Genomic DNA, 56527 nt, shown 5'->3' on the forward strand with positions numbered 1-56527 from the left:
GATCATGCCCCAGAGGAAGGGGATCAGGTATTGCGGCGGTTCGCCCAGGAGGTCGGGCAGTTCGTCCTCCGTAACGGTGAGGGTGAATGGCGAGCCCTGTTGGCCGGAGTTCCAGCCCCGTTCGAGGGCTCGCTGGACACACCCGGCGACGAGGACGGGGCGGATGGTGATTGTTCGCTCTCCTTGCCAGTTGTCCGGCCGGGCGCAGGGGAGGGACACCACAAGAACGTTCCCCGGCTGCTCGGCTCGCTCAACTGTGAAGGTGAGAGGAGACCAGTCGTCGCCCTGGCGGTGGGTGGGCTTGTGTCGGACTCGCCAGCGGAAGGCGGTGTCGCCGACGGTGATGAGCCGTGATCCCTTCTTGGGCATCGCCACAGCGGCCTCCACGCTCCGTCCTGGTCCGTTGCCGCTCCGTCGGAGTACCGGAATCGGCTTGCTGCGAGCGTACGAGAAGTGATGCGAGACGTCGGAAGCATAACCGCCGCTCATTCACGCTTATGTCGATCGTGAACGCGAACAGCTCTGTTTATACTACGTTGAATGTAGTACGGTCTTGCCGGTGAGGCCCATAGGGCTTACGAGAGAACAGTGGCGTACCCGGAAGGACGAAGGATACTGATGCCTACGAAACTTGCTGCCCTGGCAAGCACGGCCATGGTCGCTGGCTCGCTGATGGCGGGGGCCACGTCGGCCGATGCGGCCGGTCCTTGCGGCAGTGGGTACAGCAGGGTCGGCGTCTACGCCATCCCGGAGACCGGTACGAGGGTGGGCACTCTGGAGGTCCACTACAACTCCAGCTCGAACAAGAACTGCGCCCTCACCTACGGCTACGGCTCCACGGCGGGGACCACCACCTGGAAGTCGGTGAAGATCATGGTTGCTGGTGCTGGCTGGTGGGCCGACGTCGACGCGGGGAATTATCCGCAGTACGCCGGGCCCGTGTACGTCTCGGCTCCCGGCAAATGCATCACTGTCGAGGCGGGCGTCAAGAATGAATCTCGCCTCTTGTCTGGTGTGCACTGCGGCTGATGATGCCCTGGGCGGGACCGCTGACGATCGCAAGCGGTCTCGCCCGCATGTCCGCCCCGGTGGATCGTGCCCGGTTGACCGGCGGATAGGACGGCTGACCGTGGGCAGCCGGCCCATGTCTACGGCCAGCGCGCCGCCGCGTAGGGGTCCCAGGAGAGAGCGGCTCAGTGCTCCTCCACGGGTACGCCGGCGCTGCCGAAGAAGTCGACTATGGCGCGGGGCGAGTCCGGGGCGAAGCACATGTCCAGACCTTGGGCGGACCCTTCGGCCGAGGCGGTCGCGCGGGGGAACATGGCCGTCTCGTACTGGGTCAGCGCGGCCTCCACGTCGTCCCCATGGGCGACGATGGCCAGCGCCAGTTCGGCGCCGTCGAGCAGGGCGAGGTTGGCGCCCTCGCCGGCGTACGGCGACATCACATGCGCGGCGTCGCCCACCAGCGTCACGCCGGGGGTTCGGGGCCAGGAGTGGCCAGTCGGCAGGGCGTAGATCAGTCGCGGGACGATCGTGTCGTCACAGTTGCGGATGAGGTCGGTCAGTTCGGTGCTCCAGCCGGCGAACTCCTTGAGCAGGGCTTCGCGGGCCGCGGGCGCGTCGGACCAGTCGACGCCGGAGGTGGTCGTCCAGTCCTGCGGCACCCGTAGTGAGGCGCCCAGGTGGATGTCGGTGCCGCCGTGGCCCATCAGGGCCTTGTCGTCGGACAGGGCGAACATGCTGCCGGGACCGACGACAGCGGCCGATTCGGGGTGGCGTGTCGTGACATCGGTGATTTGCAGCTCCAGATAGGAGATTCCGCAGTATTGCGGGGTGGCTGGCGAGACCAGGGGGCGCACCTTGGACCAGGTGCCGTCCGCGCCGATCAGCAGGTCGACGGTGGTGCTGCCGCCGTTGGCGAAGGTCAGCTCGGGTCGGCCGTCGGCGAGCCGCCGGGCCGTGGTGACCCGGTGGTCCCAGGCGATACGGCCGGGGTCGAGGGACTCGATGAGCAGGTTGCGCAGTGCGGCCCGGTCGATTTCGGGGCGCCCGCCATAGCCGCCCTCGGGCTCGTGGTGGATGAAGACTGTGCCCGTCTTGTCGAGGATGCGCAGGGTCTCGCCCTGTGGTTGGGTGAGCCGGCGGAACTGCTCGTAGAGGCCGGCTTCGCGCAGCGCGTACTGGCCGGACTCCTCGTGCATGTCGAGGAAGCCACCCTGGCCGCGGGCATCGGCGGCGGACTCACCCTCGTACACGGTGGACTCGATGCCGTGCATCTGCAGGACGCGTGCCAGGACCAGACCACTGAGGCCGGCGCCGACGATCGCGATGGAAGGTGCGGACATGCTGGGCTCCTATACGGGAGGGGTACGGGGGATGGCGGCGAGGATGCCGTCGACCAGGACGTGGAACGCCCAGTCGGAGCGGCTGGCCCCGTCGCCCGAGATGAGCTCGTCGCCGAGTCCGGCGATGTTCGGGTAACGAGCTGGATCTGCGGCGGCGATCTGCGCGCCCAGTGCGGAGAGGTTGGCGGCCTCCTGGGCCGCCGATCTCGGGCTGTGCTCGACGGCGGCCGCGGTCGGATACAGCAGCAAGAGATCGAGGCCCCACGCCGCCGCCCGGCCGGTCACGCCGCCTTCGCCGAGCACGGAGAGGACCGCCTCGACCAGGGCCATGTAGTTGGGGCCGCTGGGCTGGGTGGAGAGCGCCATCCTGGCGATATCCGGATATTGGAACAGCACGTCGCGGTAGCTGTTCAGCAGGGCCTTGAGGCGGTCGCGCCAGGTCCCGGCATCGGGCGTGGGCACCGTGATCGAGCCGAGCAGGGCGTCGAGGATCTGGGCGTGCAGGTCCTCGGTGTTGCGGACGTAGACGTAGAGCGAGGCGGGCCCGGTGTCGAGGGTGGTGGCGATACGGCGCATCGTCACCTTGTGCAGGCCCTCGTCACGCATGATCGTCAGCGCGGCGTCGATGATCCCCTGCCTGGTCAACGCGGGTTTGGCCGGGCGTTCCCGTCGGCTGGGGGGAGGCTGCCGCTGGGCGCTGTCGTTCGTGCTCATGAAGAGCACGGTATCACGAACATGTTCGTAACGAACATGTTCGTGCATGGCGTTGGTGTGTCACCCGGACGGTGTGGCCGGCTCACAGAAGTACACTTCCGGGAAACGTACTTCTGTAATTCGAAGGAACCCGCCTCTACCAGGGCTGATGTCTGGGCGTTGTTCAAGCTTCAGAGGAAGCACCGGCTATTTCGCGAGGCAGCCCCGATCGTGGCCGACGCGAAATCAGGTCAGCTCAGCCCGTACAGCCGCTTCAGATCCACGAGCACCGTGTCGGGGCGAGAGCCCGCTGCCTCGACGAGGTCGGGAGTGAATCCGGTGGCGGAGAACAGGGCGATGACCGTCTCGGTCGTGCCCCGGCCTTCCCGCGTCAGCAACTGGCGGATGGCGTCGAGGCGTTCGAGGCCGGGGAGTCCACGGCGAGCGAGTGTCGCCTTTGCCGCACCGATCAGGCGGACGCGGTCACCGTCGGTGGCGAGCACATCGATCTGTGCCGCCGGTCGGAGGGGGTCTACTTGGCGAGGATTCGTACGTCGCCCGTGCCGCTCCTCGCGACGATGGTCCGGTCGCTCTCCGTGCTCTTGATCTCCGATCGCTCGCGTCCGTCCTGGCTCTTCGTCGTGACCCGGTAGGCCCCGTCGGGTACGGTCGCCGTCACCCGGCCGTCCTTGGACAGGAGGTCCAGGTTGGAGGGGGGTGTGGCAAAGGACAGGTCTATGGCGCCGGTGTTCGAGCGGACGCGGACGTCGGGGGATTTGAGGCGTTCGCCGGTGATGGTGGCGTCGTCGCTCAGGAGGCGGAGCTTGCCGGAGGTGTCGTACGCCTTGATCGAGCCGCCGTTCGAGACGTCCACGTCCTGGGTGAGGTTCTGGAGGATGATGCCGTCGTCGTCCCCCTCGACGACGAGGCGCGTCCCCGGTGGCACCTTGACGTGGTAGCGGGCGCCGCAGTCGCCGAAGACCACCGTGCAGTTGGCGCTCAGGCGGAGGGTGCCGTCCCTCAGGGACCACGACGCGTTGCCCTCGTTGGTCGCCTTGCCGCGGAGCCAGCGTTCTACCTGCACGGTCGCGCCGGTGCCGGGCATGATGCGGAGGCCGCCGAGTGAGGACTTGATGGTGAGCTGGGGGCCGCTGTAGGGGAAGGATTGGGCGGCGTGTACCTCTTTGGCGTCCAGTTCTATTGAACATCCAGTCAGTGCGATGAGTCCGGTCAGCCCCGCCAGCGCTAAGGCGGTCAGGGGTGCCTTGGGTGTTGCCGTGATTCGCCTCATGTGGCGATCGTGGCTTGGCAGCCGGGCGTCGCCATCGGCCATTCGACTGATTGGGCATCCGCCGTTCGGCCGCCTTCTATACATACTTCGTTGAACGGTGTATCTTGCTATGCCATGATCAAGAGATCCTCTCTGGCACTCGTGGGGCTCGGCCTCGCCGCAGGCTGCGCCGCCGCCCCGCCGGTGGCCCCGGCTGTCGTGAGCGGCGGTAAGACCGACCAGCCCCGGCAGATCCAGACAGTCGTGGCGGACTGCATGAAGCAGCGCGGCTTCAAGTACGTCGCCTGGGTCCCGGAGGTGAAGATCTCCGAGGATGCCGACAAGGCCTATCTGGGCGACTACGAGGCGATGAAGAAGGAGCGCACGGAGCAGGGCTTCGGGGTCTTCGTCGACTTCGTCCACCCCGAGCAGCGGGAGAAGCGTGTCCTCTGGCGCGAGTCGGACAGCCCCAACTTCGGCATCAAGAACCAACTGTCGCCCGCCCAGCGGGTCGCCTACAGCAAGGCGCTGAACGCGTGCAGATCGCAGGGGCTCCAGCGGGTCACCGGCAAGGTCGTCAACTCCGACGAGGACCAGGCCAAGCAGGAGAACGAGCTGATCGCCCAGCGGCTGGACCGCGACCTCAACGCGGACCCCAAGCTCGTCGGCCTGGCCTCGGCCATGGGCGACTGCCTCAAGGGCAAGGGACACCAGGTGGCCTCCCTCAGGCCGGTGGACATGAGTCAACGGGGTGGCGAGGAGTTCGAGGCCCAGAAGAAGCGGATCGCCCTGAACGATGACATTCCCGATAAGGGGCTGCCCGCCGGGCAGTACTACGAGCCGCGTATTCCAGTGGGCACCGCCCGGCAGTACCTGAGCAGGGAGATCAAGGCCGCGCTCGACGACCTGGAGTGCGGCAAGGACTTCTACGCCGCCTACCTGCCCAGGAGCATGGAGATCGTGCGGCGGGTGGAGGGGGAGTTCGGCAGCGGCGGCTACAACAGCTGACGTCCCCAAGCCTCCAGGCCCCAAGGCCCTGACGGTATAGGCGCTACAGGGCCGCCAAGAGCTTCGTCACATGTGACAGCGGATCCGCGCCGAACGGTCGTACCGCCACCGTCTGGGCGCCCGCCGCCCACATCTGCCGCACCACGTCGGCGGCCTCCGAGGCGGAGCCCCTGGCCATGACGACCTCCTCCGGCCGTACCTTGAGGAACCCGGCCTGTTCCACGGCGACGTCCCAGGTCGCCTCGCGCGCGTCGGGGCCGATGTACAGGTGGATGAAGGTCACCACCTCGTGGTCTGCCGGGGCGCCGATGTGGCCCACGAGGGTGGGGAGCTGCTCGGGGCTGAAACCCTCCGGGAGGATCGTGCCCTGCGCCACCCGGCCCGACAGGGCGAGGGAGCGGGGGCCGAGGACGCCGGCCAGGACCGGAGGCGGTTCGGCGGGCGGGTGGACCAGGGAGACGCCGTCCAGGTGTACGGAGCGGCCGTGCAGGGTCACCGTCTCGCCCCGCAGGAGGCTGCGGACCGAGGTGATCGTCTCCTCCAGCAGCGCCAGAGGTGACGGGGGCGCGACGCCCACCTGGCGCATCCAGTCACGTACGCCGTGGCCGATCCCGGCGGCCAGGCGGCCGGGGTGGAGGCGGGCCAGGTTGGCCAGCTCCATGGCCAGGAGCATCGGGTTGCGCAGGGGAGCGGGCGTGATGCCGATGCCCACGCGCAGGCGGGACGTGGCCGCCAGGGCGGTGGCGGCCGAGGAGATGGCGCCGGTCCAGCCCAGGTCCTCCACCACCCACAGGTCGTCGACCGTCGTGCCGTCCAGCTCCTTGGCGAAGGGGATCAGCTGCTCCGGCGGCAGGGCGCGGTCGAACATGACACCAAGTTTCAAGATCTCCTCCAGTAATAGCGGAAAAGCCGGCCGACCTCCGCATAGCCCGCGCGCAGGAACGCGTTGGCCGTGGGGGTGTTGCCCACGTCCGTGGCCGCCACGATACGTTCGACGCCCGTCTCGGCCAGCGTCGCGGTGCCCTTGGCCAGCAGGTCGTTGACGTAGCCGTGGCCCCGGTGCTCCGGCACCACGCCGATGTAGGCGATGGAATGATCGTCCGGCGCCACCAGCCCCACCGGGTCGTCACCCACGTAGCCGACGACGAACCAATCGGGCTTGCCCTTGCGGTTGACCAGGTCGTCGTACATCCATTGGGCCTCGTGCTCGGCACCGGCCGTGGCCAGCTCCACCTGCGTGTCGTAGTCGAGCGACCCTTCCGAGATGCGTACCAGCAGGTCGAGTATGGAGGCGGCGTCGAGGCCGCGGGCGGGGCGGTAGGTCAGCCGGCCCGGATCGACCGGTATGTCGCTTCCGGCCGCCCATTCGAGCATGAGCCGCTCGACCTCCATCGCGAACCCGGCGCCGAGCAGCGCCTGGTGTTCGACGGCTCGGTCGACGAGCGGGGTGAGGCCGGGCTTGAGGGAGATGTCGTGGATGATCTTGTTCAGGCCCATCTCCGACAGGCCGCGGCGCAGCAGGCCGGCGGCGCGGTCGGGGTCGGGGCCGGGCTCGAACTGCCAGGTGATCACCGGATCGGCGCCACGGTAGGGCGCCCAGAACGCCAGCCGCGCCGGGCCATCCGTGAAACACCACTCCGGCCGCGTCTTGCCCTCGTCGAAGGCCGTGGCCAGTTGACTGCGGGCAGGCTCGGGGAACTGATCGAACAAGGTCAATGGCTCCCTACGAGACCGCTGGAAGATGCGCGCCGAATGTCATGAACATCCTTTAGCACACATCGCTCGATCTCAGGCCGCCGCCCCGAGCGCCGCCCGTGCCTCCAGCAGCGATGAGCAGGTCTCGAAGTGCCGGTCGAGGTTCGTGATCGTCAGCAGATGACTGATCATGCCCGGGGCGAGCACCAGGACGAGCCTGCCGTGCGCGTGCTGCACGTGGTTGTGGGTGGCCACCAGCACACCCAGCCCCACGGAGTCGCAGAAGGGCACGTCGGTCAGATCCAGCACCAGTTTCGGGGGGTCCGCGGAGGCCAGCACCTGGTCGAGCGCGGCCTGGAGGCGCGGGGCGCCGGCCACGTCGAGATCTCCGACGGCATGCAAGACAGTGAGCGGTTCCTCTCGCCACGACCTGACCACCATGGCTGTCACGTGCCCGAACGGCTGGCAGATATGCCTATTTCTTACATATGTTCTGGGTCGCCGTTTTGGTTACAGGCGTAGTTGTGGGCTGGGCGCTTGGGGTGGTCGAGGTCTTCACTTTACCGATCTTCGGCTGGTCGCTGCCGACGATCACCTCGATGCCGTCCTCGTCCATCTGGACGAGATCGGCGCCGGGGATGGCCGCGGCGACCGTGCGGGCGGAGTCCTCGCGACCGGGCCCATAACGTACGACCGTCTTCTTGTAGTCCTTGCGCTTGGTGTTGCCCGGCGTGCCGGAGACGTGGAACCCGGCGGCGACCAGCGCCGTCTTGGTGCGGGCGCCGAGGCCGGTGATGAGCGTGCCGTTGAGCACCTTGAGCGCGATCCGATCCGGCGGAATGGTGGGTTTGGCAGACGACGAGGCGGACGAGCTGGGGCTGGGGCTGGGCTTGGACAGGTCCTCGTCGGCCTTGATCTTGGCGAACAGGTCACGGGAGGCCTGCTTGTCCCAGAGCACCGCCGACTCCCCGGTCGGCGCCTTGAAGTCCACGTTGGCCAGCGGCACGTCGGCGAACTTCACGTTGTCCAGCGAGACGTCCCTGAGCTGGGTGGCCAGCCCGATCAGGTCGTCGTCGGGATCGACCTTGATCGTGCTCAGCGTGGAGTTGACGAACGAGTTGAGCCGGGCCGGGTTCGCCAGTGTGCTGGCGCTGAGCGCGCGGTTCAGCAGCGCCGAGATGACCTGCTGCTGCCGGTCGATGCGGTCGAGGTCGGAGCGGGCGGTGGCGCGAGTGCGGGCGTAGCCGAGCGCCTGTACGCCCTTCAGCTCGTGGGTGCCGGCCGCGAGGTCGAGCCCGGCCTTGGGGTCCTTGATCGGCACGGGCGTGCAGACGGTGACGCCGCCGAGGGAGTCGACCACGTTGATGAAGCCGAGGACGTTGACCTCGATGTAGCGGTTGATCCGCAGCCCGGTGGCCTGCTCGACGGTCTGGCGGGCGAGCTTGGGGCCGCCGAACTGGTAAGCCGAGTTGATCTTGTGATCGCCCTTGCCGGGGATGGTCAGCCAGGTGTCGCGCGGCAGGCTCACCACGGTGACCCTGCTGTGGTCCTCCGACAGGTGGATCACCATCATGGTGTCGGTGCGCTGGCCCGACTCGCGGCCCAGCTTGAGCTCGTTCTGCTGCTTTCGGGTGAGGTCGTCGCGCTTGTCGACGCCGACGAGCAGGATGTTCATGGCGCCGCGGGGGGCCGCCTCGGTCACGCCCGCGTCGACCGTGCCGATCCGCTTCGGTGTCGCCCACACCACGCCGGTGCCGGCCAGGACGCCCACGGACAGCACACCCGAGAGGATCAGATTCCGGCGCCGGGCCTTGGCGCTCTTGAGCGGCCTGCGCGTGCGCCTGCCCACGAGCTTGACGCCGCCGTAGGCGTCGCCGCCCACGTGCACTCCAGCGTCCTCCTCGCCCGGGTCGCGCATGCCCTGCCCCCCTCGTGCCACCGCGGGATTGCCGTCCTCCCCTGCTCGTACAGTAGCGTGAGCCCCGCCATGAAGCAGTTCCCCGACTCGCCGCACGCGCCAGCGGAGACGCACGGCTGGCCGCCCATCTCCGTCGTCATGCCGGTCCTCAATGAGGAGCGGCATCTACGCGAGGCCGTAGATATGGTCCTCGCCCAGAGCTACCCAGGTGAGATCGAAGTCGTTCTCGCCGTGGGGCCCTCACATGACCGTACCCAAGAGGTCGCCGACGCCATCGCGGCGGCCGACCGGCGGGTGACCGTGGTGCCCAACCCCACAGGTCGCACGCCCAACGCGCTCAACGCCGCCATCGGCGCCTCCCGCAACGGCATCATCGCCAGGGTCGACGGGCACGCCATGCTGCCCTCCGACTACCTGCGCGTCGCCGTGGAGACGCTGAGGGAGACCGGCGCCGACAACGTCGGCGGTGTCATGGCGGCCGAGGGCATCACGCCGTTCGAGAAGGCCGTCGCGTGCGCGATGACCTCCAAGATCGGCGTGGGCGCGGCCGCCTTCCACGTGGGCGGCACGGCGGGCCCCGCCGACACCGTCTACCTGGGGGTGTTCAGGCGCGCGGCGCTCGACCGGGTCGGCGGCTACGACGAGCACTTCCAGCGGGCCCAGGACTGGGAGATGAACCACCGCATCCGCCAGACCGGCGGGCTGGTCTGGTTCCAGCCGCGCATGCGGGTCTCCTACCGCCCCCGTCCCAATGTGAAGGCGCTGGCCAAGCAGTACTTCCACTACGGGCGCTGGCGCCGGGTGGTCTCGCGCACCCACGAGGGCACGATCAACCTGCGCTACCTGGCGCCCCCCGCCGCGGTGCTGGCGATCGTGCTCGGCCTGCTCGTCTCGCCGTTCTTCCCCCTCGCGCTGATCGCGCCCGGCGGCTACGCCGTCGCGATCGTGGCCGGGTCCGTCCTGACCGGCAGCGGGCTGCCGGGGGCGGTGAAGGCCAGACTGCCGATCGTGTACGCCGCCATGCACATGTCCTGGGGCTGGGGCTTCCTCACGAGCCCGCGCAGACTCGCTCGACCATCGCGCTGAACCTGGCCGGCCCTTCCGGAAACTCCGGCCTGAGCGGGTCACGCGTCGTTCAGGCGCACGTCTATCACTTGCCCGGTCAGGTCGGAGATGAGGACGTCCAGCGAGGTCTGGGCAACCGCACGCGGTGAGAGCAGGGTGTGCGGAGGCTCTTCGCCGAACGCGCGCTCGCGCGTGGGCGTGCCGGTGCGCTCGGGGTTGACGCAGTTGACCCGGATGCCGTCGGGGGCCCATTCGTCGGCGAGCGCCTGCGTGAGGTTGACGACGGCGGCCTTCGTCGAGGAGTAGAGGCTGTAGTCGGCCCGTCCCCTGGTGTAGCTGGAAGAGGTGTAGAGCAGCAGTCGGCCCGCGCTCTCGCGCAGGTACGGGTAGGCGGCACGGGCCACGTTGACCGGGCCCAGGTAGTTGACGCCCACCGTCTCGGCGATGGTCTCGTCGGTGACCTCGGCGAGTTTGCCCACGTGCAGCACGTCCGCGGTGTTGACCACGTAGTCGATCCGGCCCACCTGCGCCAGCGCCTTGGCCACCTGGTCGTAGTCCTCCACCCGCACGCCGTTGTGGGTGCGCGAGAAGGAGTGCACGCGGGCGCCGTGGCCGGTGGCCAGCTCGACGACGTCGGCGCCGACGCCGGAGCCGCCGCCGAAGACCACCATGGTCCGGCCGTCGAGCGCCTCCCGGTAGTCCCTCGGGTCGGGAACGGGCGCGCTCGTGGCGGCCAGCTGGAGGAGCTTGTCGGCGATGTACACGTCGACCGGATGGGTGATCTTCATGTTGCTCTCGCTGCCCGGCACGATGTGGATCGGGACATCGGGCAGGTAGCGCAGCAGCACGCCGCAGTCGTCGGTGGCCGGCCGCCGGTCGAAGTCGGGGTCGGCGAAGGCCCGCTCGTACGCCTCGCGGATCAGCGACAGGCGGAAGCACTGCGGCGTCTGGACGCGCCGCAGCCGGGATCGGTCGGGAATGTCGTGGATGGTCTCGCCATGGGGTCCGGAGGCGGCCACCACGACGGTGTCGGAGCTCGGGATCGCCACGCCCACGGCCGAATGCGTCTGCAGGGCCCTGACACACTCCGTGATGATCCGGGGCTCCAGGAGGGGCCGTACAGCGTCGTGCAGGAGTACGTTGCACTCCCTCGGGCCCAGGGCCTTGAGCGCGCGCCACGTGCTCTCAGGGCGGCTCGCACCGCCCTCGACGATCTGGCTGACCTTGTCGAAACCGCCCCTTTCCACGATCTCCTTGACCGTGTCGGCGTAGCCGGGAGCCATCAGCACCACGACCTCGTCGATGTCCGGCGAGCCGTTGAACAGGGCGAGCGTGTGCTCCAGGATCGTCCTACCGGCGATCTTGATGAGCTGCTTGGGGGTGTTGAGCCCGACACGCTGACCCACGCCACCTGCCAGGACCACCCCTACCGAGCGCAGCCGAGATTCCATAGGGGGAGCGTAACGGTCCGGTTCCGTGATATCGCGTTGCCCTGTCGCTACGCTGTGTCCACGCACTCCCTCGCGACCGGGAGGAGACCTGCGCCGTGACCGATTCACTGACCCGCGAGAGCACGACCACCTCGGTGGTGCTGCTCGCCACGACGCCCGCCTGCAGACTGTCCTGTGCCGACGGCACACTGCTCGACCGGCTCAACGGCCAGCTGGCCGAGCTGTCCGTCCTCGACGTCCAGGTGGTGTCGCCGAACGACGGGCTCGGCGGCCTCAGCACCGACCTGCGCGGCGTGGCCAAGCTCGCGCGCGCCGCGCCGGGGACCCTGGTCGTGCTGCCCGCCGACCTCGTCACCCACACCGAGGCACTCTCGCTGCTCCTGGAGCACCCCAAGCGCGACACGAGCGCCCTGGTCTCCTACGACGCCACCGCGGCGCCGATGCGGCCGCCGGTGCGGGTCGAGGGCGGCAAGATCGTCGCGGCCGGCAGCTCCTTCCACCTCGTGCCCGAGGCCAACGCCACCTTCCGCGGCGTGCTCCAGGCCGGTCAGGCCGACCTGATCGCGCTGGCCGACGTCGCCGAGGAGCTGGCCGACCTGGCCGAGACCGGCAAGCTCGGCCCGGTCACCACCGTCGAGGCGGTCGACCTGCTGCTGGTGGGCCTGGTCAGATCGGGGGTGAAGGTACGCGCCGCCGGGATCGGGCAGCTCCACTGCGACCGGGTGACCGGCCAGGTCTCGGCGGACACCGCGGTCAGCAGGCTCGCCGACGTCGACGAGTCCCAGGTCCGCCTCGACACCTCGGTCAAGGCGGACGACGGCTTCGTCAGCACTTACCTCGTCTCGTCCTGGACCCGCCATCTCATCCGCCCTGCCGCCCGGCTGAAGCTCACGCCCAACGCCGTTACCGGCATCTCGATCGGCCTGGCCGTGCTGTCGGCGGTCTGGTTCGGGGCGGGCAACCGCGGGGCGCAGCTCGCCGGGGCCGGGCTGCTCTACCTGTCGTTCGCCTGCGACTGCCTCGACGGCCAGCTGGCCCGCTACACCCGCGCCTTCACGCCGCTGGGCGCGTGGCTCGACAGCATGGCCGACCGGCTGAAGGAGTATGTCGTCTATGTGGGGCTCGCCTTCGGCTACGCCGCCGGGCTGCCGTTGAGCGAGGGCGGCCCGGACGGCATCTGGTATCTCGCCGTCGCCGCGATGATCCTGCAGACGGTACGGCATTCGATCAACTACTCCTTCGGGGCCAGTGTGGCCGACGCGAACCGGGCCGGCGCCCTGGGCGCCAAGCCGGTGAGCTCGCTGCTCAACTCGGCCGAGGGAGAGCACCACGGCGTACCCAAGCCGGGAGTTCTCCGCCTGGCGCACCGCATGGAGCGAGAGAAGGTCCTCCGGTGGATGAAGAAAGCGATCGTGTTGCCGATCGGGGAGCGGATGGCGCTGATCGCGATCACCGCCGGCGTGTACAACGCCCGGGTCACCTTCGTCGTGCTCCTCGGCTGGGGCGGCGTGGCGACCCTCTACCTGCTCCTCGGCCGGATCGCGAGGTCCGCGCGATGACCTCGGTGCAGATGACGCCCGTGCCGAGCAGCAACGTCGTGGCCTACCGCGACGACGGGCCGCTGTCGCGCGGCATGGGCGCGCTCGTGTCCGGGCAGCTCCCGCCGCTGCCCCCGCTGATCGCCGGGGCGTTCGTGATCGGCGTGCTGCTGCTGATCGGCGTGGCGGGGTCCGACGGGCTGGCGGTCTTCGCGCCGGCCGTGACACTGCTGCTGGCCGGGCCGGGCAGCTCCCATCCGCATGACGGCCGCATCGACTGGCTGGTACCGCCGATCCTGCGGTTGATCGAATACACCTTCATCGCGGCCTGCGGCTTCGCCCACGACGTGCCGCCGGTGCTGATCTTCGTGCTGCTCGGCGCGCTGGCCTTCCACCACTACGACCTGATCTATCGCCTGCGTCAGCGCGCCTATCCGCCGCCGTGGCTGAGCACGTACGGGCTGGGCTGGGAGGGGCGGATGATCGTGATCTCGCTGGCGGCGATCGTGGGCGTGGTGACCGGCGGGTTCGTGCTGCTCGCCGTATATCTGTGGGCCCTGTTCGGGTGGGAGAGCCTCACCTGCTGGCTCGCCACCTCTCCCTCAGGGGTGGCCGCGACCGCCACGGAAACGCGAGACTAACGGTCGATTACCCGGTGAGGGCCAAAAGCCAACTAACCTTTGGGTCCTACGGAGTAGATGCTCGACTGAGGAGTGCACGTTGCTGGGAATGGTGCTGGCCGCTGGAGCCGGACGACGCCTGCGACCGTACACCGACACGCTGCCGAAGGCATTGGTGCCGGTCGACGGTGAGACCACGATCATGGACATCTCGCTGCGCAACCTCGCCGAGGTGGATCTGCGCGAGGTCGTGATCGTCGTCGGTTACGCGGCGCAGGCCGTACACGAGCGGAAGGACGAGCTGGAGAAGCGACACGGCGTCAAGCTCACCCTCGTGCACAACGACAAGGCCGAGGAGTGGAACAACGCCTACTCCCTGTGGTGCGCGCGCGACTACTTCGCGCAGGGCGCGCTGCTGGTCAACGGCGACACCGTGCACCCCGTCTCGGTCGAGAAGACGCTGCTGTCGGCGCCCGAGACCAGCGACATCCTGCTCGCGGTCGACAACGTGAAGCGGCTGGCCGACGAGGAGATGAAGGTCACCCTCGACGGCGACGACCTCAAGCGGATCACCAAGCTGATGGACCCGGCCACCGCCTACGGCGAGTACATCGGCGCCACGCTCATCCGCCCCGGCGCCGCCGAGCGCCTGGCCGACGCGCTGCAGGCCACCTTCGAACGCGACCCGCAGCTCTACTACGAGGACGGCTACCAGGAGATGGTCGCGCGCGGCGAGCGGATCCACGTCGCGCCCATCGGGGAGGTCGACTGGGTCGAGGTGGACAACCACGACGACCTGGCCAAGGCTCGTACCATAGCCGTTCGCTACTGAGGAGGCGGGCATGCCGCTTCTAGCGCGGATGCTGCCCGCGCCCCTGGCCATCATGGTCAGGCGGGGCGCGGTGGCGGAGCTCGGCGCATTACTGGCCGACACCCGGGTGGCGACCTCCGGCCGGGTCGCCGTCGCCGTGGGCCCCGGGCAGGGCGACCACATCGAGGGCCTGATCGCGCCCACACTCGGCGAGGCCGAGGTGTTCAGGGTGTCCGACGGCTCGGTCGACGCGGCCGTCTCGCTCGGCGCCGACCTGCGCAAGGGCGCCTATGAGGTGGTCGTCGGCGTCGGCGGCGGCAGGACCATCGACGCCACCAAATACGCCGCCTCGCTGGCGGGCATCCCGATGGTCGCCGTGGCCACGAACCTCTCCCACGACGGCATCTGCTCGCCCACGGCCTCGCTGGTGTACGAGGGCGGCAAGGGCACGTTCGGCGTGCCGATGCCGCTGGCGGTCCTGGTCGACCTCGACTTCGTGCACAGCGCTCCCGAGTCGCTGGTCCGCTCGGGGGTCGGCGACGTGGTCAGCAACCTGTCGGCCATCGAGGACTGGCAGCTCGGCAACGTGGAGCGCGGCGAGCCCATCGACGGGCTGGCCTGCTCGATGGCCCGCATGGCGGCCGAGGCGCTGGTCGGCCGGACCGACTCCATCGAGTCCGATGCCTTCCTCACTGTTCTGGCCGAATCGCTGATTCTGTCGGGCATGTCGATGGTCATCGCCGGGTCGTCTCGGCCCGCGAGTGGTGGAGACCATGAGATCCTTCATGCCGTGGATCAGCTCTTCCCCGGCACCTCCAATCACGGCGAGCTCGCCGGGATCGGTGCCGCCTTCTGCTTCTTCCTCAGGGAGGACGCCGCCCGGCTCAAGCAGGTCACTGACTGCCTGCGACAGCACGAGCTGCCCGTCGTCCCAGCCGACATCGGCCTGAGCGGCGAGCAGTTCGCCGAGGCCGTCACGCTGGCGCCCGCCACCCGTCCCGGCCGCTACACGATCCTGGAGCACCTGCGCATGTCGGAGTCCGAGGTCCGCGATCGGGTGGGGGACTATGTCCGGGCCTTCGGTCGCTGAGATCCGGCGGGTCGCCCAGCCCGCCGGACACCTCGAGCGCAGAAACGGTGAGCATTGGGCCGGCGTGCTCTACATGCGCCGGCTGTCCATCTACGTCACCTGGCTGACGGCCAAGACCTCCATCACGCCCAACCAGCTCACCTGGGTGATGACGCTGGCCGGGATCGTGGCCGGGGTCGTGCTGGCCCTGCCGGGCCTGTGGGCCGCCGTGGGCGCCGCTCTGCTCGTCCAGGTCTATCTGCTGCTGGACTGCTCCGACGGTGAGCTGGCCCGCTGGACGGGCCGCACCTCGCTGGTCGGCGTCTACCTCGACCGCGTCGGCGCCTACTTCACCGAGGCCGCGCTGCTGATCGGGCTGGGCTGGCGGACGTCGGCCGTGCTGCCCGACTGGTACACCGTGCTCGGCGTCGCCGCCGCGCTCGGCGCCATCCTCATCAAGGCCGAGACCGACCTCGTGGACGTGGCCAGGGCCAAGGGGGGCCTGCCGAGCGCCACCGAGGCGTCCGCGGGGCAACTGCGGTCCGGGCTGCTGGGGCTGGCCCGTCGGGTGGTGGGGGCGACGAAGTTCCACCGGATCGTGCAGCCGATCGAGCTGTCCATGCTCGCGGTCGTGACCGCGGTGATCGACGCCGTCGCGGGCGATCTGCTCGCCTCGCGGGTGTTGCTCATCGCCTGTTTCGTGGCCGCGGTCCTGCAGACCGTCCTGCACCTGGTCAGCATCCTGGCATCGAGGCGGCTTGCGTGAGCACACATCGGAACCGGCGGGGCCCCTCGCTCGTCGTATTGATCGGACGTCCGCAGTTTGGCGGGGGTTCACCTTTGGTTCCGATACGCTTGGCTCCACCAATATCAGGAAATATGCATACCAGCAGACTCGGTGATCATGAAAGAATGCTCCGCCCGTGTTCTCGACGCGTCAGGACGATGACCCGTTGAAGATATCGTGCGTCATCCTCACCATGGGCAACCGGGTCGCGGAGCTGAACCGGGCGGTCGAGTCCGCGCTGCACCAGATCGACGGCGACGTCGAGGTGGTGATCGTGGGCAACGGCGCCGACGTGCCCGAGGTGTCGGCGACGCCACCCGTGGGCTCGTCCGCGACCGTGAAGACGGTCCGGCTCGAACGCAACACCGGCATCCCGGCCGGCCGCAACCGCGGCGTCGAGGAGTGCTCCGGTGATGTCGTGCTGTTCCTCGACGACGACGGCTGGTACGCCAACCAGAAGGTCGTCTCCCACGTCCGTGACCGCTTCGCCACCGAGCCCGACCTCGCGGTCATCTCCTTCCGGGTGATGGACCCCGAGGGCGGCATCGGCCAGCGGCGCCACGTCCCGCGCCTGCGTGCGGGCGACCCCGAACGATCCTCGCCGGTCACTACCTTCCTCGGCGGCGCCTCGGCGATCCGCCGCTCGGCCTTCCTCCAGGTGGGCGGTCTGCCTGAGCAGTTCTTCTACGCTCACGAGGAGACCGACCTGGCCTGGCGGCTGCTGGGTGAGGGCTACCGGATCGAGTACGACGCCGAGACGGTCATGTACCACCCGCAGGTCCCGCCGACGCGGCACGCCGATTTCTACAGGATGAACGCGCGCAACCGGGTGTGGCTGGCGCGGCGCAACCTGCCGTGGCCGCTGGCGGTGCTCTACCTGCTCGACTGGGTGGTGCTGACGCTGATCAGGGAGCGCCGGTCCGGGGTGGCGATCAAGGCGTGGTTCACCGGGTTCTTCGAGGGGCTGCGGACGCCGGCCGGCGAGCGCCGCCCGATGGCCTGGCGCACCGCGTGGCGCATGGTGAAGCTGGGCCGCCCGCCGATCGTCTGAGGACCGGTCAGTCCTCAGACATCTGATGACTGTTGATAGCCTACGTGGATGGATCCTGTTGCCGGTGGGCCCGTTCTGCGTGCCGTCGAGGTCGATGTGGTGCGTGATGGCACCTCCCTGTTGCGCTCGATCTCTCTGACGGTCGGGCAGGGCGAGCATTGGGCCCTGCTGGGGCCCAATGGGGCCGGGAAGAGCACGCTGCTGGACCTCCTGGGGGCGGTGAAGCACCCCACGCGAGGGGTCGTCGAGGTCCTGGGGCATCGGCTCGGCCGGGTCGACATGCGCGAGCTCCGCTCCTTCCTGGGGCACGTCAATCCACGGCATTCGCTGGAGTCCGGCCTCCGGGTGCGCGACCTCGTGCTGACCGGGGCCACCAACACCATCGAGCTCGTCCCTCGCTGGCAGCCCACCGCCGAGCAGGAGGAGCAGGCCCTGCGGCTGATCGGGATGATGGGGATGGCGCGCAAGGCCGAGGCACGCTGGCCCTACCTGTCCCAGGGCGAGCGGGGCCGGGCGCTGATCGCGCGGGCTCTGATGCCCAGGCCGCGACTGCTGCTGCTCGACGAGCCCGCCACCGGGCTGGACCTGGCCGCCCGCGAGCAGCTGCTGGCCAGCCTCGACGTGCTGCGCCGGGAGCATCCGGCGCTGGCCACCGTACTGGTGACCCACCATCTGGAGGAGCTGCCCGCCAGCACCACCCACGCGCTGCTGCTGCGGGAGGGCGAGTGCATGGCGTCGGGGCCGGTGGACGAGGTGCTGACCACCGACCTGGTGAGCAAGTGCTTCGACCACCCGGTGCGGATCAGCCGCGTCGACGGACGGTGGAGCGCCCGGGCCTAGATGGCCATCGCGTCGCCGAAGGTCATGGCGGCGTGGGCGACCGTGGTGGTGAGCAGGGGGCGCTTCGGCAGGCCGAGCTCGCTCAGCTCCTTGGCGATCGGGTGGTTGCCCAGGCGGATCAGCGCGCCGCCGGGCCGTACCCGGACACCCCGGGCCGTCACCGACCACGGGACGCGCCGCGTCACGCCCTCCCGATGCGTGAAGGCGTCCAGCGGGACCAGCGCGCCCGCGCCCGGCGCGGGCAGGCCCGGTCTGAGCAGCAGGTCGAGCACCAGCCGCCCGTCCCTGCGCAGGACACAGCGTTTGTACGCCGAGTCGAGCCGCAGGTCGATGTCGGCCAGCTCCTTCGGAAAGCCCCAGATGCGGCGGCCCGCGTCCAAGGTGAACTCCTGATCGACCGGTAGCCAGTGGATGAACACCCCGGCCCGCCGCAGATCGCCCAGCCCGACCGATTGCGCCACGCCCGGCGGACGCACCAGGAACGCCACGCCGACCTCGTGGTAGGCGTCCAGATCGCTCTCCCGGTAATCGACGAACACCAGCACGCAGATGGCCTTGCCCGGGAACACCTCGGCCACGTCCAGCCCCGAGTAGGCGATCACCGCCCTGGCGGCGTCGGCCCGTACGGGATACATGACGCTGCAGACCGTGGCGTCTCTCACCTGGACGGGCATGCTCACCGTGCGGCCCTGGATCAGATGCGAAGACATGAGTCCAGTACATCAACCGGAAAGCCGTGTGACCATTCCTGCCCCGATCGCGTCTGCTCTGTTGTGACAATCGCAAGAACGCGGAGGGCATCATCATCGAGGAGCTGTACCGAGAGCACTGGGCGCTCGTGTGCGGGTTCCTGTTACGCCGCACCCGCGATCCCCACCTCGCCGAGGACCTGGCCCAGGAGACATTCGTCAAGGCGACCCGGGCGCTGCTCGGCTGGCGCGGCGAGAACGCGGCCGCCTGGCTGCTCACCATCGCCCGCAACGTCCTGGTCGACCACGTCCGGCGCCACCGCCGCGAGCTGGCCCTGCCCGACCCCGACGAGCTCGGCGTGCCCGCGCTGCACGCCGAGTCGCTGGCCGTGCGCGATGCCCTGGAGCGGCTGCCCGAGCAGCACCGCAGGCTCCTCGCGCTGGTCTACTTCGAGGGCTTCTCGCTGGTCGAGGTGGCCGCGATGACCGGCAAGAAGCACGCCACGATCAAGACCGCCGTGTGGCGGGCCAGAGCCGCCTTCGCCGACATCTACGGAGTTCCGCATGACTGACGATGATCTGCTGCCCATGCCCGACTTCGACCGTAAGGCGACCCGCCGGGCCGTGCGGCGGGGCCTGACGCGTACGGCCTCGATGGTCCTGGCGGCGCTGGTCGTCCTCGTCTTGGTGGCGACGGTCGGCTCCAGCCTGATCCAGCGGCGCGGCGACCGGGAAACGCGCATGGCGGACGTGCTCGGCACCGCCTTCAAGATCTACAACCCCGGCTATGACATCGACGTCCGGGAAACGGGCGCCACCACGCCGCTGTCGATGTCGTTCACCGTTTCCGTCAACCCTGTACGGGCCGTCGGCGGGTTCGTCGCCGGCTTCGGCGGCGCGGAGCACGTCATCACCCAGGACTTCTTCGGCCACGTGGGCAGGCTGCCGCTCGGCAACGGCGCCAACACCACCTTGAGCAGAGCCCTGAGCGAGGTGAGCACCGGCAGCCAGCCCAAGGTCTACAGCCGTAAGGTCCTCGCCAGGCTGCCCGAGGGTCTCAACGCGCTGGCCGTGATCGAATTCGCCAAGCCGCTCACCACCGACGAGCTCATCGCCTTCACCGCCAGATACCGGGGCAACGTCGACAAGGTGGTGTATGAGCGGCGCCCCAGTTCGATTCCCATCACGTGGGGCGGGATGACGAGGTGGGACAGAGCCCCGATGCCCGAACTGACGGCCAAGAAGGATCACCAGATCCTGCCCGATGAGGCGATCAAACTGGACCTCGCGAACTTCCGCCGCTGGGTGGGCATCCTCAAGGACTACGACGACGACAACCTGCACGACTTCGACCTGAGCCTGGCCCGTCTCCGCAAGGCCGCGAACGACGGTCTGGCCTACGCCTATGTGGACTCCCTGGCCACGATCGGCGAGCTGCGGAAGACCATCGAGGACCCGCTGGTCCAGACGGTCCGCCTGGCGGACGTCACCTACGACCTCGAAGGGCCCTAGACGGAGGCCGCGCGGAGGTGCTCGGGGAAGGTGACGTCGGTCAGCTCCTCGGACACGGTCCACCGGCGGCGACGGCGGCGAGGCCGATCCCGCTGTTGGCGCCGGTGACCACGGCGGTGCGGCCGGTCAGGTCGGGGAGGCGGGTGGATGTTTTCGTCATGCTCTCAATGTATGCAGCGATAACAATGTAGTCAATGACAATAATGTAAACACCGCTCACTCCGGGCTAGGCTGAGAGGCATGAAGACCCGGCCTTACCACCACGGAGACCTCCGCGCCGCACTGCTGACCCACGCCGAGCAGACGCTGCGGACGAAGGGGCCGGGGGCGCTGTCACTACGCGAGCTGGCCCGTGAGGCCGGGGTCAGTCCGGCCGCGCCGAGCCGCCATTTCACCAGCAAGCAGGCCCTGCTGGACGCGCTGGCGCTGGAGGGGCACGAGCGGCTGGCGACCGCGATGACCGAGGCTCTGGAGCGGGCCGACGGCTCCTTCGCCGACCGGCTGGCCGCCCTCGCGGGCGCCTACGTGGGCTTCGCCACCGCCAACGCGGCCCTCCTCGACCTGATGTACTCCTTCAAGCACGACACCACCGCCTCCGAGCAACTGATCGCGGCCAAGCAGCGCCTGGAGACCCTGACCATGGAGCTGATCGAGCACGGACAGCGCCGGGGAGAGGTCCGCGCGGGGCCGGTGGATCGCGTCAGCCTGCCGGTCATCGCCACTCTGCAGGGCCTCGGCGCGCTGGCGGTGAGCGGCGCGATTCCCGCCGAGCAGATCGAGCGGAGCCTGGGCGACACGATCGCGTTCATCCTGCGCGGCAGCGCGCCACCGGCCGCCGACACACCGAGTGGTCCTGCCGCATCGATTCCTGGGGGCCGACCGCCTCAAACCCCCGGTCGGCCCCCTAGACGGCCAGGGAGTGGGCGGGCACGCTGACGCCGGCCCACCTCTCCATCCTGGCCACGAACTCCGCCGCGTGATCGGGCCAGTGGTGCCGCAGGCGGGCCTCCGCGTGGCCGCGCGCCCCCAGTGCCGCCCGCCGCGCGGGGTCCTCCTTCAGATCGAGTACGGCGTGTACGAGCGCGTCCACGTCGAGCGGCACCACGAGCCCGCACCCGACGCGCTCGGCCATCGAGCCATGCGGCGTGGTGATCACCGGGAGCCCCCGGCCCATGTAGTCGAGGATCTTGGTCGGCGTCCTCGGACCGGTTTCCTCCGACAGGGCCAGGCCGGCCAGGGCGCCCTCGGCCATGCGCAGGGCATGGCGGTTCGGGACGTACCCGAACCAGTCGAGCAGCCCGACCCGCTGGGCGTCCCGCAGCAGCGGCCGGATCTCACGGTCGCTGGCGCCGATCAGGTCCATCCGGATGCCGTGCGGGACGAGCCGCTCGGCCAGCCCGATGAGCTCGGAGACGCCGCGCTCGGCGGACAGGCGCCCGATGTGCACCACCCTGCTGTCACCAGGAGGTGAAGGCTCCGCCGACACCAGGGTGGCTTCCGGCACCACGGCGGAGGTGATCACGTGGTGGCGCCGTTCGGCCCGGGCCATCTGCCTGGCGGTGACCTGCTCCCGTACATCCCAGACAATGGGCGGGTGGTGGAAGGGCAGGGCGTGCAGCAGTCGGTGGTCGTGCAGCATCAGCAGGTCGGCGCGCTTGAGGCCGCGTCGGAGCGCCGCCCGCGCCCGGCCGTAGCCGGCGTCGCGCGGCACGTCGATCGCGGTGACGCCCATCGCGGGCGTCACGTTGTAATAGGTGAAGGGCGCGACGTAGGTCACCTCGTGGCCCGCGTCGAGCAGCGCCCGGATCTGCCGGTGCATGATCCGGGCGTCCTCGGGATGGTGGACGGTGGTGGCGACGCAAACCCGCATGCGGTCGATGCTGCGCGGTCACCCGGTCAACGGCGTAAATGCAGGGGGAATTGCCGCTTAACTTCGGGATGGGCGGCGGTATAGCCAGGTTAGGCGGGGTTCGAGGACCCACTTGAACGCGGTGCGCGTCTCGGGGAGGCACAGCACGATGGCCAGGGCGAAACAGCTCGCACTGATCGCCAGCACCCCGAGCGGGCCGTGCAGCCAGGGCAGCTCCAGCCATCCCTGGTCCTTGGCGATGAGGACGGGGATGCCGTGGAGCAGGTAGCAGTAGAGGGTGCGGGTGCCGAGATCGGTGAACCACGTCTCACGCCTGGGCACCAGCGACAGGACGGCATAGCTCATGGCCAGCCCGCAGATCAGCAGCCCGGCGCGTACGCCGAGGCCCATCCACCAGGACAGGTCCATGTCCTGGAAGCTGTGCTTGTAGTAGAAGGGCTTGAGCGGCGCCTTGGGTGCGATGAAGATCGACACCGCGGCGGCCCCGAGCACCACGAACACCGAGACGATCTTGATCCACCGGCGGTCGAGCAGCTCGAAGTGCTCGGGCTGCATCACGAGCCCGATGACGAAGAACGGCATCAGGCCGAAGAACCGGTCCATGCTGAAGTCACCGGAGATCTGCGAGAACCCGGCGAACAGGTAGATCGCGATCGCCACCGGGATCGGGTACTTCATCCGCTTCCACACGGGTGTGGACAGTCGCCAGAACAGCAGCGCCAGCAGATACCAGTTGATCCACGCGGGGTCGATGATCGTGAGGCTCCACTTCTGCCCCAGACCAAGCCGGACCAGCGCGTAGCCGACCTCCACGATCACGTACGGCACGACGAACGTGTCGACCAGTTTGTTGGTCTTCGCGTTGGAGTTCCAGAAATTTCTGGACAGGTAGCCACTGATGAGCACGAACAGCGGCATGTGGAAGGTGTAGATGAAGATGTAGAGCGACCTGGCGGAGTCGGTGTTGAGCGTCGGCACCAGCGAGTGGCCGACGATCACGAACGCGATCAGGACGAACTTGACGTTGTCCAGATAAGGGTCGCGCTTCCGCTTGGGTGCCTCGGGCTCGGGCGACGGCTCCGGCTCGGGATCGGCATCGGGCTTCTTGCCCCCCGCCTCGGGCGGGGTGGTGCCGTGCGGATCCGTCTGCTCACTCCAGAAAGCCTCCTCCGGCAGCGGCCACTGAGCTCCTGTGCTCGCGGGACCGGTGGCCTCATCGGCGTCACCGGGGCCCTGGGGAGTCGTGGTCGGTGGGGAGTGCTTCGTGTCAGACACTACGGAGTCGCTCAGCTTCACTCGGGGTCGGGGGAACGCCAAGGCAGCACGCGGCACGCGTCCTTGATCGCGTGGGGCGAACCCGCGTCGCCGACCCGCAACACATTATCCCGGCCGCGAGGCTCCTGTCTCACTAGCGGTGCGAGAACACCCGGTTACACAGGGAACTTGGAGGTCAGGTACAGACGTTCTTCTGCTTGTCCGCGGAGATCGTGCTGTTGGTGACGCTGTCGGGGAGTTTGGTGACCTTGACCGACTTGAAGTCCTCGCCGATGATCAGCTGGATCACGGGCGGGTTCGCCGTGGCCGGGGTCGACGAGGGCACGGGCACCGGAGCGGTGTAGACGTCGGTGGTGGTCGGCTTGAGCTTGCCCGCCGTCGGGGTCGGCTTGGGCTGCATCGCCTTGATCAGCACGTCGCTGTACGTGGTGCCGTCGGCCGCCTTCTTGGCGTAGCGGACCTGGGTGTTGGCCTGGCTCTTGCCGTCGGCGGCCAGGTAGTTGCCCACGCCCGTGACCTTGAAGCCCTCCTTGCTCAGCAGGTCGGCGACCTCGCGGGCCTTGCCCTGCGTCGTCGTGCCGTTGAGCACCTGGACCTGGACCTGCTCCGGCTTGAGGTTGATCTTGGGCTTGGTGGCGGCGGTCGTCGCCGCGGCCTCGGGCAGCTCCACGTCGCTCTTGATGGCGTTGAACAGGTCGTTGGCGTCGGGCTGCCGCCAGACCACCCGGTTGTTGTCCTCGGGGTCCGGCTGCCACGGGATCGTGGTGAACTTGACCCCGCCCGCCGTCATCTTCTGCGCGCTCTTGGCGATGTCGATGAGCTGAGCGGTGTCGTTGGCCAGCTCGGGGTCCATCGTCACCGACTTGGCCGTGGCCTTGATGAAGCTCGTGAGCTTGCCGATGTCGGTGAGGAGCTGGCTGCTGGTGGCCTTCTGCACGACCTTGCTCAGGAAGATCTGCTGGCGCTTGATCCGCTGGATGTCGCTGCCGTCACCGTAGTGGCGCAGCCGGACGTAGCCCAGCGCCTGCTCGCCGTTCAGCAGGCTCTTGCCCGGGGGCAGCTTCAGGTGGGAGTTCTTGTCGTCGACGCCGTTCTGGAGGCAGATCTCGATGCCGTCGAGGGCATCGACGATGTTCTTGAAGCCGCTGAAGTCGACCTCGACGTAGTGGTCGATGCGGATGCCGGTGAGGGTCTCCAGCGTGGACATCGTGCAGGCGACCCCGCCCGAGCTGTACGCCGAGTTGATCATGTCCCGGCGGGCCGCCATCTCCTGCTTGGTGGTCTCGTTCTTGCACCTGGGGATCTGCACCATCGAGTCGCGCGGGAAGCTGATGAGCCGCGCCTGGTCCCGGTTGGGCGAGATGTGCATCAGGATGATCGTGTCGGTGCGCTTGCCGCCCGCGTCGGCCTTCCTGGCGTCCGCCTGGCCGTACTTCGCGTTGCCCTTGCCCGCGCGGGTGTCGGAGCCGACCAGCAGCACGTTGAGCGCGCCGGTGTCCGGAGGCCGAGGGGTGAGGATGTCTTCCTTGAAGCCCCTCTGGTTGATGTTGCTGAAGGCGTCGCGGTAGAGCGTGTATCCGGTCAGCGCGCCGGCGACCATGAGCGAGGTGGTCGCGATGCTGATCCAGGCCAGCACGCGCATCTTGTTGCCACCGCCGTTACCGCCGCCGCGGTGGCCGCGGGGCGGCAGGTCCTCGGGTGGCGGCGGAGGCGGGCTCGACGCCGCCGCCCGGCGCGACATCCGGCTGCCGGGCTGTGTAGAGGCGACCCTGCGGTCCTCCACGGACACGCTCCAATGGTCACTCATGCGCCCCCTCGCCCAGTCCGGTCGGCTCGGTCGTTCTGCGCCACGAGACTAGGTCACGGACGGCGTGCCCGCAGCCATGACCAAGAGAATCGACCGTGACTCGGGCGTGATGTTACCGGGCAAAAGCATACTCAGAGCTGGACATTTCGTGGAATATCCTCGACAAACTCTTAGAGTTTGCGCAGGTCGGGGCGGGTGGCCAGGGCCGCCGCCAGGCAGGCCAGGGGTACGGCCGGCAGGACGTACCGGTAGTCGAACTCGGCCACCGCGGCGGGCATCACCAGCAGAAGAACCGACGTCGACCAGGGCAGCAGCCACGCGGGCGGCTCATAAATCCCTCTCACGGACCTGGAGCGCCGCCGCCTGATCGCCAGGGCGGGCGGGACGAGCAGGACGGCCAGCAGCACGGTGCCCGGCAGCCGGGCCACGTCCTGGTAGGCGCGCATCCAGCCCGCGTACGGCTCGACGACCTCGGCGCCGATCGGCCCCTGCTCGTAGCGCTTGCCCAGGTCGACACCCAGTTGCGCGGCCCACCGGCCGGGCGGCGACGGCGAGGTGGCGGGGAACTCGTAGTAGTCGTAGATCTCGTGGTCGGGGTAGACGGGGCGGCCCCAGACGAACGAACGGCCCAGCTCCGACAGCACGGAGGCCGCGTAGTCGAGCGGCTGCTTTCGGATGGCCAGCGAGGCGAACCTGGCCGCCAACTCGTCGGTCCGCTGGGTGAAGGTGATGTCGGGCAGCGCGACGAGCGGGGAGTCCTTGGCCCAGATGTACTCCTGCGAGGGCGGCCGCTGATCGGGCGGCCGGGGGTCGCAGAGCACCTTGAGGTCCGGCGGGGGGTCCATCTTGGCGCAGTCGGCGAACGACATCGTCCGGGCGTACAGGAACGCGCCGTTCGCCCCGACGATGCCGACGCGGTGGTAGGTGGCGTAGAACCAGCCCCCGTACGCGAGGATCGGCGCCAGCGCGGCCACGACCACCACCCCGGCCAGCCCCACCCGCCTGCGCAGCAGGAACCAGGCCGCCACGACGACGATCAGCGGCTGGCCGACGGTCCTGGTGAGCGTGGCGGCGGCCAGCAGCAGCCCGACGGCGATCACCGCGGACCGGTCGGCCAGGGTGAGCGCCACCGCGGCGACGATCAGGAACATGAAGAGCGTGTCGGAGACGAGCAGGTGCTCCAGCTCGATCTGGTAGGCGTCCAGCAGCACCGGCACCGTGGCCAGCGTCGACGCCCACCTGGGCGCCCGGCGCGCGCACCAGTAGACCAGCACGCCGGTGGCCAGGCCGAGCAGGTGCTGCGCGGCGGCGACCGCGCCGAAGGAGTGGAACGGTTCGAGCGCCTTCATGAAGGCCGAGTAGCCGGCGGGGCGCACCAGGTCGGGGCGCGGGTGGAAGATGGTGACGACGTAGGTGTAGGAGTCGGGGAACCACAGGGCCGGGCGGTAGCCCAGCATCGTGATCACCCGCAGCGCGGTGCCTAGGGTCAGGACCGCCAGGAACCAGCCGTGCCGCCGCACCAGCGAGGCCGTCCGGGCGGGGTCGCCGACGGGCGTCGCCTCCTCCACCTGTACGTTCTCCCGCTCCCGTTTCACCGGCACGTCGCGTACGCTACCCGCGTTTCTGACGATCTCGCGTAACCGCCCACACCGGGCGCGGTGCGCGGTCGCGCATAATCGCCCGCGCGTTGGATACGCTCGCGATCACCGATGAGAATCGCCTGGCCGGACCGGACGCGCAGGCCGTCGGCGGGCCGGGTGCTCGCCGTGGTCTCGATCCTGCCTGCCCTGATCCTGGCCGGCTGGCTGCTCGCCGCGCTTCCGCTGCTGCTGGCGGGCTGGTACCAGCCGGTGCCGGCGCTGGTGCTCGGGGTGGTGGTCATCGGGTTGCTGTGCCGCCTCGCCGTTCGCGGGCCACTGAAGGTCGTCGAAGCGACCGGGCGGCAGGTCGGCGCGGTCGTCGCCGTCGCGGTGGGGTCGGGTGTGTTCAACGCGATCACGCACACCGAGCAGCTGATCGTCAGGCGTGACCCCGCCACGTACGCGCAGTACGCCATCTGGCTGGCCCGGCACGGCTCGCTGCCGATCATCCCGCAGGTGGAGGCGTTCGGCGGGCCCGATCCGGCGCTCAAGTTCGACAGCATCGGGTTCTACCCCGCGGACGGGGCGGTGGTGCCGCAGTTCATGCCGGGGCCGCCGCTGCTGTTCGCCGCGGGTGACTGGCTCGGCGGGCTCGGCGCCATGCTGCTGACACCGGCCGTGCTGGGGGCGCTGGCCGTGCTCACGCTGGCGGGGGTGGTGGGCCGGCTCGCCGGCGGGCGCTGGGCACCGGTGGCGGCGCTGGCCTTCGCGGTGAGCCTGCCGATCCTCTACACCTCGCGGACTACCTTCAGCGAGATCCCCTCGCTGGTGCTGCTGTTCGGCGGCCTGGCCCTGGTCCATGACGCCCTTGCGCGGGAGGACAGGTCGCGGGGCTGGGCGGCGGCGCTGGGCGGGCTGGTGTTCGGGCTGGCCGTGCTGGTCAGGATCGACGGGCTGCGTGACGTGCTGCCGGTCCTGGCGTTCGCCGGGGCGCTGATCGCCTGGCGGCGCCTCGGCAGGCCCCAAGGCGCGCTCGGGCCGCCGCTCCTGGCCGGGCTCGCGGTTGGTGCGGGGCTGGGGCTGCTGGCGGCGTACGTGCTGGCGCGGCCGTATCTGTCCTATCTGTCCAAGTCGGTCAACCCGCTGCTGGCCATCTGCGCCGCCGTTCTCCTGCTCACCCTGGCGGGCGCGCTCATCGCGCCCCGGCTGGCCCGGATCCGGCTGCCCAGGTGGCTGCCGGATGTGGGGGCCGGGCTGGTCGTGCTGGTCGTGGCGGGGTTGGCCGTGCGACCGTGGCTGCAGACCGTGACGCGGGCGGCCACGACGCGGGAAGACCGGCTCACCTCCGAGTTCATCAGACAGACGCAGAAGGCCAACGGCCTGCCCGTCGACGGCACCCGGCTGTACTCGGAGCTGTCCCTGCACTGGGTGAGCTGGTACGTCGGCATCCCCGCGATCGTCCTGGCCACGCTCGCCGCGGCGGTGCTGGTGCGGCGGCTGCTCAGGAACGGCTCCCCGGCCGAGTGGCTGCTTCCGCTGGCCGTCATCGGCTGGACCACGGTGACCACGTTGCTGCGCCCGGAGATCACCCCCGACCATCCATGGGCCGCGCGCCGGCTGGTCCCGGTGGTGATCCCCGGGATGATCCTGCTGGCGGTGTGGGGGCTGGAGTGGGTGCGTACGCGGGCGCCCATGCGCGGGTACGGCCGGTGGATCGGCGTCGTGGGCGCCGCGCTCATCCTGGTGCCGCCGGCCATCACCTCGATCGGGACCGCGTTCACGCCGGTGGAGCGGGGCGAGCGGGCGGCCGTCGAGGCGATGTGCGCCAAGATCCCGCCGAACGCCTCGGTGCTGATCGTCGAGCGGGTGACGGCCAACCGGTTCACCCAGGTCGTCCGGGGCATGTGCGACCGCCCGACGGCCCAGGTCCTGGTGGAGGCAGGGAAGAATACGGCAAAGGAAGAAGACGTGCGTCGCCTGATCGATCGCGTCCGCGCCGTCGGCCGCGTCCCGGTCGTGCTGGCGGCCGAAGCGGGCCAGGTCGCTCCGTACGGCCCGAATACGCAGGTCATGGCCCTGGTGTCGCGGCAGGACGAGCGCTCGCTCATCGACGCGCCGAACGGCACCTGGGGGTTCGGGATCAGCGTGTGGATGGCCGTTGCCTGACCCGTGTGTGGACTTTTCTCCCTGCTGGGCAGAGTACCCTCGACGCACGTGAGCACGTCTGAGACCCCCCAGAGTGGATACGCCGTGGAAGAAGCGCCATACGTCACGATCGTCCTGCCGTGCTACAACGAGCAGGATCACGTCATCGACGAGGTCGAGCGCATCACCAAGGCGATGGACTCCAGCGGCTACACCTATGAGCTGGTGGCGGTCGACGACTGCTCCACCGACGAGACGCTGGCCAGGCTGCAGGAGGCCGCGCCCCGGTTCGAGCACCTGCGGATCCGCGCCTTCCACCGCAACGGCGGTTCGGGCACCGTGCGCCGCATCGGCACGCAGGAGGCCAGGGGCGAGATCGTCGTCTGGACCGACGCCGACATGACCTACCCCAACGAGCGCATCCCCGAGCTGGTCCAGATCCTGGAGAAGGACACGACGGTCGATCAGGTCGTCGGCGCTCGCACCAGCGAGGAGGGGTCGCACAAGCTGCTGCGCGTCCCGGCCAAATGGGTGATCCGCAAGGTGGCCGAGCAGCTCGCCGGGCAGAAGATCCCCGACCTCAACTCCGGGCTGCGCGCTTTCCGCAAGTCGGTGGCCAAGCCCTACCTGCGGCTGCTACCGCCCGGGTTCTCCTGCGTCACGACGATCACGCTGTCGTTCCTGTCGAACCAGCACGACGTCTACTACATGCCGATCGGCTACGCCAAGCGGGCGGGCACGTCGAAGTTCAGCTTCGTCTCCGACGCCTACCGCTACATCCTGCAGGTGCTGCGGATGATCATGTACTTCAACCCGCTCAAGGTGCTCATGCCGCCCGCGTTGTGGCTGGTGGCGATCGGGTTCGTCAAGGGGATCTGGGACATGATCCAGCACCCGTTCTACTTCCCCGCCAACACCGTCATGATCTTCCTGTCGGGCCTGCTCATCGGGTCCGTGGCACTGCTGGCCGACCTGATCGTGCGCTCGCGGGGCGAATAGCGTGCGCATCGCCATCGTCGGCCCCACCTATCCCTACAAAGGGGGCGGGGCGCAGCACACCACCGAGCTGGCGCACCGGCTGACGGCGCTCGGTCACGACGTGGTGATCGAGTCGTGGCGGGCGCAATATCCGGCCTTCCTCTATCCGGGGCAGCAGACGATAACGGCGCCCGAGGGCACCCCCTTCCCGAAGACGCTGCGCCGGCTCGACTGGCGCAATCCCGGCGGCTGGGTGGCGTGCGGGCGCCGGCTGCGCTCGGCCGACCTGGTGATCCTGGCCGTCCTGAGCCCGGTGCAGGTCCCGGCCTACCTCGGCATCCTGTACGGCCTGGGCGGCAAGGCCAGGACCGTCGCCCTGTGCCACAACGTGCTGCCGCACGAGCGCAAGCCCTACGACCGGCCGCTGATGAAGGCGCTGCTCAACCGGGTCGACGCCGTTCTCACCCACTCCGACCAGCAGGCGGAGCTGGCCGCGTCTCTGACCGGCAAGCCGGTGAGCGTGGCCGGGCTGCCGCCGCATCTGCCGTCCACGACCGGGGAGCGCTCAGCCGAGGTGCACGGGCGGCTGCTGTTCTTCGGCATCGTCCGGCCGTACAAGGGGCTCGACCTGCTGCTGCGGGCCCTGCCGGAGGGGGTCGGGCTGACCGTGGCGGGTGAGTTCTGGGGCGGGCTCGACGGGACCCGGGCGTTGATCGGTGAGCTGGGCATCGCCGACCGGGTGGAGCTCCGGCCCGGTTACGTGGCCGCCGAGGACGTGCCGAAGCTGTTCGCCGCGGCGGACGCGCTCGTCCTGCCCTACCGCGACGCGACCGCCAGCCAGAACGTCTGGCTCGGACACGAGCACGGCGTGCCGGTGATCGCCACCCGCGTCGGCGCGCTCGCCGACCACGTGACGGACGGCGTCGACGGGCTGCTGGTCGAGCCGGACGACGTCGAGGCGCTCAACGGGGCGATCAAGCGGTTCTACGCCCCGGGCGAGCCCGAGCGGTTGCGGTCGGGCGTCAAGGCGGTCGACCCGGAGCCGTTCTGGTCGTCGTACTCCGCGGTGCTCCTCGACGCCTGACGGCCCAGCAGGAAGGCGATGCCCGCGGCGACGGCGTCGCCCAGGGTGAACGCCAGCCGCGACACCACCGCCACCGCGAAGGCCGGGCCGTTGCCGATCAGCGGCGAGAGCACGAGGATCATGGCGCCCTCGCGCACCCCGACCCCGGCGGGCACGACGAACGTCAGCAGCCCCGTGGCCCAGGCGAACGCGTAGGCCCCGGTCGCCACCACGTAGAGGTCCCACCTGCCCGACAGCAGCCAGGTGTGCAGGCCGTACACGAACCAGCCCAGGGCGGTCCAGCCCACCGCGACCAGCACGGTACGGCCGGGCAGCACGCTTTCGAGCGGCTCCTTGCGCGCCAGGCGCAGGGCCAGGTTGAGACCCCAGGTGAGCACCTTGGGATGCAGGCACACGATGATCACGGGGACCAGCAGCAGGAGGTACCACGCCTGGCGCACGGCCTGCTGCGTCGCCAGCGTCGCGGCGGCGATCGACAGCGCGACCCCCAGGTTGATCACCAGGGACAGCGAGATGCAGGCGAACGTCCGGCGCGGCGGGCTGCCGTGGTCGCGGCCGAGCTCCATCATCGCCGCGTACGCCCACACAGAGCCGGGGATGTACTTGCCGAGCTGGCCCACGAACATGATCCGCCCGGCCACCGGCAACGGCAGCGGCGACCCGAGCCCGGCCAGCACCGCGCGCCAGGCGAGCAGCATGCAGAACTGACCGGCCAGCACCGCCGCGAACGCCCCGAGCACCGCCCACGGCGACAGCGCGGTCACGGCCGCGGTGGTCTCACCCCAGTTCCTGGCCAGTCCGTAGCCGAGGAAACCGAGCGCGACCAGCGCCAGGACGACGCGCAGCAGGCGGCGGAGCATTGGCCAAGGCTAACCGGGGGCGGTCACGGATAGCCAGACGATCGGGTCTTCGATCGTTCGGCGCCTCTCGTACGCGGGTACTGTTGGGCGGCGTGGGTAAGGAACGGGTCGCGCAGCTGGAGTACTCCGAGTTCCAGTCGGCGATGCTTGACGAGGAGAAACGCCGGCGTAAGGCCGCGAAGATCATCGCGGTGGTGGAGCACTTCCACGGCCCGCTCGGCGGGCTGACCGTCGGTGACGTCGGCTGCTCGGCCGGGTTCATCGCCGACGAGCTGGCCGGCGCCGGGGCCGAGCACACGCTGGGCATCGACATCGACGTGCCCGGACTGCGCAAGGCGGCCGACCGGTTCGGTGAGCGGGTGGCGTTCGTCTGCGGCGACGGCACCGCGCTGCCGTTCCCCGACGGCTCGCTGGACGTGCTGGTGTTCAACCACATCTACGAGCACGTGGTCGACCCTGACGCCGTGGTCGCCGAGATGCACCGGGTGCTGTCCGACGACGGCGTGCTCTACCTGGGGCTGGGCAACCGGCTCGGCATCATGGAGCCGCACTACAAGCTGCCGTTCCTGTCCTACCTGACGCCCGCGCTCGCCGACCGCTACGTGCGCGCCTTCGGTCGCGCCGACCACTACTACGAGCGCTACCGCACCCGGCGCGGGCTGCGCCGGATGCTGCGGGCCTTCCACGTGTGGGACTACACCTTCCCGGTGCTGGCCTCGCCGACGCGGTTCGCCGGGTCAGAACTGTTCCCTGGCGCGCTGGGCCGCGTGGTGCAGGCCGTGCTGGCGCGCACTCCGCGCGCGGTGCTGCGCCTGCTCCTGCCGATCGTGCCCACCTACCTGTGGGTGGCCACGAAGACGCCCCGGCCCCCGGCGGGCGCCGCCCTCCCGCAGCCGCCCGAGCGGGTCCGCCCGCTGTGAGCACCATCAAACCCGGCACATCCGGCAAGGCGCCCATAGTGCGGAAGGCCGTGCGGTTCGGGTTCCTGCTGATCGCCCTCGGGTTCGGCGGGTGGGCCGTGGCGTCGCAGTGGGACGCCGTGGTCGCCGGGTTCGCCCGGCTGAGCTGGCCGCTGCTCGCCGCGTCCCTGGTCGGGGTGGTGGCCGCGCTGCTGTTCGCCATGATGACCTGGCGCACCCTGCTGGCCGACCTCGGCTCGCCGCTGCCCCTGCGCCCCGCCGCCAAGGTGTTCTTCGTCGGCCAGCTCGGCAAGTACATCCCCGGCGCGGTCTGGCCGGTCCTGGCCCAGATGGAGATGGGCCGCGACCTCGGCGTGCCCCGCCCGCGCAGCGCGGCGGTGTTCTTCCTGATGATGCCGATCCAGCTGGCCACCGGCCTGCTGGTCACCCTGGTCACGCTCGGCTGGGACCGGTTCGGCTGGCTGCTGCTCCTCGTCCCCGTGCTGCTGGTGCTGCTGGAGCCCAAGGTGATCAACGGGCTGATCGGGTTCGGGCTGCGCAAGCTCAAGCGCGAGCCCCTCGAACGCCAGCTGACCCGGCGCGGCATGCTCACCGCGCTCGGCTGGGCCCTGGCCGGTTGGATCTCCTACGGCGTGCACCTCTACTTCATCGTGCCGCAGGGCGGCCTGCTCTTCGCCATCGGCGCCTTCGCCCTGTCGTGGTCGCTGGGCATCATGTCGTTCGTCGTGCCCGCCGGTGCCGGTGTGCGGGAAGTGGTCATGGTGGGCGTGCTGTCCCCCGTGATGCCCTCGGGACCGGCCATCGCCGTGGCTCTTTCATCGCGGATCGTCATCGTCATTGGGGACCTGATCTGCGCGGGTATGGCGGGAATCGCGGCTCGGCGCGACTCGGTGTGATTTGGACCACGAATTGGGGCCCACTGGTCATAAGCTGAACCGTAGAGGGGGGCGAAAGGTCCCACGTTGATCTTGAGGGGAGAAGATCTTCGTAATGCCTCGAGTGCTCGTCGACGCCGCGGCGGTCCCCGCGGACCGTGGGGCGTTGATCAGATACGTGGACGGGCTCGTCGCCGGGCTCGACCGGGCGGGTGCCGACCTGGCGGTGGTGTGCCAACGCGCCGACGCCGACCGTTATGGGCGCCTCGCGCCCTCGGCCCGGATCATGCCGGGCCCTGTCGCCATCACCAACCGGGCCGCCAGGCTCGCCTGGGAGCAGAGCGGAGTGCCGCTGCTCGCCCGCCAGGCGGGGGCGCAGGTCATCCACGCCCCCTACTACTCGATGCCGATCCGCGCGGGCCTGCCCACCGTGGTGACCGTGCACGACGTCACCTGGTTCACCGAGCCCGACCAGCACAGCGCGGTCCGGGCCTCGTTCTTCAGGTCCGCCACCCGCACCTCCGTACGTCACGCCACCCGCGTCATCGTGCCGTCCAAGGCGACCAGAGACGAGCTGATCCGCGTGCTCGCCGCCGATCCGACCCGCATCGACGTCGCCTACCACGGCGTGGACCAGCGGGTCTTCCACCCGCCGAGCGACGCCGAGATGCTCCGCGCGGTCACCAGGTGCGGCCTGCACGGCCAGCCGTACGTGGCCTTCCTCGGCGCGCTCGACCCGCGCAAGAACGTGCCCAACCTGATCCGCGGCTTCGCCATGGCCGTCAAGAGCCTGGACCACCCGCCCGCGCTGGTGCTCGGCGGCGGAGTCCACGAGGACGACGTCGACGAGGCCTGCCGGGAGGTCGAGGCCACCGTCAAGGTGGTGCGGCCGGGCTACCTGAGCATCCCGGACCTGCCGGGGTTCCTCGGTGGGGCGGTCGTGGTGGCGTTCCCGTCGCGCGGCGAGGGGTTCGGGCTGCCCGTGCTGGAGGCGATGGCCTGCGGCGCGCCGGTGCTCACCACCCACCGCACCTCGCTGCCCGAGGTGGGCGGCGACGCGGTCGCCTACACCGAACCCGACGCCGACAGCATCGCCAGAGAGCTGGGCCAGCTGCTCGCCTCCACCGAGCGGCGGCTGCAGCTGCGCGAGGCGGGTCTGGCCAGAGCCCGCGAGTTCACCTGGGAGGCGTCCGTGGAGGCGCATCTCAGCTCCTATCAGCGCGCGATCGAATAGTTGGATAACCTCACCGAGTGATGGAGAGCTCTTTGCCAGACCTTGAGGCGATCCTCCTGGTCGGAGGGCAGGGCACGCGCCTGCGTCCGCTGACACTGGGCACGCCCAAGCCGCTGCTTCCCACCGCCGGAGTGCCGTTCCTGGCACATCAACTGGCCCGTGCCCGATCATTCGGGGTGCGCCGGATCGTCTTCGCCACCTCCTACAAAGCCTCGATGTTCGAGCCCGTCTTCGGTGACGGGGAGGCGTTCGGGCTCTCGCTCGAATACATGACGGAGGAGACGCCGCTCGGCACCGGCGGCGCGATCCGCAACGCCGCCGAGGCGCTCACCTCGGGTCCCGACGATCCCGTGCTCATACTCAACGGCGACATCCTGTCCGGTCACGACATAGGCGACCAGATTCGCACCCATGTGGACCGTTCCGCTGCTGTAACGCTCCATTTGACGGAGGTCGACGACCCGACCCGGTTCGGCTGCGTGCCCACCGACGACGACGGGCGGGTGACCGACTTCCTGGAGAAGACGCCCAACCCGGTGACCAACCGCATCAACGCGGGCTGCTACGTGTTCACCCGCTCGGTCATCGACCAGATCCCCAGGGGCGAGGTCGTGTCGGTCGAGCGGCAGACCTTCCCGGGGCTCATCGAGTCGGGCGAGCTCGTGCTGGGCTACGCCGACCACACCTACTGGCTCGACGTCGGCACGCCCGCCGCGTTCGTCCGTGGCTCGCGCGACCTGGTGCTCGGCCGGCTGGCCTCGCCCGCGCTGCCCGGCCCGACCGGCGAATACCTGGCGCTCGACGGAGCGGTGGTCTCGCCGGAGGCCAAGGTGCAGGGCGGCTCCACGGTGGGGGCGCGCGCCGTGGTCGAGGCGGGCGCCTCGGTGCTGGGCAGCGTGCTGGCCGACGACTGCGTGATCCACGCGGGCGCCTCCGTGACGGACTCGGTGGTGGGCCGGGGGGCGCGGGTGTGCGCGGGCGCGGTGGTGTGCGACGCGGTGATCGGCGACGGCGCGGTGGTTGGTCCGGGCAACGAACTCCAGGCGGGGGTCCGCATCTGGCCGGGCATCGAACTTCCTGAGCGTGCGGTCCGCTACTCCAGCGACGTCTGAACCCTTTTTTCTTCCAGTACGGCAAGCGGTGGGCACCCGCCACCCGCTGTACAGGGCTGGGGGCTTCCAGGAATACGCCCGCTGAACCCGCACGTGGCCGGGCGCCGATACGCGCGCCCCTGACAAGGGGCCACCGGCAACCGGAGGCGTACGGGGACGGCAGACTGTAGGGGTGATGGAGCGGTGGTGGGAGCCTGGGCGGGTGCTGGACCTGGGCCTTGTGCTGGGGCCGCACCGGCGCGGCACCGGCGATCCCACCTGGCGCGCCACGCACGACGGTGCCGTGTGGCGCACCTCCCGTACCCCCGATGGGCCCGGCACGCTGCGGGTGAGCATCCGGGCGGGGAGCGTGTGCGGCCAGGCGTGGGGGCCGGGCGCCGGGTGGTTGCTTGAGGCGCTGCCCGCTCTGCTCGGGGCCGATGACGACGCCTCGGGGTTCAGCGTGCGGCACGCCGTGCTGGAGGACGTGGCCAGGAAGCACGCGGGGCTGCGCATCGGCAGGACCGGCCGGGTCATGGAGGCCCTGGTGCCTGCCGTACTCGAGCAGAAGGTCGTCGGGCGTGAGGCGTGGCGGGCCTGGCGGTGGTTGCTGCACCGCTACGGGGAGCCCGCGCCGGGACCCGCGCCTGACGGGATGCGGGTCGTGCCCGAGACGAGCGTGTGGCGGGAGGTGCCGTCCTGGCACTGGCATCGGGCCGGTGCCGAGGCCGTGCGGGCCAGGACGATCGCCACGGCGGCTTGGCACGCCGCCAAGCTGGAGGCCGCCGCCACCAGTGAGGAGCTCGACCGGTTGCTGCGGGCTCTGCCGGGCGTCGGGGTGTGGACGTCGGCGGAGGTGCGTCAGCGGGCCTTCGGCGATCCCGACGCCGTGAGCGTGGGCGACTTCCACCTGGCCACGCTGGTGGGCTACGCGCTGACCGGCGAGAAGACCGACGATCCTGGCATGATGCGGCTGCTGGAGCCCTACATGGGCCACCGGCACCGGGCGACGGTCCTGATCTACCTCACCGGGCTGCGCCCGCCGGCGCGCGGACCGAGAATGTCGGTGCGCGACTACCGCTCCTTTTGACCCTCCCTAGGTGCGGGTCGTGAACTCAGCCCGTCGTAGTGTGCCGGTATGAGTCTCGTAAGTGATTCCGCACTCCGCCGTGCTCTCGCCCGGGCCCGCGACGGCAAGACCCTCGACGTCACCGAGGCGGCCGTGCTGCTCCACGCCCGCGATGAGCACCTTGACACACTGCTCGAACACGCCTCCCGGATCCGGGATGCCGGATTGGCGGCGGTCGGGAGGGAGGGCGTCATCACGTACAGCAGAAAAGTGTTCATCCCGTTGACCAGGCTCTGCCGGGACCGTTGTGGTTACTGCACGTTCGCGACGGCGCCGAACAAACTGCCCGCGCCGTTCCTGAGTCCTGACGAGGTGCTGGAGATCGCCGCCCAGGGGGCGGCGATGGGGTGCAAGGAGGCGCTGTTCACGCTGGGGGACCGGCCCGAGGACCGCTGGCACCAGGCCCGCGAGTGGCTCGACGCGCACGGCTACGACGACACGCTGTCGTACGTGCGGGCGATGGCGATCAGGGTGCTGGAGGAGACCGGGCTGCTGCCGCACCTGAACCCCGGCGTGCTGAGCTGGCGCGACCTGCAGCGGCTCAAGCCGGTCGCGCCGTCGATGGGCATGATGCTGGAGACGACCTCGCGGCGGCTGTTCGAGGAGAAGGGGGCGGCCCACTACGGGTCTCCCGACAAGGATCCGGCGGTACGACTGCGCGTGCTGGAGGACGCGGGCCGTTCGAACGTGCCGTTCACCACCGGGATCCTGATCGGCATCGGCGAGACCATCGAGGACCGGGCCGAGTCGATCTTCGCGATCCGGCGGGTGGCGCGCGAGTACGGCGGTGTCCAGGAGGTCATCGTCCAGAACTTCCGCGCCAAGCCCGACACGGCCATGCGCGGCCTGCCGGACGCCGACCTGCAGGAGCTGGCCGCCACGATCGCGGTGGCCCGGCTCGTCCTGGGGCCCCGGGTACGGCTGCAGGCGCCGCCGAACCTGGTCGACGCCGAGTACGAGCTGATGATCCGGGCCGGGATCGACGACTGGGGCGGGGTGTCGCCGCTGACGCCCGACCACGTCAACCCCGAGCGGCCGTGGCCGCAGATCGACGACCTGGCGGCGCGGACCGGGGAGGCGGGGTTCCAGCTGCGGGAGCGGCTGACGATCTATCCGGAGTATGTGCTGGCGGGGGAGCCGTGGCTGGACCCCCGGCTGTTCGCGCACGTGGCGGCACTGGCGGATCCGGTCACGGGGCTGGCTCGGGAGGACGCGGTGCTCCAGGGGCGGCCGTGGCAGGAGCCGGATGGCGGATTCGCGGCTTCTGGGCGGGTGGATCTGCACGTCGAGGTGGACACGACGGGCCGGACCAACGACCGGCGCGACGACTTCGACAACGTCTACGGAGACTGGGAGGCCCTGCGCGATCGGCTGGACCCCGCCGCACGCATTGCGCCGCCCTCCGCCGACCACCTCCTCGCCGCACCGGCGCCGGGAGTGGGGTCGGGGGCGGGAGCCGGGGCGGTTCAGACCGGGGGGCATACGCCGTCCGAGGTGCGGGCGGCGTTGCGGCGGGCGGAGGCGGATCCGGCGGGGTTGAGTGAGGCCGAGGCCGTGGCGTTGCTGTCGGCCGACGGCGGGGCGCTCGACGAACTGGCCCGCATCGCCGACGACCTGCGCGCGCGGGCGGTCGGCGACGAGGTGACGTACGTCGTCAACCGGAACATCAACTTCACCAACGTCTGCTACACCGGCTGCCGCTTCTGCGCGTTCGCCCAGCGCAGGACCGATGCCGACGCCTACACGCTCAGCCTGGACCAGGTGGCCGACCGGGCGGAGGAGGCGTGGCGGGCCGGGGCGACCGAGGTGTGCATGCAGGGCGGCATTCACCCCGACCTGCCGGGCACCGCCTACTTCGACCTCGCCAAGGCGGTCAAGGCCAGGACACCGGGCATGCACGTACACGCCTTCTCTCCGATGGAGGTCATCAACGGCGCCAGCCGGACGAACCTGTCCATCGAGGACTGGCTGCACGCGGCGAAGGAGGCGGGCGTCGACTCGCTGCCAGGCACAGCGGCGGAGATCCTCGACGACGATGTCCGCTGGGTGCTCACCAAGGGCAAGCTGCCCACCAAGGAGTGGATCGACGTCATCACCACCGCGCACCGGGTGGGCATCCCGACGACGTCCACGATGATGTACGGCCACGTGGACACCCACGTGCACTGGGTCAGGCACATCAAGCTGATCAGGCGGCTGCAGGAGGAGAGCGGCGGGTTCTCGGAGTTCGTGCTGCTGCCGTTCGTGCACACCAGCTCGCCGATCTACCTGGCGGGCGTCGCCCGGCCGGGTCCGACCGCGCAGGAGAACCGGGCCGTGCACGCGCTGGCCAGGATCCTGCTGCACGGCGCGATCTCCAACATCCAGTGCTCCTGGGTCAAGCTCCAGGACGACCTGTGCCACCAGGTGCTCCAGGGCGGGGTGAACGACCTCGGCGGCACGCTGATGGAGGAGACCATCAGCCGGATGGCCGGATCGGAGAACGGCTCGTACAAGACGATCAGCGAGCTGCGCGCGATGGTCGAGGTCACCGGCCGGCCGGTGCGGCAGCGTACGACGGAGTACGGCCGGCCCGACAGCGAGCGGCTGGCCGCGTCGGCGGCGAGCGACGGTGTCTGCCAGAGCGTCAGGCGGGTACTCCCGATGGCGTAGTTATAACAAGTTCTACCGAGTCTTGCGCCAGTCGTGGGCGGCGCTGGAAGAATCGGCAGTCCCCTGAAGAGAGGTGCACCGTGCGGCTGGGTCGACACCGGGCGGCGCTGCCCGCCGAACAGCGCCGCAGGAAGGCACTGCAACGGGGCCTGTTGGCGGGGGCGGGAGCGGTGGCCATCGTCGCCGCCACCGTGGTCGTGCTCTTCGGCGGAGCCGGCGCGCTGTGCACGACACGAGAGCCTGTTCTGGTCAGCGTGGCCGCCGCGGTGGACGTCGCTCCGGCGGCCATGGAGGCGGCCGGGAAGTTCAACGACGCCAAGAACTCGATCGGTGGCCGGTGCGTACTCGTCCAGGTCACCGAGCAGCCCCCGGCCACCGTGCTGCGTACGCTGATCGGCGACCGGGCCGGAGTGCTGCGCGAGCGGCCCGACGGCTGGATCGCCGACTCCTCCGCCTGGATCCGGTTAGCCCGCAAGCAGGGCGCGAGCGCGCTGCCGACGGGGGAGAGCGTGGTGGCGACCTCGCCGCTGGTGTTCGCCACGCGGTCGTCGCTGGCGCAGCGCTTCTCCGTCGGCAAGACCGAGATGAACTGGCGGATGGTCTTCCCCTCCACCGTGCGGGGTCGGCTCACGCCCAACGCCAACGAGCCCGACATCGTGCGCGTCCCCGACCCCTCGCTGGTCGGCGCCGGGATCGCCACGGTCGCCGCCGCCAGGGACGTCGTGGGCAACGGGCCCGAGGCCGACAAGGCGCTGACCGCGTTCGTCCGCTGGGCGCAGGCGGGCTCGGCGCCCGACTACCGCTCGATGCTGGCCGCCGTGGACGACCACACGTTCTGGCAGCGGCCGGTGGTCATCGTGCCCGAGCAGTCGGTGTGGACGCACAACCAGCAGCCGTCGGCCGACCCGGTCGTCGCGCTGCGCCCGCGTGAGGGCACGATCAATCTCGACTACCCGTACGTCGTCACCGCCACCGACCCCACGGTCGCCGAAGCCTCGACGCTCTTCGCCGACTGGCTACGCGGCGCCGAGGCCCAGGATCTGGTACGGCGGGCCGGCTTCCACTCGGGCGACGGCGCGCAGGGCCCGATCTCGCCGGGGCCGGAGATCCCGACGGGCGCCCCGAAGACCCGGCCCTCGGTGTCGCCCGAGGACATCGACGAGGCACTGCAGGCGTGGAGCAGGCTGGCGCCACCGACGAACATCCTGGTGCTGGCCGACACCTCCAAGCACATGGCCGAGAAGCTGAAGGACACCACCCGGCTGGGCGTCTCGCTGGCCGCGGCCAAGATCGGGCTGCGGCTCTTCCCCGACACCACGTACATGGGGATGTGGGAGTTCGCCGTCGGGCTCGGCCAGGCCAAGGGCTACCAGCCGCGCGTCAGCCTGGGGCCGATCAACCGCCCCGAGAGCGGCCAGCTGGTCCGCAGGAGCGTACTCGACCAGCTCACCACCACGATCACCGCGCATCCCGACCGTGACAGCTCGCTCTACGACGCGATACTCGGCGGCTTCCACGAGGTCGCGGGCAAGTATCGCGAGGAGATGAACAACACGCTCCTGGTGATCACCGCGGGCAAGGACGACGGCCGCGGCATCAAGCTGCCGCAGCTGATCAGCAAGCTCCGCGAGGAGTGGGACCCGAACAAGCCCATCCAGATCGTCATCATCGCCTTCGGCAACGCGGACCGGGCGAGCCTGTCCGACATCACGTCCGTCACGAACGGCTCCCTGCACATCGCCCAGCAGCCGGACGAGATCATCGACGTCTTCCTCGCCGCGCTCGCCCGCCGCCTGTGCCACCCCACCTGCAAGCCGACGACGTATTGAGGAAGACACGTAATGAGGGGGTGCCGGGAAACCCCGGCACCCCCTCGCTCGCTCGTGAACTCCGCGCGCTAGACGCGCTGCCATAGCGCCGGTACGTTCGGCGGCTCCCATCCGGGGAGTGAGGTGTGCGCCTGGATGCACTTGTACGACAGCCCGGCGTACGTGACCTGCGCGCCCACCGCATACGCGACATTCGGCGCCCAGGTGCCACCCGGCGTCACTGTCGGGGTCGGCGTGGGCGTCGGGGTGGGGGTGGGAGTCGGCGTGGGTGTGGGGGTCGGGTTCCCGCCGCCGCCGAACCTCAGGTCGACGCAGGAGTAGAAGGCGTTGGAGGTGTCGGCGATGTTCCAGATCGCCAGGACCTTCTGCCGGCCGCTGTAGCCGGCGAAGTTCACGGTGTGGGTGACCGTCGCCGGTGGCTGGGCTCCTCCGTCGTTGAACGAGGCGACCCGGGTGTTGCCGATGAAGTACTCCCAGGTGCTGGTGGAGTGCCTGGCGGTGAGCGTCCACCTGAAGGTCACCGAGTTGCCGACCGAGGTGACCGGCCAGGGCTTGGACTCGTCGCTGAGCTGGGCGAAGCGGGCGTTGTTGCCGTGGCAGTTACGCAGCCCCTTCGGCCCTTCCACGCTCTGCGGCTCGTAGATGATGTCGCCGCAGTTGGGCACCTGACCCTGCGCGCAGAACGCCTGACGGCTGGGCGGGGAGTTGATGTAGCCGTGCGCCAGGGCCGGCTCGGCGACGTAGACCGTGGTGGCGATCGAGATCACCACCACGGTGATGAAGGTGAGCATCCTTCTCATGGAGCGGCTCCTTCACATGGGGGGATGCTCCGAATGTAAAGGAAACCTTATTAACGGTAAATGCCTCTTTGACTGGCTGTCAGCGCGTCAGGATGAAGTCCTGCGGATCGCGGGGCGGGCGGTCCCGGGGCGGGGCCGCCGCGTGGCCCACCGCGACGCAGCCCATCGGGTCCCACGACTCCGGCAGGTCGAGCACCTCGCGCACCACCAGGCGGCAGAACATCGTGGACGACACCCACGCCGAGCCGAGTCCCTCGACGGCCAGCTGGATGAGGAAGTTCTCCACGCCCGCGCCCGTCGCCACGATGAACATCTCGCGCTCGGAGGCGTTGCGCCGCTCGTCACGGTAGGTGTGTGAGCCCTCCATCACCAGGCACGGCACGACCAGGTAGGGGGCGTTGCGCAGCACGTCGCCGCGCCTGACCCGCTTGGTGATCGACTCCTCGGTGAACCCGTCGGCCCGCAGGTCGGCGATCCAGGCGTCACGCATGGCGTCGAGCAGCTTCACCTTCGTCTGCGCCGACTCGACGAGCACGAACCGCCACGGGGTCGTGTGGTGCGGCGCCGGCGCGGCGATGCCCGCCGCCACCGCCCGGCGTACGGCATCGGAGTCGACGGGCTCGGCGGAGAACTCCCTGATCGTACGGCGGGCGAACACCACGTCACGCGAGCCGTAGCGGAACATGTCCTCGTCGGCCGGCCGGACCAGCGCCCGGACGCCCGGCCCGTCCTCCTCGGTCACCAGGTGGGACAGGCCGCGTACGACGGCCACGGGCACGCCCGCGAGCTTGCCCTTGACCAGCTCGGCGGCGGCGGCGATCTCGTCGATCAGGGCGGTCACGGTGGCGTTGAGCGGGTTGCCGTGGGTGTCGGCGCCGCCGCGCAGGTCTTCGAGCGGGGTCACGCCGGCGGCGCCGATGGCCACGTCGGTCAGGCCGTGGCGCCACGGGCGGCCGAAGGTGTCGGAGACGATCACGCCCACCCGCGCGCGGGCCGCCAGAGCCGCGCGGATGCGCTGGGCGGAGGCGTCGGAGTCCTCGGGGAGCAGCAGGACCGTGCCAGGGGCGGTGTTGGAGGCGTCGACCCCGGCGGCGGCCATGACGAAGCCGTGGCGGGTCTGCGAGATGACGGTGTCGCCGCGCCTGGCCACCACGCGCTCGGTCTCTTCGGCGATGGCGGCCTGACGGTCGGGGGCCTGGCGGACCCGGCCCTCGGCCTTGCTCACGATCTTGGAGGTGATGACGAGGATGTCGCCGTCACGCAGGTCGGCCCCGCCGAGCAGGGCCGCGATGTCGTCACCTGGCCGCACTTCACCGATGCCCTGAACCCCGAACACCTCGACACGACCGGCCGGACCGCCGGCCGGACTCGCTACGTCGGTGGGCTCGGTCGAGGCTGTGGGCATGGTGGCCTCGGTCGGGATGGTGGGCTCGGCCGGACTCGTGGGTTCGACCGGACTCGTGGGGGTCATCGGGCGAGCTCCAGGGCCAGGTCGAGGGTGGCGCGGGCGATGTCGGCCGCCGCGTCGGCGTCGTGCATGATCAGCGGGCGTGACTCCACCCTGACCCCGTCGAGCGCGACGCCGGAGTCCTCCTCGGCGACCAGCCAGCCGTCGATCAGCTCCGCGCCGTAGAGGTCGAGCACCGCCTGGGCGCTGGTCTCGACGCCGATCGCGGTCAGGCAGGCGTCGGCCATGCCGCGCACCGGCGCCCCGCCGATGATGGGGGAGACGCCCACCACGGTCTTGGCCAGCAGCGCGTCGCGGATGCCCGGCACCTGAAGGATCGTGCCGATGCTCACCACCGGGTTGGACGGCGGCAGGATCACCACGTCGGCTTCCGCGATGGCCTCCAGCACGCCCGGGGCCGGCTTGGCGGTCTCGACCCCGACCAGCGCGATCGACTCGGCGGGGATGGCGGCGCGCAGGCGTACCCACCACTCCTGGAAGTGGATCGCCCGCCGCCCGCGCTCGTCGGAGACGACGACGTGCGTCTCGCAGCGGTCGTCGCTCATCGGCAGCAGGCGCACGCCCGGCTGCCAGCGCGCGCACAGCGCCTCGGTGATCTGGGAGAGCGGGTAGCCGGCCTCCAGCATCTGCGACCGGACGATGTGCGTGGCGAAGTCGCGGTCGCCCAGCCCGAACCACTGCGGCTCGACCCCGTAGGCCGCCAGCTCCTCCTTGACGGCATGGGACTCCTTGGCGCGGCCCCAGCCCTGCTCCTCGTCGATGCCGCCGCCCAGTGTGTACATGACAGTGTCGAGGTCAGGGCAGACGCGCAGGCCGAACAGGGTGATGTCGTCGCCCGTGTTGCCGATGACGGTGATCTGGGCGTCGGGGGCCGTCGCCCGCAGGCCACGCAGGAAGCGGGCGCCGCCGATGCCGCCGGCGAGGGACACGATGTGCATGCGGACCAGTCTCGCACCGGCCACCGACACGCCTGTCTCGGGAGGCGGCTTTACAACGCTTCGGTCTCCGAAAAACCCAGCAAACCATGCTTAATGTGGACGTCTAGCACGTAAGAGGTTGCTCGGACATCCGCCGCGAAAGTCAGCGATGTGGCAAACTCCCTTCGGGCCAAAGGGTCCGATGGGGGTACTTGTGAGCAAACTTGACGTCGCCCGGCTGAGGGAGCCGGCCGCCTGGCTCATGCTCGCCGGCGGCGGACTGAACATCCTCGTGGCCATCGGCAAGGTCCTGGTCAGCTCTTCGGGCTCCGTGGTCGCCGACCTCTCCTTCGCGGACCGTGCCTTCAGCAACTTCGGGAACTTCACCAGCCCCGTCACCACGGCGCTGCTCCTCGGCTCGGTGGTGCTGCTCACCAAGGTCGGCACACCGTCGTCCCAGGCCAAGCCGGTCGCGTTCGGCGCGGCGGCCATGCTCGGCATCGCCACCCTGTTCGGCGCGATTACGCTGATCCTGGGGCTCTTCGCGGGCAGCGGTGCGCGGTTGACGGCGGAGTTCGTGATCAGGGGCGTGCCGGTGCTCGCGCTGACGGCCATCGCGCTGGTCTACTTGCTCCCACAGGTCCTGCCCGACCGCCCCGCCGTCCAGCCCCAGCAGGGCTACGGCCAGCAGTTCCCCAACGCCCCTTACGGTCAGCAGCCTCCCAGCCAGCAGCAGCCGTACGGTCAGCAACTCCCCGATCAGCAGTCTTACGGTCAGCAACCCCCCAGCTTCGGCGGCCAGCCCGAGCAGCCCGGCTACGCCCAGCAGCCTCCGGGCCCTGGCGGCCAGCCTGAGCAACCTGCTTTTGGTCAGCAGCCGCCGAGTTACGGTGGCGCGCCTGAGCAGCCCGCCTACGCCCAGCAGCCGCCGAGCTTTGGCGGCCAGCCTGAGCAGCCGGGTTATGGCCAGCAGCCGCCCAGTTACGGCGGCCAGCCCGAGCAGCCCCCCTACGCTCCGGAGCCGGCCTCGACCCCCCAGCCGGTCACCGTCGCATTTCCCGCCACGACCGACCGCGACCAGCCAGACCAGGGCTTCCCCCAGCCCCAGCCGGGCTTCGGTCAGACGGATTCCAGCTTCCCCACGCCGCAGCCCCAGGGCCGCTTCGGCCAGACGGATCCCAGCTTCCCCACGCCGCAGCCCGGCTTCGGTCAGACGAACCCGAGCTTCCCGACGCCCGACGCCGTCCCCCAGCCGAAGCCCGAGTACCAGCCCGCCCCCTACGTCCCCGCGGACAGCCAGCCGAGTGCCTTCTCCCAGCCGTACAACACACCGGCCAACCAGGCGATCAGCTACAACACCCCGGATAGCCAGGCGATCCCGTACAACACGCCGGACAACCAGCTGATCCCGTTCAGCACGCCGGACAGCCAGGCGGCTTCGTACGCCCCCGCGGACAGTCAGCCCAACGCCTACGCTCCCGCGGACAGCAAGGCCAACGCCTACGCCCCCACGGACAGCCAGGCGAACGCCTACCAGACGATCGACAGCCAGCCGAACCCGTGGGCGCCCGCCGACCCGGCCCAACCCCCGGCGCAGAACCAGGCCCCGCCGCAGCCCCTGTTCGGCCAGCAGCCTTTCGGGCACAACGCCTTCGACCAGCCCCAGAGCCAGCCGCAGGGCCAGCCTTTCACCGGCTTCTCGGGCCACGAGTACGCCACCCCAGCCGCCTACCAGGAGCCCGACCCGCCGGTGGACCCGCGTTCCCAGCAGCTCCTGGACGCCTACCAGCAGGCCGAGACCTACCAGCACTCGGCGTCCGGCGCCTCCGACCTGCGCGTTCCCGACTACGCGAGCCAGCAGCAGGCCAGGCCGTACGACGACCCCTTCGGGCACCCGCAGCAACAGCAGCCGGGCTACCCGACGCAGCCTCCCGCCCACCAGGCGCCCGCCCATCAGGTCCCTTACGAGCCGCCCCAGGCCCCGTACGAGCCCCAGCCGGCCCAGTACGAGCCGCAGCCCTACCAGCCGCACCACCAGTCGCAGCCCCAGTCGCAGCCCCAGGCGGCCGGATGGGGCGACCACCCGGCGGAGTCCACTGTCCGGCTCGACCAGTCGATGTTCCGTGGCGACGCGCTGGGCGGCGACGCGCCCCGGCAGGGAGACGCCCCGATCGACCCCACGGCCATATACAGCCCCAACGAGCCACGCAGGTAAGAGACCGTTAAAGCACGGCTAGAGAGAAGGTGGGCCACGGGCGGGAGTCTCTCCCGCCCTGGTACGGTTCGGACCACTGCCAGACGTCGCAACACCCCAGGCCAACGCCATGGAAACAGGGACAAGGCCGGGGTGCGAACATCACATGCCATGCACACCGGGGCGAGATCTGGTCTTTCCCCGGATACCGGCATGCCGCTTGACTCCACGTACGGCACACGCGTGTAATTACAACCATGTTGTTACGCCTTCCTGTGGGTGGGTAGTAAGGAAGGCGTTCCATGGGGGGCTCCATTGCGGGCGGGCGGCAGGGAGGTGTGCAGTGACCGATCTGGTCATCGCACAGGATGAGCTTGACGCTGAAGAACTCGGCTGGCAGGAGCGCGCGCTGTGCGCTCAGACGGATCCGGAAGCGTTCTTCCCGGAGAAGGGCGGCTCCACCCGAGAGGCCAAGAAGGTCTGCCGATCGTGCGAAGTACGTGCGGAGTGCCTTGAGTACGCACTCGAACACGATGAGCGGTTCGGCATCTGGGGTGGGCTGTCCGAGCGGGAGCGCAGAAGGATCAAGCGAGAGGCCGTTTAGCGATATAAGGGTTAGCGATATAAGGGATAGATATCGGAGAAGGGGTCGCACGGGCTGCCGTGTGACCCCTTCTCGCATCCGTGGTGGGCGGGTTGCCGTTCACCGAACGGCCGCTGGCACCCGCCCGAACCTTGACCCCGCTCCCGAAGCCGACGGCCACGTCATCCGTCGTGCTTCCCCGATGGGCGTGGCGTCCAGCCAGATCTGCTGGCCATCGGGAGTGACGGTCATGCCGAACCGGTCGCGGTCGGGCTTGCCCCAGCTCACCCAGCGGAAGTAGGCATCGGTGACCTCCTCCCACAGAGGCCGCCGACCTACCTGGTAGACCTCGTACTCCTCCGCGTTGGGTCGCCACGCCACGGTCGCCCAGGAGTACGCCTCGTCGGGGTCGGACACCCACATCCGGTACAGCTCTCCGTCTTCGTCCGGTTCCGCACTGCCGCTCGAGGTCAGGCCCGTCAGCGACGCGATGGCGAGGTCCGCTCCGGACGGAGCGTAGGCGATCGTGCGGGGGTCCACGCGCGTGGTGGAGCGGTGTTTGTCCTCTGGGCCACGGGCCGGGCGGTCCACGACGGGACGCTGGGAGCGCATCATCATGTACGAGGCGAAGCCGAGGAAGCGGCCGTACGCGGTGCCGTCCGGGGCGACGACGAGCCGCAGGGCGTGGTTGTCGCCGAACCCGGGGCAGTAGGGCAGCACGATCTCCCCGCCGGGGCGGCACTGCTCCACCCACGCGTAGGGCACGGTGCGGACACCGCAGGTGACGTGAACCCGATCGAACGGCGCCCGCTCCGGGCAGCCGGCCGCGCCGTCGCCGACGATCAGGTGCGGGTGCACGCCGGCCGCGCTCAGGTTCTTGGCGGCCTGCTCCGCCACCACGGGGTCGACGTCGATCGAGGTCACGTTCTCCTCGCCGACGAGATGGGACAGCAGGGCGGCGGTCCAGCCGGTGCCCGTGCCGATCTCCAGCACCCGGCGGCCTGGCGCGGTGTCCAGGATCTGGAGCAGGTCGGCGACGGTGCTCGGCGCCGAGGCCGAGGAGGAGTAGCCGCCCACCTTGGCCCTGATGTCGGTGGCCCCGTCATCGAGCTGGGTGACGATGGAGTGGGGCGAGTAGACCGCGTCCCACCAGGCGTCCGGGTCGGCGTCGCGGTCGATGATGTACGCGCTGTCGGGGGTGGTCGGCACGGGGAGCGCGACCGAAGGGATGAACAGATGGCGGGGCACCGCGCGGATCGCCCCTTTGACGCGTGGCCCGATGTCGTCGAACTCGTCGAGATGCTCGATCAGGCGTTCAACCCCCTGCGCCGTGTCGTTCACTACTTCTTTCCGTCCTTCGAGTCGGCGCTGTGCGCGCCGTTGGAGGTCTTGTTCTGGTCCTTGTTGGAGCCGGCTTCTCGGCTCGCGGCGGATTTCGGATCGAGGGCCTCGGCCTTCGGGCTGTCGGGCTTCTCGTGCCTGCCCACAGATGCTCTCCTTCGCATGGAACGGACGAACACGCACGGTAATCGTATGGCTACTCTCCGCAACTAGGCAAGGGTTGCCAAACCTTCGACCGCCGCGCTGGTCCAGGCGGTCAGCGGCGGTCGTCGTAGCCCGGGTCGACGGTCTCGGGTGACAGGCCGAGAAGGGTGGCCACCTGCTCGACCACGGTGTCGTGCACCAGCGCCCCCAGCGTGTCGCGGTCGCGGGCGCGGGCCTCCAGCGGCCGCCGGTAGACGACGACGGCGGCCGGGTCCTGGCCGCGCGCGACGTCGGCGCGGCCGAACGGGATCGGTTCGGAGCCGAGCCGGGGCCCATCGCCGAGCTCGCTCAGCGGTGGCACCTCCTCGACCGCGAACTCCACCGCCGCCAGCTGCTTGCCCCACTGCGGCCGCAGCCGGTCGACGGCGTCGAGCACGAGGTCGTCGAACCGCTCGCTGCGTGATCTGGCGATCGGCACGTGGGAGGGCGCGAGGGGGCCGCGCATGCCGCGACCGTGCCGGTCACGCCGTCTGGGGCCACGCCGTTGGTTCACACGGCAAGTGTACGGGGAGGCGGCTTCGGGGCAGTTGGGGAGAAAGCCTGCGACAGGTGTCCGAATTGTGGCGACACGCTCGTTAAGAGCGCCCAGATAGTGGCGCCTCGCACTCTTACCAGATACGGTCCCTCCGTGAGCCCCGTCCGCCGCTGTTCCCGCACCGCCTGCAGCCAGCCTGCAGTCTTCACGCTCACGTACGTATACGCCGACTCGACCGCTGTTCTCGGCCCTCTGGCGACGTACGCCGAGCCACACTGTTACGACCTGTGCGCCGAACACGCCGAGCGGCTGACCGCTCCCCGCGGCTGGGAAGTGGTGCGGCTGCCCACGGACGGCACATCGCCCAGCTCCGACGACCTCGAAGCGCTGGCCAACGCCGTCAGGGAGGCCGCCAGGCCCGCGCCGTCCGGTGGCGGCGAGCCGGTCGGCCAAGGGGTCGAGGTCGGGCGGAGGGGGCACCTGCGCGTTCTTCGGTCCGCCCAGCAACATCGCGACCGGTAGGCTCGGTCGTACACGTGACGACCTAGGGGCGGAGCTGGAGAGTGGGCGACCTCGCCAAGATCTTCAAGGCGTACGACGTTCGCGGCGTGGTGCCTGACGAGCTCGACGAGCCGACCGCCGAGGCCGTGGGGGCGGCCTTCGTCGAGGTGACAGGGGCGCGATCGGTCGTGGTCGCGCATGACATGCGGGAGTCTTCCGGGCCGCTGTCCGCGGCGTTCGTGCGCGGGGCGCGCTCGCGCGGCGCCGACGTGGTGCACGCCGGGCTGGGCTCCACCGATCTGCTCTACTACGCCAGCGGCAGCCTGGGGCTGCCCGGCGTGATGTTCACCGCCAGCCACAACCCGGCCCAATACAACGGCATGAAGATGTGCCGCGCGGGCGCGGTGCCGATCGGCGGCGACAGCGGCCTCACCGAGATCCGCGACCGCGCGGCCGAGTTGCTTGGCGATACCATCGAGCCTGCTGGGTCGCTGATCGAGAAGGACCTGCTCCAGGGCTACGCCGACCACCTGCGCAAGCTGGTCGACCTGTCGAGCATCCGGCCGCTGAAGGTCGTCGCCGACGCGGGCAACGGCATGGGCGGTCACACCGTTCCGGCCGTCTTCGAGGGCCTGCCGATCGAGCTGATCCCGCTCTACTTCGAGCTCGACGGCTCCTTCCCCAACCACGAGGCCAACCCGCTGGAGCCGGCCAACCTGCGCGATCTGCAGCGAGCCGTCCGTGAGACGGGCGCCGACCTCGGGCTGGCCTTCGACGGCGACGCCGACCGGTGCTGGGTGATCGACGAGCGCGGCGAGTCGGTCTCGCCCTCCGCTGTCACGGCGCTGGTGGCCGTACGCGAGCTGGGCAAATACCCGGGCGCGACGATCATCCACAACCTGATCACGTCGGCGGGGGTGCCGGAGATCGTCCGCGAGCACGGCGGCGAGCCGGTGCGCACCCGCGTCGGGCATTCGTTCATCAAGGCCGAGATGGCCCGCACGGGCGCGGTCTTCGGCGGCGAGCACTCCGCCCACTACTACTTCCGCGACTTCTGGTTCGCCGACTCCGGCATGCTCGCGGCGATGCACGTGCTGGCCGCGCTCGGCGAGCAGGACCGCCCGCTGTCGGAGCTGATCGGCGCCTATGCGCGCTACCACGCCTCGGGCGAGATCAACAGCACGGTCGCCGACCAGGACGCGGCCCTCCAGGCCGTACGAGGGGCGTTCGGCTCCAGGGGCACCGTCGACGAGCTCGACGGGCTCACCGTGACGGGCGCCGACTGGTGGTTCAACCTGCGCGCCTCCAACACCGAGCCGCTGCTGCGGCTCAACGCCGAGGCGGCTGACGAGAGCAAGATGACGGCGATACGGGACGAGGTCCTCGCCATGGTTAGAGGGGTGTCAGTGTGAAGATCGACGACTGGCTGCTGGAGATTCTGGCCTGCCCGGCGTGCAAGTCACCGCTGCGCGCGGAGAGCGAGACCGAGGAGCTGGTCTGCACGGGATGTGGCCTGATCTACCCGGTCAGGGATGACATTCCCGTCCTGCTCGTCGACGAGGCCAGGAAGCCGTGACCTGGGAGCCCGAGCGGCTCGATGACCAGCACCATCTCACTGAGGGCGATCCGGGCGGCATGCTGGTGGCGGTGGCGGCCTCGGCCGCCCAGGTCCGCATCGCCTACCGCGCCGCGGTCGAGGCGGGCGTCGACCGGCTGATCTCCCGGGTACGCCCGCGCGCGATCGTGGTCGTGGGCATGGGCGGCTCCGCGATCGCGGGCGACATCTTGGCCGCGGTCTGCGGCAACGGCGCCCCGATGCCCATCGTGACCCTGCGCTCTCACCAGCTGCCCGGCTGGGTGGGCGCCACCGATCTGGTCATCGCGGTGTCGTGCTCGGGCCGCACCGAGGAGACGCTGTCCGCGGCGATGGAGTCCGTGCGGCGCGGTTGCTCCTTGCTCGCGGTCGGCAGCGCGGACTCACCCCTGGAGGCGATCGCCAGGCAGGCGTCCGCCGTCTACGTGGCGGTGCCCGCGACCGGGCAGGCCCGCGCCAACGTCTGGCTGCTGACGATCCCGCTGATCGTGTCCGCCGCCTCGCTCGGCCTGGTCAAGGCCGACGAGGAGCTCTACGAGCGGGTGGCCGGGGCGCTGGAGGACATCGCGCACCAGTGCCGCCCGTCCAGCGAGTCGTTCGTCAACCCGGGCAAGACGCTGGCCATGGAGCTGGCCGAGAGCGTGCCGATGATCTGGGGCTCGTCCTCCGTCGCCGCGGTCGCCGGCTACCGGCTGGCCTGCCAGCTCAACACCAACGCCAAATACCCGGCGATCTACGGCGAGCTGCCCGAGACCGGCCACAACCAGGTGGCCGCCTTCGACGGGCCGATGGCCGAGCGCGACATCTTCGCCGACGCCGCCAGCCGCACGCTCAGGCTGGTGATGCTGCGCGACGTCGAGGAAGACCCACGGGTGTCGCGGCGCCGCGAGGCGACCGTACGACTGGCGAACGACCGCGGCGTGCCCGTCACCGAGCTGTCCGCCGAAGGCGCGCATCCGCTGGAGCGGATCGCCTCGCTGATCGGCCTGGGCGACTACGCGGCCACCTATCTGGCTCTCGGATATGGCGTCGATCCGACCCCTGTGCCGGCGATCACGGAGCTCAAGGCCAGAATTTCGCAATAGGATCCCTTTTCGGGCCTTTAACGACATGATCATGATGAGTGGAGTTTTCCGGTGAGCGCGAGTGGCGGTAGCAAAGCGATCATTGCGGCGTTGACCGCCAACCTGGCGATCGCCGTGTCGAAGTTCGTGGCCGCGTTCTTCACCGGGTCGTCCTCGATGCTCGCCGAAGGCATCCACTCCGTCGCCGACTCGGGCAACCAGCTGCTGTTGCTGCTCGGCGGCAAGCGGGCGCAGCGGGAACGGGACAAGGCGCATCCTTTCGGATATGGGCGCGAGCGCTATTTCTACGCGTTCGTGGTGGCCGTGGTGCTGTTCACGATCGGTGCGGCCTTCTCGCTCTACGAGGGCGTCACCAAGATCCTGCATCCGCACAATGTGGAGTCGCCGATCTGGGCGTTCGCGGTGCTGATCTTCGCGATCATCGCGGAGGGTTTCTCCTTCCGTACGGCGATCAGGGAGTCCAACCCGCTACGCGGCAGTCAGTCGTGGGTGACGTTCATCCGCCGGTCCAAGTCGCCCGAGCTGCCGGTCATCCTGCTGGAGGACCTTGGCGCGCTGCTCGGCCTGATCTTCGCGCTGTTCGGCGTGGCGATGGCGGTCATCACGGGCGACGGCGTGTGGGACGGGGTCGGCACGCTGATGATCGGCCTGCTGCTGGCCGTGATCGCGGTCGTGCTGGCCATCGAGACCAAGTCGCTGCTGGTCGGTGAGGGGGCCTCGGCGGAGATGGAGGCCCAGATCCGGACCGCGCTGGAGAGCACGCCGGCGGTCGACCGGGTGATCCACATGCGCACGATGCACCTCGGGCCGGAGGAGCTGCTGGTGGCGGCCAAGATCGCGGTTTCGCACGACGACTCGGCCTCCGAGGTCGCCAGGGGCATCGACGAGGCCGAGCGGCGGATCCGTGAGGCCGTACCGATCGCCCGGGTCATCTACCTGGAGCCGGACCTCGACCGCTCGCACACACCGACCGCCTGAGACCTGCTCTCACGTTCTCCCGCCTGACGGGCCTGTCCCGCACTCTTCCGCCCCGAAGGTCGCCTGACGCGCGCCTCCCCGCGTGTGCGCGGCTATGAGGCCAGTGGGGCCGCGTTGCGTCTGATGAGGCGGGTGGCGCGGCGCCAGCCGCGGCTGGGCAGGCCGAGCGTGATGAACGCCTCGGCCTGCAACGCCGAAACCCCGATCCGCGGCAGATCTCGGGCATTGGGGTAGACCACGAACCGCGGCTCCCAGATCGGCCGGAACTTGGCGTTGAACCGGTACAGCGACTCGATCTGGAACCAGTGCGACAGGAACACCAGCAGCCCGCGCCACGCCCGCAGCACCGGCCCGGCACCGAGCCGCTCGCCCCTGGCCAGCACCGCCCGGAACATGGCGAAGTTCAGTGAGACCTGCTTGATCGCCATCTCGGGCGCGGCCTGGAGGGTCTTGACGATCAGCAGCTCGTTCAGTCCGGGCTCGGCGTCGCGGTCCCTGCGCATCAGGTCGAGCGAGATGCCGTGCGGTCCCCACGGCACGAAGTGCAGCACGGCTCTGATCTCGCCGTCCTTGTGCGCGGTGGCCACCACGCAGTCGGCGTCTGCGGGGTCGCCGAAGCGGCCGAGTGCCATGGAGAAGCCGCGTTCGGTATCGGTGCCGCGCCAGGAGACGGCGGCCTGCTTGATCCGTTCCTTCTCGTCCCCGGTCAGGTCGGCGACCCGCTGGACGCGGCAGGTGTAGCCCCCGCGCTCGACCCTGTTGGCCATCTGGCGGACGTTGCGCATGGCCCGGCCCTCCAGCGTGAAGTCGGCGACCTCGACCACCGCCTCGTCGCCGAGCTCCAGCGCGGACATCCCGGTCCTGCGGGTCCACACCTCGCCGCCGACCTCGCCGCAGCCGATCACCGCGGGCACCCAGGCGTGCCGTCTGGCCTTGGCCATGAACCCGTCGATCGCCGCCGGCCACGCCTCGCGGTCGCCGATCGGATCGCCGCTGGCCAGCATGACGCCCGAGACGACCCGGTAGGCGATCGCGGCCTTGCCCGAGGGGGAGAAGAGCACGCTCTTGTCGCGGCGGAGCGCGAAGTAGCCGAGCGAGTCGCGCTGCCCGTGTCTGCCGAGCAGGTCGCGCAGCCGCCGCTCGTCGTCCTCGGTGAGCTCGGCGATCGGGCGTTCGGGCCGCAGCAGCAGGTAGAGCGAGGTGACCGCGGTCAGCGTGCCGAGCGCGATCAGCGAGAGGTAGACCAGGTCCGAGACGCGGTCGTCGGTGTAGGTGACCGGTCCCTCGACGCCCACCAGGCCGTACACGACATGCTGGAACCGGTCCAGCACGCTCGGGTCGCCGACGATGACCCTCGGGTGGGCGCTGACCAGCAGGTAGCCGAGGCCGAGGTCGAGGGCGCTGAGTCCGAGGAAGTTCCACAGCGCCCGCCAGCGGGTGCGGGGATCGGACAGTGCGGCGAACTCATGCCTGTTCAGCAGCAGCACCACGAAGACGACCAGGCTGAGCGTGGCCGTGACCAGGTGACGCAGGTGGACGAGCTCTATGGCCGCGCTCACCGGCAGCAGCACCACCATCGCCCGCCAGGCCCGCGCCTTCCGGCGGCGCAGCCCGTGCGCCAGCATCACCAGCAGGATGCCGACGATCAGGGCCGTCGCCCGCGCGAGTGTGGTGACGATGCCGGGCAGCAGGTCGGACCACTGGCCCATCCTCGTGCGACCGAATCCCGGGGCCACGGCCCTGATGATGTCGAGCAGACCGATCATCAGTGAGGCGTAGCCGGTGACTGTCGGCACCCATGGGCGCGCGAGCCTCTTCACAGCTCCATATTAGATTCGAGGCTCTATAACGGCCGTGTTAGCTCGCCGGTGGTGATCAGGTGGTTCCGGTCCGAGACCGGCTATCAGGTCGAAGGATCGAACCGGGGTCCGTGCCGACAGATTTGCCGCAGGGGCTTAACCCGATGCTTACGCCGCGCGGAGTAGGCCTATCGTGGAGGACGATATGGGACTGACCTCGGTGAAACTTCAATTTCTCGTGCTGGTGCTCGCGGTAGGGGCGCTGGTCGCGACCGTCTGGCTGTGGCCCCGGTTGAGCGGCCGCGGCTGGCCGGCCGTACTGGGCAGGGTGGGTGTGCTCGCGGGAGACCAGCTGTTAACGCTGGTGGCGCTCGCCCTGATCGGGAACTCGTACTTCGGCTTCTACGGCTCGTGGGACGACGTGCTCGGCACTGACACGGGATCGGCGCCCATCACGGTCGCGGGCGTCGGCGCGGGCATCAAGGTGCTGTCCCAGCGGGCCGTACGGGGTGGGCGGATCGAGCAGGTGATGATGCCGGGGCCGACCACGCACCTCAGCGAGGAGGCCTACATCTTCCTGCCCTCGGCCTACTACACCGACAAGCAGGCGCGCTTCCCCGCGATCCTGTCGCTGACCGGCTACCCGGGCGACCCGCGCAACCTCATGACCCGGCTCGACCTGCCTGGGCGGATGGCGAGCGCGATCGCCAAGCACCAGGTCAAGCCGACGATCCTGGTGATGATGCGGCCGAGTGTGGTGCTGCCGCGCGACACCGAGTGCGTCGACGTGCCGAACGGGCCGCAGGTGCAGGCGTACTTCGCCACTGATGTGCGGCGGGACATGATCGCCTCGTACCGGGTGGGGAGCGGGCGGGACTACTGGGGCGTGCTGGGCGG

At 69.8% G+C, this 56527-nt stretch carries 54 protein-coding genes (2 of these 54 running past the window's edge); 31 read left to right on the forward strand and 23 right to left on the reverse strand.

All coding sequences use genetic code 11. The annotated features are described in order from the left end of the window. On the reverse strand, positions 1 to 387 hold the 5' portion of the coding sequence (locus ACIBO2_RS01030; RefSeq protein ID WP_358550741.1) for a hypothetical protein. It extends 81 nt beyond the left edge of the window; 387 of the gene's 468 nt are visible here — the first part of the coding sequence; the start codon lies at positions 385 to 387; the stop codon falls past the left edge of the window. A gap of 231 nt (positions 388 to 618) precedes the next feature. Between ACIBO2_RS01030 and ACIBO2_RS01035 the strand changes: the two genes are divergently transcribed. Then, complete coding sequence (locus ACIBO2_RS01035; protein ID WP_358550743.1) at positions 619 to 1029, forward strand: hypothetical protein; 411 nt, start codon at positions 619 to 621, stop codon at positions 1027 to 1029. A 164-nt stretch (positions 1030 to 1193) separates the two neighbouring features. Here ACIBO2_RS01035 and ACIBO2_RS01040 read toward each other — a convergent pair whose 3' ends face one another. The 4 genes from ACIBO2_RS01040 to ACIBO2_RS01055 all read right to left on the reverse strand — a co-directional run bounded on the left by ACIBO2_RS01040 (position 1194) and on the right by ACIBO2_RS01055 (position 4329). Continuing rightward, positions 1194 to 2345, reverse strand: a complete 1152-nt coding sequence (locus tag ACIBO2_RS01040) for an NAD(P)/FAD-dependent oxidoreductase (protein ID WP_358550745.1) — start codon at positions 2343 to 2345, stop codon at positions 1194 to 1196. 9 nt (positions 2346 to 2354) lie between these two features. After that, positions 2355 to 3059 (reverse strand): TetR/AcrR family transcriptional regulator, encoded by a 705-nt coding sequence (locus tag ACIBO2_RS01045; protein WP_397294707.1) that lies wholly within the window; start codon positions 3057 to 3059, stop codon positions 2355 to 2357. 230 nt (positions 3060 to 3289) lie between these two features. After that, on the reverse strand, positions 3290 to 3541 hold the full coding sequence (locus ACIBO2_RS01050) for a hypothetical protein (RefSeq protein WP_397294709.1): 252 nt from the start codon (positions 3539 to 3541) through the stop codon (positions 3290 to 3292). Positions 3542 to 3570: 29 nt separating this feature from the next. Beyond that, complete coding sequence (locus ACIBO2_RS01055) at positions 3571 to 4329, reverse strand: hypothetical protein (protein WP_397294711.1); 759 nt, start codon at positions 4327 to 4329, stop codon at positions 3571 to 3573. A gap of 114 nt (positions 4330 to 4443) precedes the next feature. On the opposite strand from ACIBO2_RS01055, the gene ACIBO2_RS01060 reads away from it, so the two are divergent. Beyond that, a complete protein-coding gene (locus ACIBO2_RS01060) occupies positions 4444 to 5316 on the forward strand; it encodes a hypothetical protein (protein ID WP_397294713.1) in 873 nt (290 codons plus the stop codon). Positions 5317 to 5359: 43 nt separating this feature from the next. Here ACIBO2_RS01060 and ACIBO2_RS01065 read toward each other — a convergent pair whose 3' ends face one another. The 4 genes from ACIBO2_RS01065 to ACIBO2_RS01080 all read right to left on the reverse strand — a co-directional run bounded on the left by ACIBO2_RS01065 (position 5360) and on the right by ACIBO2_RS01080 (position 8929). Continuing rightward, positions 5360 to 6199 carry an LLM class flavin-dependent oxidoreductase gene (locus tag ACIBO2_RS01065; protein ID WP_358550753.1) on the reverse strand — a complete coding sequence of 280 codons (840 nt, stop codon included), beginning with the start codon at positions 6197 to 6199 and terminating at the stop codon, positions 5360 to 5362. Then, the gene (locus ACIBO2_RS01070) at positions 6196 to 7032 is read right to left on the reverse strand and encodes a GNAT family N-acetyltransferase (RefSeq protein WP_358550755.1); all 837 of its coding nucleotides are present in this window, start codon (positions 7030 to 7032) and stop codon (positions 6196 to 6198) included. The genes ACIBO2_RS01065 and ACIBO2_RS01070 overlap by 4 nt, the downstream gene beginning before the upstream one ends. Before the next feature lie 72 nt (positions 7033 to 7104). Beyond that, positions 7105 to 7452, reverse strand: a complete 348-nt coding sequence (locus ACIBO2_RS01075) for an STAS domain-containing protein (RefSeq protein WP_358550946.1) — start codon at positions 7450 to 7452, stop codon at positions 7105 to 7107. A gap of 34 nt (positions 7453 to 7486) precedes the next feature. Further along, positions 7487 to 8929, reverse strand: coding sequence for an LCP family protein (locus tag ACIBO2_RS01080; RefSeq protein WP_358550757.1), 1443 nt, complete (start codon positions 8927 to 8929; stop codon positions 7487 to 7489). 69 nt (positions 8930 to 8998) lie between these two features. Here ACIBO2_RS01080 and ACIBO2_RS01085 point away from each other — a divergent pair, with 69 nt between their 5' ends. Then, positions 8999 to 10015, forward strand: a complete 1017-nt coding sequence (locus ACIBO2_RS01085) for a glycosyltransferase family 2 protein (protein WP_358550759.1) — start codon at positions 8999 to 9001, stop codon at positions 10013 to 10015. A 38-nt stretch (positions 10016 to 10053) separates the two neighbouring features. Here the strand turns inward: ACIBO2_RS01085 and ACIBO2_RS01090 are convergent, their stop codons facing one another. Next, positions 10054 to 11445 carry a bifunctional cytidylyltransferase/SDR family oxidoreductase gene (locus ACIBO2_RS01090; RefSeq protein WP_358550761.1) on the reverse strand — a complete coding sequence of 464 codons (1392 nt, stop codon included), beginning with the start codon at positions 11443 to 11445 and terminating at the stop codon, positions 10054 to 10056. 95 nt (positions 11446 to 11540) lie between these two features. Between ACIBO2_RS01090 and ACIBO2_RS01095 the strand changes: the two genes are divergently transcribed. The 7 genes from ACIBO2_RS01095 to ACIBO2_RS01125 all read left to right on the forward strand — a co-directional run bounded on the left by ACIBO2_RS01095 (position 11541) and on the right by ACIBO2_RS01125 (position 18161). Further along, entirely contained in the window at positions 11541 to 13004 is a 1464-nt protein-coding gene (locus ACIBO2_RS01095) for a CDP-alcohol phosphatidyltransferase family protein (RefSeq protein ID WP_358550763.1), read from the forward strand. Next, on the forward strand, positions 13001 to 13624 hold the full coding sequence (locus tag ACIBO2_RS01100; protein WP_358550765.1) for a DUF5941 domain-containing protein: 624 nt from the start codon (positions 13001 to 13003) through the stop codon (positions 13622 to 13624). Before ACIBO2_RS01095 ends, ACIBO2_RS01100 begins: the two co-directional genes overlap by 4 nt. A gap of 79 nt (positions 13625 to 13703) precedes the next feature. Then, entirely contained in the window at positions 13704 to 14435 is a 732-nt protein-coding gene (locus ACIBO2_RS01105) for a phosphocholine cytidylyltransferase family protein (protein WP_357647960.1), read from the forward strand. A 28-nt stretch (positions 14436 to 14463) separates the two neighbouring features. Then, positions 14464 to 15504: an iron-containing alcohol dehydrogenase family protein gene (locus ACIBO2_RS01110; protein WP_225296080.1), complete on the forward strand. Its 1041-nt coding sequence runs from the start codon at positions 14464 to 14466 to the stop codon at positions 15502 to 15504. Continuing rightward, positions 15482 to 16249 carry a CDP-alcohol phosphatidyltransferase family protein gene (locus tag ACIBO2_RS01115; RefSeq protein ID WP_358550767.1) on the forward strand — a complete coding sequence of 256 codons (768 nt, stop codon included), beginning with the start codon at positions 15482 to 15484 and terminating at the stop codon, positions 16247 to 16249. The genes ACIBO2_RS01110 and ACIBO2_RS01115 overlap by 23 nt, the downstream gene beginning before the upstream one ends. 187 nt (positions 16250 to 16436) lie before the next feature. After that, positions 16437 to 17321 (forward strand): glycosyltransferase, encoded by an 885-nt coding sequence (locus ACIBO2_RS01120; protein WP_358550948.1) that lies wholly within the window; start codon positions 16437 to 16439, stop codon positions 17319 to 17321. A 48-nt stretch (positions 17322 to 17369) separates the two neighbouring features. Further along, positions 17370 to 18161, forward strand: coding sequence for an ATP-binding cassette domain-containing protein (locus ACIBO2_RS01125; RefSeq protein ID WP_358550769.1), 792 nt, complete (start codon positions 17370 to 17372; stop codon positions 18159 to 18161). Here the strand turns inward: ACIBO2_RS01125 and ACIBO2_RS01130 are convergent. Further along, entirely contained in the window at positions 18158 to 18871 is a 714-nt protein-coding gene (locus ACIBO2_RS01130) for an acetoacetate decarboxylase family protein (protein ID WP_357948963.1), read from the reverse strand. The two genes, ACIBO2_RS01125 and ACIBO2_RS01130, sit on opposite strands and share 4 nt — an antisense overlap. A 104-nt stretch (positions 18872 to 18975) precedes the next feature. Between ACIBO2_RS01130 and ACIBO2_RS01135 the strand changes: the two genes are divergently transcribed. The 3 genes from ACIBO2_RS01135 to ACIBO2_RS01145 all read left to right on the forward strand — a co-directional run bounded on the left by ACIBO2_RS01135 (position 18976) and on the right by ACIBO2_RS01145 (position 21298). Next, entirely contained in the window at positions 18976 to 19422 is a 447-nt protein-coding gene (locus ACIBO2_RS01135; protein WP_357949494.1) for an RNA polymerase sigma factor, read from the forward strand. Next, complete coding sequence (locus ACIBO2_RS01140; RefSeq protein WP_358550771.1) at positions 19415 to 20362, forward strand: hypothetical protein; 948 nt, start codon at positions 19415 to 19417, stop codon at positions 20360 to 20362. The genes ACIBO2_RS01135 and ACIBO2_RS01140 overlap by 8 nt, the downstream gene beginning before the upstream one ends. A 240-nt stretch (positions 20363 to 20602) precedes the next feature. Then, on the forward strand, positions 20603 to 21298 hold the full coding sequence (locus ACIBO2_RS01145) for a TetR/AcrR family transcriptional regulator (RefSeq protein ID WP_397294720.1): 696 nt from the start codon (positions 20603 to 20605) through the stop codon (positions 21296 to 21298). Here the strand turns inward: ACIBO2_RS01145 and ACIBO2_RS01150 are convergent. The 4 genes from ACIBO2_RS01150 to ACIBO2_RS01165 form a co-directional block, all read right to left on the reverse strand. Continuing rightward, positions 21267 to 22232 carry a glycosyltransferase gene (locus ACIBO2_RS01150; RefSeq protein WP_358550775.1) on the reverse strand — a complete coding sequence of 322 codons (966 nt, stop codon included), beginning with the start codon at positions 22230 to 22232 and terminating at the stop codon, positions 21267 to 21269. The two genes, ACIBO2_RS01145 and ACIBO2_RS01150, sit on opposite strands and share 32 nt — an antisense overlap. A gap of 57 nt (positions 22233 to 22289) precedes the next feature. Beyond that, positions 22290 to 23507 carry an acyltransferase family protein gene (locus ACIBO2_RS01155; protein ID WP_358550777.1) on the reverse strand — a complete coding sequence of 406 codons (1218 nt, stop codon included), beginning with the start codon at positions 23505 to 23507 and terminating at the stop codon, positions 22290 to 22292. Between the two features lie 175 nt (positions 23508 to 23682). Beyond that, a complete protein-coding gene (locus ACIBO2_RS01160; RefSeq protein ID WP_358550779.1) occupies positions 23683 to 25314 on the reverse strand; it encodes an LCP family protein in 1632 nt (543 codons plus the stop codon). Between the two features lie 170 nt (positions 25315 to 25484). Then, on the reverse strand, positions 25485 to 26915 hold the full coding sequence (locus ACIBO2_RS01165; protein ID WP_397294723.1) for a hypothetical protein: 1431 nt from the start codon (positions 26913 to 26915) through the stop codon (positions 25485 to 25487). A gap of 108 nt (positions 26916 to 27023) precedes the next feature. Here ACIBO2_RS01165 and ACIBO2_RS01170 point away from each other — a divergent pair, with 108 nt between their 5' ends. The 3 genes from ACIBO2_RS01170 to ACIBO2_RS01180 all read left to right on the forward strand — a co-directional run bounded on the left by ACIBO2_RS01170 (position 27024) and on the right by ACIBO2_RS01180 (position 31101). Beyond that, positions 27024 to 29060, forward strand: a complete 2037-nt coding sequence (locus ACIBO2_RS01170; RefSeq protein WP_397294725.1) for a hypothetical protein — start codon at positions 27024 to 27026, stop codon at positions 29058 to 29060. 84 nt (positions 29061 to 29144) lie between these two features. Then, positions 29145 to 30038, forward strand: a complete 894-nt coding sequence (locus ACIBO2_RS01175; protein ID WP_358550785.1) for a glycosyltransferase family 2 protein — start codon at positions 29145 to 29147, stop codon at positions 30036 to 30038. A gap of 1 nt (position 30039) precedes the next feature. Next, a complete protein-coding gene (locus ACIBO2_RS01180) occupies positions 30040 to 31101 on the forward strand; it encodes a glycosyltransferase family 4 protein (RefSeq protein WP_358550787.1) in 1062 nt (353 codons plus the stop codon). Here the strand turns inward: ACIBO2_RS01180 and ACIBO2_RS01185 are convergent. Beyond that, positions 31002 to 31961: a lysylphosphatidylglycerol synthase transmembrane domain-containing protein gene (locus tag ACIBO2_RS01185; protein WP_363992876.1), complete on the reverse strand. Its 960-nt coding sequence runs from the start codon at positions 31959 to 31961 to the stop codon at positions 31002 to 31004. The genes ACIBO2_RS01180 and ACIBO2_RS01185 overlap by 100 nt on opposite strands. Before the next feature lie 92 nt (positions 31962 to 32053). Between ACIBO2_RS01185 and ACIBO2_RS01190 the strand changes: the two genes are divergently transcribed. The 7 genes from ACIBO2_RS01190 to ACIBO2_RS01220 all read left to right on the forward strand — a co-directional run bounded on the left by ACIBO2_RS01190 (position 32054) and on the right by ACIBO2_RS01220 (position 41691). Continuing rightward, a complete protein-coding gene (locus tag ACIBO2_RS01190) occupies positions 32054 to 32881 on the forward strand; it encodes a methyltransferase domain-containing protein (protein ID WP_397294728.1) in 828 nt (275 codons plus the stop codon). Then, positions 32878 to 33777 carry a lysylphosphatidylglycerol synthase domain-containing protein gene (locus ACIBO2_RS01195; protein ID WP_397294730.1) on the forward strand — a complete coding sequence of 300 codons (900 nt, stop codon included), beginning with the start codon at positions 32878 to 32880 and terminating at the stop codon, positions 33775 to 33777. The genes ACIBO2_RS01190 and ACIBO2_RS01195 overlap by 4 nt, the downstream gene beginning before the upstream one ends. 94 nt (positions 33778 to 33871) lie before the next feature. Further along, positions 33872 to 34990 carry a glycosyltransferase family 1 protein gene (locus tag ACIBO2_RS01200; RefSeq protein ID WP_358550795.1) on the forward strand — a complete coding sequence of 373 codons (1119 nt, stop codon included), beginning with the start codon at positions 33872 to 33874 and terminating at the stop codon, positions 34988 to 34990. Between the two features lie 20 nt (positions 34991 to 35010). Continuing rightward, positions 35011 to 36102: a sugar phosphate nucleotidyltransferase gene (locus ACIBO2_RS01205; RefSeq protein ID WP_397294732.1), complete on the forward strand. Its 1092-nt coding sequence runs from the start codon at positions 35011 to 35013 to the stop codon at positions 36100 to 36102. Between the two features lie 175 nt (positions 36103 to 36277). Beyond that, positions 36278 to 37171 carry a DNA-3-methyladenine glycosylase 2 family protein gene (locus ACIBO2_RS01210; RefSeq protein ID WP_358550950.1) on the forward strand — a complete coding sequence of 298 codons (894 nt, stop codon included), beginning with the start codon at positions 36278 to 36280 and terminating at the stop codon, positions 37169 to 37171. Between the two features lie 48 nt (positions 37172 to 37219). Continuing rightward, positions 37220 to 39862: a bifunctional FO biosynthesis protein CofGH gene (locus ACIBO2_RS01215; RefSeq protein ID WP_358550799.1), complete on the forward strand. Its 2643-nt coding sequence runs from the start codon at positions 37220 to 37222 to the stop codon at positions 39860 to 39862. An 80-nt stretch (positions 39863 to 39942) separates the two neighbouring features. After that, positions 39943 to 41691: a substrate-binding and VWA domain-containing protein gene (locus ACIBO2_RS01220; protein WP_397294734.1), complete on the forward strand. Its 1749-nt coding sequence runs from the start codon at positions 39943 to 39945 to the stop codon at positions 41689 to 41691. 68 nt (positions 41692 to 41759) lie between these two features. Here the strand turns inward: ACIBO2_RS01220 and ACIBO2_RS01225 are convergent, their stop codons facing one another. From ACIBO2_RS01225 to cofD, 3 genes are all read right to left on the reverse strand, one after another. Next, positions 41760 to 42491, reverse strand: coding sequence for a lytic polysaccharide monooxygenase (locus ACIBO2_RS01225; protein WP_397294736.1), 732 nt, complete (start codon positions 42489 to 42491; stop codon positions 41760 to 41762). A gap of 79 nt (positions 42492 to 42570) precedes the next feature. Next, a complete protein-coding gene (locus ACIBO2_RS01230) occupies positions 42571 to 43896 on the reverse strand; it encodes a coenzyme F420-0:L-glutamate ligase (protein WP_397295695.1) in 1326 nt (441 codons plus the stop codon). Between the two features lie 62 nt (positions 43897 to 43958). Then, positions 43959 to 44897 carry a 2-phospho-L-lactate transferase gene (cofD, locus tag ACIBO2_RS01235; protein ID WP_225295970.1) on the reverse strand — a complete coding sequence of 313 codons (939 nt, stop codon included), beginning with the start codon at positions 44895 to 44897 and terminating at the stop codon, positions 43959 to 43961. Between the two features lie 193 nt (positions 44898 to 45090). Here cofD and ACIBO2_RS01240 point away from each other — a divergent pair, with 193 nt between their 5' ends. Together ACIBO2_RS01240 and ACIBO2_RS01245 are read left to right on the forward strand one after the other, a co-directional pair. Then, on the forward strand, positions 45091 to 47091 hold the full coding sequence (locus ACIBO2_RS01240) for a hypothetical protein (protein WP_397294738.1): 2001 nt from the start codon (positions 45091 to 45093) through the stop codon (positions 47089 to 47091). Between the two features lie 322 nt (positions 47092 to 47413). Continuing rightward, positions 47414 to 47674 (forward strand): WhiB family transcriptional regulator, encoded by a 261-nt coding sequence (locus tag ACIBO2_RS01245; RefSeq protein ID WP_214633495.1) that lies wholly within the window; start codon positions 47414 to 47416, stop codon positions 47672 to 47674. Between the two features lie 99 nt (positions 47675 to 47773). On the opposite strand, the gene ACIBO2_RS01250 is transcribed toward ACIBO2_RS01245, so the two are convergent. The 3 genes from ACIBO2_RS01250 to ACIBO2_RS01260 form a co-directional block, all read right to left on the reverse strand. After that, positions 47774 to 48994 carry a methyltransferase domain-containing protein gene (locus ACIBO2_RS01250; RefSeq protein ID WP_397294741.1) on the reverse strand — a complete coding sequence of 407 codons (1221 nt, stop codon included), beginning with the start codon at positions 48992 to 48994 and terminating at the stop codon, positions 47774 to 47776. Further along, the gene (locus ACIBO2_RS01255; protein WP_358550811.1) at positions 48994 to 49140 is read right to left on the reverse strand and encodes a hypothetical protein; all 147 of its coding nucleotides are present in this window, start codon (positions 49138 to 49140) and stop codon (positions 48994 to 48996) included. The genes ACIBO2_RS01250 and ACIBO2_RS01255 overlap by 1 nt, the downstream gene beginning before the upstream one ends. Before the next feature lie 110 nt (positions 49141 to 49250). Beyond that, entirely contained in the window at positions 49251 to 49643 is a 393-nt protein-coding gene (locus tag ACIBO2_RS01260) for a metallopeptidase family protein (protein WP_358550812.1), read from the reverse strand. A 183-nt stretch (positions 49644 to 49826) separates the two neighbouring features. On the opposite strand from ACIBO2_RS01260, the gene ACIBO2_RS01265 reads away from it, so the two are divergent. The 5 genes from ACIBO2_RS01265 to ACIBO2_RS01285 are packed head-to-tail and all read left to right on the forward strand — an operon-like array spanning position 49827 to position 53831. Next, a complete protein-coding gene (locus ACIBO2_RS01265; RefSeq protein WP_214633499.1) occupies positions 49827 to 50195 on the forward strand; it encodes a DUF3499 domain-containing protein in 369 nt (122 codons plus the stop codon). A 41-nt stretch (positions 50196 to 50236) separates the two neighbouring features. Then, the gene (locus ACIBO2_RS01270; protein ID WP_358550814.1) at positions 50237 to 51586 is read left to right on the forward strand and encodes a phosphomannomutase/phosphoglucomutase; all 1350 of its coding nucleotides are present in this window, start codon (positions 50237 to 50239) and stop codon (positions 51584 to 51586) included. Beyond that, entirely contained in the window at positions 51583 to 51750 is a 168-nt protein-coding gene (locus ACIBO2_RS01275; protein WP_214633501.1) for a Trm112 family protein, read from the forward strand. Before ACIBO2_RS01270 ends, ACIBO2_RS01275 begins: the two co-directional genes overlap by 4 nt. Further along, positions 51747 to 52853 (forward strand): SIS domain-containing protein, encoded by a 1107-nt coding sequence (locus ACIBO2_RS01280; RefSeq protein WP_397294744.1) that lies wholly within the window; start codon positions 51747 to 51749, stop codon positions 52851 to 52853. The genes ACIBO2_RS01275 and ACIBO2_RS01280 overlap by 4 nt, the downstream gene beginning before the upstream one ends. Before the next feature lie 51 nt (positions 52854 to 52904). Further along, positions 52905 to 53831, forward strand: a complete 927-nt coding sequence (locus ACIBO2_RS01285) for a cation diffusion facilitator family transporter (RefSeq protein WP_358550818.1) — start codon at positions 52905 to 52907, stop codon at positions 53829 to 53831. Positions 53832 to 53923: 92 nt separating this feature from the next. On the opposite strand, the gene ACIBO2_RS01290 is transcribed toward ACIBO2_RS01285, so the two are convergent. Beyond that, positions 53924 to 55651 carry a phosphatidylglycerol lysyltransferase domain-containing protein gene (locus tag ACIBO2_RS01290; protein ID WP_397294747.1) on the reverse strand — a complete coding sequence of 576 codons (1728 nt, stop codon included), beginning with the start codon at positions 55649 to 55651 and terminating at the stop codon, positions 53924 to 53926. Positions 55652 to 55835: 184 nt separating this feature from the next. Here ACIBO2_RS01290 and ACIBO2_RS01295 point away from each other — a divergent pair, with 184 nt between their 5' ends. Beyond that, a protein-coding gene (locus ACIBO2_RS01295) for an alpha/beta hydrolase (RefSeq protein WP_397294749.1) crosses the window boundary here: on the forward strand, positions 55836 to 56527 show its 5' portion. It continues 397 nt past the right edge of the window; the window shows 692 of its 1089 coding nt (coding positions 1–692); its start codon is at positions 55836 to 55838; the stop codon falls past the right edge of the window.

It is taken from the genome of Nonomuraea sp. NPDC050022, assembly GCF_044460705.1.
Classification (GTDB): domain Bacteria; phylum Actinomycetota; class Actinomycetes; order Streptosporangiales; family Streptosporangiaceae; genus Nonomuraea.

What these genes read in the sequence shown, in the direction of transcription:
- ACIBO2_RS01035 (WP_358550743.1), top strand. Translation starts at nt 619, where the DNA reads ATGCCTACGAAACTTGCTGCCCTGGCAAGCACGGCCATGGTCGCTGGC.
- ACIBO2_RS01040 (WP_358550745.1), bottom strand. Translation starts at nt 2,345, where the DNA reads ATGTCCGCACCTTCCATCGCGATCGTCGGCGCCGGCCTCAGTGGTCTG.
- ACIBO2_RS01045 (WP_397294707.1), bottom strand. Translation starts at nt 3,059, where the DNA reads ATGAGCACGAACGACAGCGCCCAGCGGCAGCCTCCCCCCAGCCGACGG.
- ACIBO2_RS01055 (WP_397294711.1), bottom strand. Translation starts at nt 4,329, where the DNA reads ATGAGGCGAATCACGGCAACACCCAAGGCACCCCTGACCGCCTTAGCG.
- ACIBO2_RS01060 (WP_397294713.1), top strand. Translation starts at nt 4,444, where the DNA reads ATGATCAAGAGATCCTCTCTGGCACTCGTGGGGCTCGGCCTCGCCGCA.
- ACIBO2_RS01075 (WP_358550946.1), bottom strand. Translation starts at nt 7,452, where the DNA reads ATGGTGGTCAGGTCGTGGCGAGAGGAACCGCTCACTGTCTTGCATGCC.
- ACIBO2_RS01080 (WP_358550757.1), bottom strand. Translation starts at nt 8,929, where the DNA reads ATGCGCGACCCGGGCGAGGAGGACGCTGGAGTGCACGTGGGCGGCGAC.
- ACIBO2_RS01085 (WP_358550759.1), top strand. Translation starts at nt 8,999, where the DNA reads ATGAAGCAGTTCCCCGACTCGCCGCACGCGCCAGCGGAGACGCACGGC.
- ACIBO2_RS01090 (WP_358550761.1), bottom strand. Translation starts at nt 11,445, where the DNA reads ATGGAATCTCGGCTGCGCTCGGTAGGGGTGGTCCTGGCAGGTGGCGTG.
- ACIBO2_RS01100 (WP_358550765.1), top strand. Translation starts at nt 13,001, where the DNA reads ATGACCTCGGTGCAGATGACGCCCGTGCCGAGCAGCAACGTCGTGGCC.
- ACIBO2_RS01110 (WP_225296080.1), top strand. Translation starts at nt 14,464, where the DNA reads ATGCTGCCCGCGCCCCTGGCCATCATGGTCAGGCGGGGCGCGGTGGCG.
- ACIBO2_RS01115 (WP_358550767.1), top strand. Translation starts at nt 15,482, where the DNA reads ATGTCCGGGCCTTCGGTCGCTGAGATCCGGCGGGTCGCCCAGCCCGCC.
- ACIBO2_RS01125 (WP_358550769.1), top strand. Translation starts at nt 17,370, where the DNA reads ATGGATCCTGTTGCCGGTGGGCCCGTTCTGCGTGCCGTCGAGGTCGAT.
- ACIBO2_RS01130 (WP_357948963.1), bottom strand. Translation starts at nt 18,871, where the DNA reads ATGTCTTCGCATCTGATCCAGGGCCGCACGGTGAGCATGCCCGTCCAG.
- ACIBO2_RS01140 (WP_358550771.1), top strand. Translation starts at nt 19,415, where the DNA reads ATGACTGACGATGATCTGCTGCCCATGCCCGACTTCGACCGTAAGGCG.
- ACIBO2_RS01145 (WP_397294720.1), top strand. Translation starts at nt 20,603, where the DNA reads ATGAAGACCCGGCCTTACCACCACGGAGACCTCCGCGCCGCACTGCTG.
- ACIBO2_RS01150 (WP_358550775.1), bottom strand. Translation starts at nt 22,232, where the DNA reads ATGCGGGTTTGCGTCGCCACCACCGTCCACCATCCCGAGGACGCCCGG.
- ACIBO2_RS01160 (WP_358550779.1), bottom strand. Translation starts at nt 25,314, where the DNA reads ATGAGTGACCATTGGAGCGTGTCCGTGGAGGACCGCAGGGTCGCCTCT.
- ACIBO2_RS01170 (WP_397294725.1), top strand. Translation starts at nt 27,024, where the DNA reads ATGAGAATCGCCTGGCCGGACCGGACGCGCAGGCCGTCGGCGGGCCGG.
- ACIBO2_RS01185 (WP_363992876.1), bottom strand. Translation starts at nt 31,961, where the DNA reads ATGCTCCGCCGCCTGCTGCGCGTCGTCCTGGCGCTGGTCGCGCTCGGT.
- ACIBO2_RS01200 (WP_358550795.1), top strand. Translation starts at nt 33,872, where the DNA reads ATGCCTCGAGTGCTCGTCGACGCCGCGGCGGTCCCCGCGGACCGTGGG.
- ACIBO2_RS01205 (WP_397294732.1), top strand. Translation starts at nt 35,011, where the DNA reads ATGGAGAGCTCTTTGCCAGACCTTGAGGCGATCCTCCTGGTCGGAGGG.
- ACIBO2_RS01210 (WP_358550950.1), top strand. Translation starts at nt 36,278, where the DNA reads ATGGAGCGGTGGTGGGAGCCTGGGCGGGTGCTGGACCTGGGCCTTGTG.
- ACIBO2_RS01215 (WP_358550799.1), top strand. Translation starts at nt 37,220, where the DNA reads ATGAGTCTCGTAAGTGATTCCGCACTCCGCCGTGCTCTCGCCCGGGCC.
- ACIBO2_RS01225 (WP_397294736.1), bottom strand. Translation starts at nt 42,491, where the DNA reads ATGAGAAGGATGCTCACCTTCATCACCGTGGTGGTGATCTCGATCGCC.
- ACIBO2_RS01230 (WP_397295695.1), bottom strand. Translation starts at nt 43,896, where the DNA reads ATGCCCACAGCCTCGACCGAGCCCACCGACGTAGCGAGTCCGGCCGGC.
- cofD (WP_225295970.1), bottom strand. Translation starts at nt 44,897, where the DNA reads ATGCACATCGTGTCCCTCGCCGGCGGCATCGGCGGCGCCCGCTTCCTG.
- ACIBO2_RS01260 (WP_358550812.1), bottom strand. Translation starts at nt 49,643, where the DNA reads ATGCGCGGCCCCCTCGCGCCCTCCCACGTGCCGATCGCCAGATCACGC.